We start from the raw sequence: 56,596 nt of genomic DNA, 5'->3' as shown, positions 1-56,596 counted from the left end.
CACGTGCACGATGGGCGCGCCCGCCTGCAGCTTGTACAGCTCACCCATCATGTGCACCGACGAGCCCACGCCGGCCGAGCCGAAGTTGACCGTGCCAGGCGCCTTTTTGGCCAGCGCCGTCAGCTCGGCCAGGTTGCTGGCGGCAAGGCTGGGCGTGGCCACCACCACATGCGGCATCTCGGCCAGCACGGTCACCACGCGCAGATCCTTTGCGGGGTCATAGGCCAGCTTGCTGTATACGCCATAGGCGGCATGCAGGCCGATGGAGCCCACCATCAGCGTGTAGCCGTCGGCCGGTTGATCGGCCACATATCGGCCTCCCAGATGACCGCCCGCGCCGGGTTTGTTTTCCACCACCACCGGCTGGCCCCAGAGCCGGCTCAGGCGGTCGGCCAGCATGCGTGCCTGCACGTCGGAGCTGCCGCCTGCAGTGAACGGCACGATGATGCGCAGCTGGCGCCCCGGCTGGGGAAAGCCATCCTGCGCGATGGCGGCGACTGGTGCCGTGCCAGCCAACGAGGCGGAGATGGCCGCAGCGAGCATGGCGGCTTTGCTGCCTGCGCTTGTCTTGATCATGGAATCCTTTCGATGGCGCTGCCGCGCCTGGGCAAACGATGCAATGAGGCCAGTGTAGAAAGCGGGGCATCTTTGAAAAAATGCATTTTTCCGTGGCCTCTATACAGAAAAGATATACATTGCCAGCCACCCCGAGCAGGACCGAATCGCCATGTCCAGACCCCTGAGCGCCCGAGAGATCGAAGCCTTCCGCGCCGTCATGCAGACCGGCACCACCACGGCCGCCGCGCGGCTGCTGCACACCACGCAGCCTTCGGTCAGCCGGCTGCTGGCCCAGATGCAGGCGGCCGCAGGGCTCAAGCTGTTCGACATGCACAAGGGCCGGCTGCGCCCCACGGCCGAGGCCGTGGAACTGTTCGCCACCGTGCAGCAGCATTTCCTGGGGCGCGAACGCATAGAGCGCGACCTGGCCGCACTGCGCCAGTCCGGCGCCGGCACGCTGCGCATAGGCTGCACGCCGGCCCTGGGCCTGAGCGTGATCCCGGCCGTGGTGCGCAGCTTTGCACAGCGCTACCCGGGCACCCACATCAGCCTGCAGACCCTGGGCTCCACGCCCTTGCGCGAGGGCCTGCTGCATGGCCACTTCGACCTGGTGGTCAGCACCATGGCGCTGAGCACGCCCGAGCTGGACGCCACCGTGCTGCACCGCAGCCGCGCCGTCTGCGTCATGCACCCGGACCATGCGCTGGCCATGCGCACGCGGCTGCATGTGCGCGATCTGCAGGGCCAGCTGCTGCTGACGCTCAACGCCGATGACGACATCTACCTGCAACTGCGCAGCACCATGCAGGAGCAGGGCATAGAAGCCGGCTCCACCATGGAGACCACCTACTCCTCCACCATCTGCAGCCTGGCTGCACAGGGGCTGGGGCTGGGCGTGGTCAACCCCTACGTGGCCTCGGTGTTCGCGCGCGACCTGCGTGTGCTGCCACTGCTTCCAGCCTGTGCGGTGGAGGTGGTGCTGGCCCTGCCGCCCCAATACGCGCCCACCGAAAGGGCTGACTGCTTCGTGCAGTTGCTGCGCGAGCAATTGCACGCCTATCCGCAGGCCCGCACGCCCTAAAATTGCGGCCGATTGGAGACAAGCGGTTTGCAAACGAGTACCCACGAGCCCATGCTCACCCCCGCCGAGCGCGAGGCCATCAATTCCGGCCAGTGGTTCTGCAGCCTCTCGCCCTCGCTGCGCCATGACATCCTGCGCCAGACCACGGTCCGGCGGCTCAAGGATGGTGCGCTGATCTACGCACGCGGCGACGTGCCGCACAAATGGTTTGCCTGCGCACAGGGCGCCGTGCGCATGAGCTCGACCAGCCTGTCGGGTCGGCAGACCACGCTGGCCTATGTGGAGCCGGGCGCCTGGTTCGGTGCCATGTCCACCTTTCTTGACGAGCCGCGCACGCGCGATGCCTATGCCCATGGCGACACCACGCTGCTGTGCGTGGACAAGGAGAGCTTCCACGCCATCCTGGCCACGCATGTGGAGTTCTACGACGCCCTGCTGCGCCTGCAGGCCCACCGCATACGCCAGACCTACGGGCTGGTGGAAGACCTCAACACCCTGCCCCTGCGCGCACGCCTGGCCAAGCAGCTGCTGCACCTGTCGCGCAGCTACGGCACACAGGTGCTGGACGACCCGCGCGAGCTGCGCATAGGCCTGCAACTGGTGCAGGAGGAGCTGGCCCAGTTGCTGGGCGCCTCGCGCCAGCGCGTGAACCAGGAGCTCAAGCGCATGGAGCGCGACGCCTGCATTCGCGTGGAAGCCCAGGGCCTGGTGGTCAGGGACCTGGTGGCCCTGCAGACCATCGTGCGCGAGGCCAGCCTGGCCGGCGCCTGAGGCCGGCGCCAGCGCGCCGGCGGTTCAGCGCCGGTTCAGCGGCGCCAGTCGATTCTTGCCGGGCGGCCCGGCAGATGCAGCGCAGCCGTTGCAGCAGGCGCCTCGGCCAGCAACCGGCCCTTGCGGAACACCTTCAGGCGCGTGGCGCGCAGCCGTATCGCCTCGGCCGCATCGCGCGCCTGCAGCAGCACGAAGCTGGCATCGCAGCCGACCTCGATGCCATAGCCGTCCAGGTGCATCACACGCGCCGCGCGCGTGGTCACGGCGTCGAAGCAGTCGCGCATGCCGTCCTGGCTGGTCATCTGCGCCACATGCAGGCCCATGTGGGCGACCTCCAGCATGTCGCCCGAGCCCATGCCGTACCATGGGTCCATCACGCAGTCATGGCCGAAGGCCACGTTGACGCCTGCGGCCAGCAGTTCGGGCACGCGCGTCATGCCGCGGCGCTTGGGATAGCTGTCCTGGCGGCCCTGCAGCGTGATGTTGATCAGCGGATTGGCAATCACGGCCACGCCGCTTTCTGCGATCAGCGGCAGCAGCTTGCTCACGTAGTAGTTGTCCATGCTGTGCATGGAGGTGCAGTGCGAGCCCGTGACGCGGCCCTGCAGGCCCAGGCGCTGCGCCTCGAAGGCCAGGGTTTCGATGTGGCGCGACAGCGGGTCGTCGGACTCGTCGCAGTGCATGTCCACCAGCAGGCCGCGCTCGGCCGCCAGCTCGCACAGCAGCCTGACGCTGTCGGCACCCTCGGCCATGGTGCGCTCGAAGTGGGGAATGCCGCCCACCACGTCCACGCCCTTGTCCAGCGCCCGCCGCAGGTTGGCGACGCCGCCGGGCGAGCGCAGCACGCCGTCCTGCGGAAACGCCACCAGATGCAGGTCGATATAGGGAGCCACCTGGCGCTTGACCTCCAGCAACGCATCGACGGCCAGCAGGCGGGCATCGCTGGTATCCACATGGCTGCGGATGGCCTGCAGCCCCTTGGCCGCCGCCCAATCGCAATACTCCAGCGCGCGCGAGATCAGCGCCTCGGCCGTGAGCAGCGGCTTGAGCTCGCCCCACAGCGCTATGCCCTCCAGCAGCGTGCCGCTGCGGTTGACGCGCGGCAGACCGTGGCTCAGCGTGGCATCCATATGGAAATGCGGATCGACGAAGGGCGGCGAGACCAGCTGGTGCTGCGCATCGACCACTTGGTGGGCTGGCGCTGAAAGACCGGCCGCGACCTCGACGATGCGCCCGCCCTGCACGGCGATGGACATGTCCTGGCGGCCGTCGGGCAGCGTGGCGTGAATGACGAGTAGATCAAGCATCTGCGTATTCTGCGGGCATGGCCGCGCACCCGCAGACTTGCCTGACCACGCTGAATGGCCTGCCAGCGGTCAGACCGAAAGCGCAAGGGATCAGGGGGAACTACTGGTAGCTGATGGTGAAGGTCGCCGCCGCATTGGCACTGCCTATGGTCACGTTCTCTTCGGTCTTGACATAGCGCGCCGTCAGCGGGATATCCAACCGCTCCTGCCCGTAGGCAACAGACCCTGCAAACCATTGATTCCTGTTGCCGGCGGCATTGGAGTCCGGGCCAAAGCCCAGTATCTGGTCATCCTTGCGGATCTGCACACCCACACCTTTTGCCACCGAGGTTTTCGACAGGGTCAGAGCATTCCCGATATTTCCAGGATTTGCCACATCCGTCAGGGTGACATAGGCATTGGTCAACGAACCTGGAATGCCGCCCTTGCACAACAACGAGATGAGGAAGGAGCGGGGAGCACCGGTTGAGCCGATTGAGGTGAGTTTTTGAGTGACAGTCTGGGCCATGCGCACGGGCTCCGGCGCCTGTGGGGTACAGGTGGGCACCCTGGGCCGGAGGACGACAGGCGAGGAAAAGCTGTATTGAGCGAGAAGCTGGCCAGATGCATCATTCGCGCGTTCGTACAGGAAATCGCTGTCCAGCACGCCACCTGCAGTGATATCGCCATCTGCGGTCTTGATCAACTCAACTGTGACATCGATAAATGTATATGCAAAAGATCCGGGGTGATTGGAATACCCCAAACCACTTACAGGCGCAGCACCATGTCTAGTCGAAACCCTCATGCCAATACCCTCGACTGTCGTCGGGTATATATTATTGACTGGTGTAGATTTACCTACAAGATAGCCCGTGACCGGTGGATCACAATTCATCAATCTAGCGCCAAGCCCATTACTTATTACCGCTACAGCGGTTTTTGAGTAAATCACCGTATTCTTGGCCACATTGGAATTGAATTCTGGAGGATTGAAATTACTGAACACATACTTGTAATAGCCTGACCCATCAGTTGTATTTTCAATTGCGCATGCGGACCATGCGGAGGTGGCCATCATTGCCAAAATAAATATCATGACAGCCTTGTTTATTCTGCAAAAAGCACCTGCGAATATATGCATTTTGAATACCTCCGGATAATAAAAAATTCCAAGGCCGCATTTCCTTGGTAAATTTTCAATCATAGGCACCTTTCATCCGAGATGAAATCAGATCAATCTGATTCAAGGTCTGCCCGGTGCCATGAAGGTCGTGGCGAGGCAGGCCCCATCACGTCAACGGCCCCGCATGCCGATACGCTGGCCGAAGCCAGGGCTGACAGCCGCGCTGCCGAATCGCCTGAAAAACACCCAAGCGCAATCGCGCATCAAAATAGGGGCTGACTGCTGCGGCAAGGGCATGATTTTTCGGGTGAACAGGCTGGCAACCACCACAAGAGCAGCCATCGAAAAATCACGCAACCATTTGATTTAATTGGATTTATTTATGCAAATCGCCACCTGGAACGTCAACTCCCTGTCCGTGCGCCTGCCGCAGTTGCTGGCCTGGCTGCAGGCCAATCCTGTCGATGCGCTGGCGCTGCAGGAGCTCAAGCTCACCGACGACAAGTTTCCGCTGCAGGCGCTGCAGGAAGCCGGCTACCACGCGGTCAGCCATGGACAGAAGACCTACAACGGCGTGGCCTGGCTGACGCGTACGCCGGTGCGCGACGTGGTGCGCAATATCCCGGGCCTGGAGGACGAGCAGGCCCGCATCATTGCCGCCACCCTCGATGCCGAAGGCGGCCCGGTGCGCCTGATCAACGGCTACTTCGTCAATGGGCAGGCGCCCGGCACCGACAAGTTCGCCTACAAGATGCGCTGGCTGCAGGCGCTGCAGGACTGGGTGAAAAGCGAGATGGCAGCCCATCCGCGCCTGGTGCTGGTGGGCGACTTCAACGTGGCGCCCGAGGACCGCGACTCCTACGATCCGATCGGACTGAAGGACACCATCCACCACACGGTGGAAGAGCGCACGCATTTCCAGGCGCTGCTGCAGCTGGGCCTGACCGATGCCTTCCGCATGTTCGACCAACCCGAGAAAAGCTATTCGTGGTGGGACTACCGGATGCTGGGTTTCCAGAAGAACCGGGGCCTGCGCATTGACCATATCCTGGTCAGCGAGGCCTTGCGTCCCAGCGTCACCGCCTGCATCGTGGACCGCGCGCCGCGCAAGAATCCGCAGCCCAGCGACCATGCGCCGGTCGTCGTGACATTGGGCTAGGTTTTCAGACTTGCGCTACAGCATGTAGCGGCGCAGCCAGTGGATGGCCTCGATATGGCCGCGCAGCATCAGGGACTGGCGGTGGAGAATCTCGCTGAGCGCCCTGGGCAGGCGTGCCTGCTCGGCGGCCTCATAGGCGCTCAGCCATTGCTGCTGGCAGGACTCGGCCTGGTCCAGCACGTAGTCCGCGCCCTCTTCCCTGCCCAGCAGCCCGTCCCAGAAGGCGTTGCGACGCAGTGCGGCACGGCTGTCGCGCACGGGCAGCACCACGCCGCCATTGGCGTCGATGGCGCGTTCCAGGTCATCGACCAGGACCTGGCTGGCATTGAAGTGGCGCGCCAGTACCTGGCCTATCAGTCCCTGGGGCATGGGATCCATGCATTCGCCCAACCGGACATGGGCCTGGCGACCCAGGGCCAGCACGGCATTGAGCAGCGCCGTGGTCTGCAGTTCCAGCGTGGAAGCCGCGGGCTGTGCGGGCGTGCGCCGGCGCGCCTGCAGCCAGGAGGCCTCCACGGCCTCACGCACCTGGTTCCAGTGCAGCAGGCTGCCGCCCCGTTCCTGCTCCCAGCGTTCTTCCAGCCGGGCTTCTGCGGACTCGAAATCCTGCTGCGCGTGTTCCGGCGACAGGGAAGCCTTCCAGCCCAGTGCATAGGCGGGCCGGTATTGGTCGTAGCCGCGCCCCGGCACGAAGTACGGCTCCAGGAAATAGCGGTCATGCCAGTACGCATCGACCGGCTCGCCGAGCTTGCGCGGTGTCGATGGGTACATCACGCCCGGGCGGGCGGGTTTGGCCTTTTGCCAGAGGTTGGAGAGGACTGTGGGCACGATAGGTCGGGACGTAGGCCGTTCCAGCGAAGAGGACTCCATTGTCCCAAGCCCGGGCGGCCCGGCCCGTCAGCACCCCGGGCGCCGGCCTGTAGGAGCCGGACCCTTGCCAAGGCAAGGGCCCGGCCGCCCGCCGGCTTGCCTTACTCGAAGGCGTCCTCGTCCATGCCCAGCTCCTGCAGCTTGCGGGTGATAGTGTTGCGGCCAATGCCCAGGCGCTGGGCGGCCTCGACCCGGCGGCCGTGGGTGACGGCCAGGGCCGAGCGGATCAACTGCGCCTCGAAGCGGCGGGACAGCTGGTCCCAGACTTCACCATGCCCCTGGGCGTGGGTGTGCTCCAGCAGCTGGCGCGCCTGTTGCCCCAGCAGATGGACCCAGTCCAGGTCGGAAGCGGCCAGGGCCGCGTCATGCGGCGGGGCCAGCGCGGACACGGGCACGGCCAGTCGGCCAAGGCCCTCTTCCGCCAGTGGTGCCGGCGCATGCGGCAGCGTGGCCGGTGCAGGCACGCCGCCGTTGCCACCGCCCGCGGGCGGGGCGGCCTCGCCCAGCACCTCGGGAGGCAGGTCCTTGACCGAGATGACCTGGGCTGGCGCCATGACGGTCAGCCAGTGGCAGATGTTCTCCAGCTGGCGCACGTTGCCGGGAAAGGCGAACGACTGCAGCCGCTGCATGGCATCGACCCCCATGCGCTTGGGCTCCACGCCCAGCTGCCGCGCGCTTTGCTGCAGGAAGTGGCGTGCCAGCATGGGCACGTCTTCGTTGCGCTCGCGCAGCGCGGGCAGGCGCAGGCGGATGACGTTGAGGCGGTGGAACAGATCCTCGCGGAAGGCGCCGTTGCGCACGCGCTGCTCCAGGTCCTGGTGGGTGGCGGCGATGACGCGCACATGGGCCTTGACGGCCTGGTGGCCGCCCACGCGGTAGAAATGCCCGTCCGACAGCACACGCAGCAGGCGCGTCTGCAGGTCGAAAGGCATGTCGCCGATTTCATCGAGAAAGAGCGTGCCGCCCTCGGCCTGCTCGAAGCGTCCGCGCCGCTGGGTCTGTGCGCCCGTGAAGGCGCCGCGCTCGTGGCCGAACAGCTCGGACTCCAGCAGGTCCTTGGGGATGGCGGCGGTGTTGATGGCCACGAAGGGGCCGCCCGCCACGGGCGAGTGCTTGTGCAGCGCACGCGCCACCAGTTCCTTGCCCGAGCCCGACTCGCCCGTGACCAGCACCGTGACCTGGCTCTGGCTGAGCCGGCCGATGGCGCGGAACACGTCCTGCATGGCAGGCGCCTGGCCCAGCATCTCGGCCTGCAGCGGGGCCTGTGCCTCGGCCACGTCCTCGCGCAGGCTTTCCTCGACGGCGCGGCGGATGAGTTCCACCGCCTTGGGCAGGTCGAAGGGTTTGGGCAGGTACTCGAAGGCTCCGCGCTGGAAGGCCGAGACGGCACTGTCCAGGTCGGAGTACGCGGTCATGATGATGACGGGCAGGCCGGGCTGCTGGGCGCGGATCTGCTCGAGCAGTTCCAGGCCGGAGCCGCCGGGCATGCGGATATCGCTGACCAGCACCTGTGGTGGCTGGCGCGCCGGGTCGCTGGCATCGACATCGGACAGTGCCGTGAGCACGTCGCGCGCCTGAACGAAGCTGCGCGTTGCCCAGCCTTCCCGGCCCAGTGCCTTTTCCAGCACGAAGCGGATGGAAGGGTCATCATCCACGATCCAGATCGGTTTCATTGGTGGTGCTTCCTTCCCTTGTTGCAGTGTTGACTTCCGTGGGCCTCAAGGCAGGGGAATGAGGATGCGGAAATCCGTGCGGCCCGGCTGGCTTTCACATTCGATCAGCCCCTGGTGGCGCTGCACGAAGGTCTGCGCCAGCGTCAGCCCCAGTCCCGAACCGCCATCCCTTCCCGATACCAGCGGATAGAAGATCCGCTCCTTGATGGCATCGGGAACGCCTGGCCCGTTGTCGATCACATGCAATTCCAATGCCAACCGGTAGCGTTGGCGACCAAAAGTTACCTGGCGCGCCACACGGGTTCTCAAAATGATCTCGGCATCGCCGGCCGCGATGCGTTCGTGCAAGGCCTGCGCCGCGTTCTGGACGATGTTGAGCACGGCCTGGATCAGCTGTGCGCTGTCGCCCCGGAACTCGGGAATGGAGATGTCGTAGTCGCGCGTAATGGTCAGCCCTGCAGGATGCTCGACCAGCACCAGCGAACGCACGCGCTCGCAGACTTCGTGGATGTTGACGTCACCGACCTCGTGCGGATGGCGGTGCGGCGCCAGCAGCCGGTCCACCAGCGCCTGCAGACGGTCGGCCTCGTGGATGATGACTTCGGTGTACTCGCGCAACTCGGGCGCGTCCAGATCCATCTGCAGCAGCTGGGCCGCGCCACGGATGCCGCCCAGCGGGTTCTTGATCTCGTGGGCCAGGTTGCGGATCAGCTCCTTGTGCGCCTGGGCCTGCTCGCGCAAACGCTCCTCGCGGTCCTGGCGTGCCTGCTGCTCCAGCGGCCAGAACTCCACCAGCACATGGCCGGGCCGCTCGGCCAGGGAAACCGTGACGTGCACAGGAAGCGCATCGCCCCCCACGCGGTGCAGGCTGGCCTCGAAGCGCAGGGCAGCGAAGTCGTTGTCCTGGGCGCCGCGCAAGGCCTTGTCCAGCAAGGCCGGCTCGGTGAAGCAGGCAGCCAGCTCGCTGCCTTCGAGCATGCGGCGCGACAGGCCCAGTGCGTTCTCAAGGGCCGCGTTGGCGAAAAGCACGGCGCCTTGCTCGTCGAGCACGGTCATCAGCGTGCACAGCAGATCAAGCGCCTGATAGGAGGCCGGGGGCGCCGGCCGGTCGTCCTGGATCATGGCCGGGCTCGCATGGGCCGCTCGGGCCCGTCAGTTCTTGGGAAGTCGATCCAGTTCGCGGCGGATGCCGGCGACATCGCCTTCCTGCCGCGAGATGCTGCTCTTGAGCTGCTCGACACGTTCCAGATAGCCCTGGGGATTGCGCAACTCCAATGCGGTGCGCTGGGGATTGCCATCGTTGTACTCCTGACGCAGCTGTGTCAGCTTCTCCTGGGCGCGGGCCAGCTCGCTTTCGAGGATGGTCCGCGCATCGGAGTCGCGGGCCTTCTGGGCGCTGCTGTTGACCTTGGCCGGAGCGGGCGATCCTGCCGCAGGAGCGGCGGAGGTGCGCGGCGCCTGGCCGCCGCCCGAGGCCGCCGGCTTGCTGCCGCCATGGATCACCGTCACATGCCCGCCGTCCACCGGCTTGCAGTCCTTGGCCTTGGCCTGGCTGACGTTGTTGGTGTACTCGTTGCCGCAGCGGTAGATCACGTCCTGGGACCAGGCTCCTGCCGACAGCAGCGGCAGCAGCAGCGACACAAACAGTTTCTTCATTCCATTCCCTAGGGTAGCCAGATCGGAAGGGCCCGGCTTGTCCGGGCAAGTATCGCTCCATCTTCCGGGCTGGACGTCATTTCTTGAGCGGGACAACCCCTTTTGGTTCCGCGCCCAGCATACCCAGGTCCTGGCCGAAAGCAAAAAAGGCGGCTTGCGCCGCCTTTTTGCCGACCCGCCTTACAGCGAGAAGTACATGTCGTACTCGACCGGGTGCACGGCCTGACGGTAACGGGTCACTTCGCCCATCTTCAGCTCGATGTAGGCATCGAGCATGCTGTCCGAGAACACGCCGCCCTTGGTCAGGAACGAACGGTCTGCGTCCAGTGCTTCCAGGGCCTGGTCCAGGCTGTGGCAGACCGTGGGCACCAGCTTGTCCTCTTCCGGGGGCAGGTGGTACAGATCCTTGGTCGCGGCTTCGCCGGGATGGATCTTGTTTTCCACGCCGTCCAGACCTGCCATCAGCAGGGCCGAGAAGCCCAGGTAGGGGTTCATCAGCGGATCGGGGAAGCGTGCCTCGACGCGGCGGCCCTTGGGGTTGGCCACGTAGGGGATGCGGATCGATGCCGAGCGGTTCTTGGCCGAGTAGGCCAGCTTGACCGGAGCCTCGAAGCCGGGCACCAGGCGCTTGTAGCTGTTGGTGCCGGGGTTGGTGATGGCGTTCAGGGCACGGGCGTGCTTGATGATGCCGCCGATGTAGTACAGCGCGAAGTCGGACAGGCCGGCATAGCCGTCACCTGCGAACAGGTTCTTGCCATCCTTCCAGACCGACTGGTGCACGTGCATGCCGGAGCCGTTGTCGCCCGGATAGGGCTTGGGCATGAAGGTGGCGGTCTTGCCGTAGGTGTTGGCCACGTTCCAGATCACGTACTTCATGACCTGTGTCCAGTCGGCGCGCTCCACCAGGGTCGAGAACTTGGTGCCGATCTCGTTCTGGCCGGCGCCAGCCACTTCGTGGTGGAACACTTCGACGGGAATGCCCAGCTGCTCGAGCAGCAGCACCATCTCGGCGCGCAGGTCCTGGGTGCTGTCCACGGGCGGCACGGGGAAGTAGCCGCCCTTGTTGCGCGGACGGTGGCCACGGTTGCCGGACTCGAACTTGGCGCCGGAATTCCAGGGGGCTTCGTACTCTTCGATTTCGTAGAAGGTGCTGCCGGGTTCGGTGTTCCAGCGCACGCCGTCGAAGATGAAGAATTCAGGTTCGGGACCGAAGTAGGCGGTATCGCCCAGGCCCGAGGCCTTCAGATAGGCTTCGGCACGCTTGGCCACCGAGCGGGGATCGCGGTCGTAGGCCTTGCCATCGCCGGGTTCGATCACATCGCACTGCAGGAACAGCGTGGTCTCTTCAAAGAAGGGGTCGATGTTCGCGGTGGCGGGATCGGGCATCAGTTGCATGTCCGATGCTTCAATGCCCTTCCAGCCTGCCACCGACGAGCCGTCGAAGGCGTGGCCCGAGGTGAACTTGTCTTCGTCGAAGTGCGACACCGGCACCGTGACGTGCTGCTCCTTGCCACGGGTGTCCGTAAAACGAAGGTCCACGAATTTGACCTCGTTCTCCTTCACCATGTTCAACACGTCTGCAACGGTCTTTGCCATCAGATCTCTCCTGCCAATCTGGCTGATCAAAAAAGATAAATACTCTTAAGCAGTTTGCGTGCCAGGCTGCATCCATTGAGTGCATGCCCGCAGACTGGCACCTGCTTGGCGCGCCAGCCCCGTGATTCTGCCGCCTTGCGTGGGCGTTGTGGATGACATTGCAGCCTGGCCCGGCCCGAGTGCCCACTCACCAAATCGGTGCAGATTTGGATGAAGGGCCGTAAATCAGATATTGCGCACCAATTCAGGGCCAAGAATTGCACCAAATGAGTGCAGACCTTCCAGCAGCGTGGGCCAGGCCTTGGTGACGGCACCAGCTTCGCCCTTGACACCAAGTTCTATGTGCCGGCCGTGCTTGGAATCATCCACGCTGGGCAGGCTGAACACCTTGACGCCCGGGTGGTCGCGCTCTATGGCCACCATCAGCGGCGTCAGCGTGGCTTCCATGCCGCCGTAGACGATGACCGAATGCTCCCGCTGCACCGTGCTGTGGAAATGCTTGGCATAGCGCTGCTCCAGCACCCACTCGACCATGGGCCAGGCCATGACCGGGAAGCCGGGCACGAAGTGCACCGTGCCGCTGGCGCCCGAACAGGAAAAGCCCGGGATCTTGTTGTAGACGTTGGGGATGATGCGCGCGCCTTCGGGGAAGTTGCCCATCTGTAGCCGGTGCAGGTTGTCGGCGCGCTGGGGCTCGTAGGGCTTGCCTTCCTCGGTGGCCACATCGCGCATGCGCTCGCGGATCAGGGCCACGGCCTCGGGATGCAGGGCCAGCGGCACGCCCAGGGCCTCGGCCGCGCATTGGCGCGTGTGGTCGTCGGGGGTGGCGCCTATGCCGCCAAAGCTGAAGACCACGGCCTGCGATGCGAAGGCGCGGCGCAGGGCGTCGGTGATGCGTGCCCTATCGTCACCCACGTACTCGGCATGGGCCAGGGACAGGCCACGCGCGCCCAGCAGTTCGATCAGCTTGGGAAGGTGCTTGTCGGCACGCTTGCCCGACAGGATTTCGTCTCCGATGATGAGTGCGCCAACTTGAAGGGTCATGTGGTCTTTTCTTGCGGGGTGGGGGGAACAGGGGCTGTGCCGGAGCCTTGCGGCGCGTCGGGAGCGTAGGGAATGATGGGGGCTTCGGGCAGCGCCGGCTCCTCCTCGCGCATGCGCTGCAGCGCCGCCAGGCAGAAATGGGCAAACCACAGCGAGGAGAAGGCGAAGATCAGCGCATAGATCCAGATGGCCACCGGAATCAGTATCCAGAAGGCTGCAACGAAGACCACGCCCGAGGCCCAGACAATGGCCGGAGCCGCCCCCAGGTAGCCACAGACCACGCCCATGAGCATCAGCGCCAGGCGGTGGCGCAGGAACAGGCTGCGGCGTTCTGGCTTGCTGGCGTGGGCAGACAGCGCGTCGAAGGCCATGACGCGGTAGGTCAGCCAGCCCCAGATCAGCGGGGGGATCACCACCACCAGGGGAGGCACGAACCACAATGGAACCGATACCAGCAACGCGATCAGGGCGATCAGCGAGGAGCCGGCCGACCACAGCAGGCTGCCGATCAGGGTGGCACCCTGCCTGCGCTCGAGTGCCGGAAAGCGCCGTTGCGCCACCAGCTCGACCAGGGCCGGCGTCATGAACAGCGCCACCAGCAGCAGCGAGACCACGACCAGCACCGGCGTGACCGAGAGAACGACCAGCACCGGCGCCACCAGCTCGGGCAGCGATTGCACGCCCATCCAGGACCAGACCGTGTGCAGCCAGCCCACGCCCTGCAGGACTCCTTCCGTCCAGACCACGGCATCGGCCCAGAAGAAATAACCCAGCAGCCAGGCCGTGATGGCCATGAAGAGCAGGGGAAACAGCGACCATGCAATCACCCGCTTATGCAGGCAATACGCCGTCGCACGCCAGAAGGAATCGAGTAGCAAGCCCATGCCGGCAAGCATACCCCGAGCCCAGCCTCAAGCGCGACCCATCAACCTTAGGAACCCACGCCATTGCTGGGCCCAAAAGCCCTGGCCGTAGTCGCGCAGCTGGCCCTGGGCATTGGGCTGGACCTGGTCGCGCACGCCGGTGGGATCGAAGCGCAGCTCGAAATTGGCGGTGCCGAACAGCATGTCCCACCAGGGCAGGAGCACGCCGAAGTTGTTGCCATGCGCCTTCTTGTTGCGCACGGGCGCCATGGGCTCGTGGCCAATGCCGATGGCGTGGTGGCGGCGGTGAAAGCGCGGGCTGATCCACAGCCGCTCGCCGATGGTGCCGAACCAGACGCGCAGATTGGCATGCTGGAAGCTCTCGCTGAGCTGGGTGAAGGCCACGATGGCCACGAACTGGCCTGGAGCCACGCCGATGAGCTGGGCCACGAGCACGATGATGGTGTCGCGGATCACATCGTCGAGCAGGTGATTGCGGTTGTCGCTCCAGACCGTCATCTGGCGTTGCGAGTGGTGCAGCGCATGCAGCTTCCACCACCAGCCGATGCTGTGCTGGCCCCGGTGTATCCAGTAGTCGAGGAAGTCGAAGGCCAGCAGGTAGATGATCAGGCTGACCCAGGCCAGATCGGTCACGCCGGGCCAGACACCGTCCAGGTGAAAGCTCGGCAGGCCCCAGACATGCAGGCGGCCCATGAGCTCGTCCCACAGCGGGTCCAGCGTGAAGAACAGCGCCAGCCTGAACAGGCCCAGCCGGTGCACCACGGTATAGATGATGTCCACATGGATGGCGCGCCGGTCGGTAACGGGCTCGACGGGCCGCCAGTACTGCAGCGGCGCGATCACGGCCACCATGATGAAGATCTGCAGCAGGCCCACCAGCAGCCAGCCTGTGGCGTCGTAGGCATCCTCCAGCAGGCTGGCCTGTCCCAGCCAAAAGAGCACAGGCTGGACAACGCCCTCGAACAGGCGCTGCTGCGCATTACCGAACCACTGAATCCACCAGTCCACACCACGCTCCCATCGCCCGCCGCGCTGCGCGCGCGGACGTCATGCGAATTTTGCTATCCAATCCCGATAGTCGGGGTGCTCCCGCAGCGTGCGGAAGCAGAACCCCTGCTTGAGCAGGCCCGTGACCAAAGGTTCCAGCACGGCCGGTGCCCAGGGGTCCTTGCGTGACCAGATGCCCAGATGGGCCAGCAGGATGTCGCCGCTGCGGATGTTCTTGAGCGCCTGGGCCAGCAGCTGCGCATTCGGGTAGCGGTCGCTGGGCAGCTCGTCGCCCAAAAAGCCTGCGCTGGACCAGCCCACATGCATGTAGCCGCCCTGCCGCGCGGCGTCCAGCAGCGCGGGCGAGGTCTTGCCGCCGGGCGCACGGAACAGCGGCAGGGGCTTGCGCCCGGTGATCTGCTGCAGCCGCTGTGCAGCCCTGCGGATCTCGTCGCAATAGCCTGCCGCATCGACCGTGAAGTTCTCGTTGGCGCGTGGCCCGGCCGAGGGGCGCACGCGAAAGCCCGTGACCGGACCGTTCTTCGAGGCATGCAGATCACCGCGCCAGTACATGTGGTCGTAGGTGTGCGAGGCGAACTCATGGCCTTCGGCGGCGCGTGCGCGCCACCAGGGCGCCCAGGTCTCGCCCAGGCTGCCGTCGCCTTGCTGCGTGCGCTCGTTGGCGGCAAAGAAGGTCACTGGCACGCCATGGCGCTTGAGCACCTCGGCCACCAGGTCGGCAATGCCCATGTGGCCCGTGTCGAACGTCAGGTACACGGTCTTGGCGCAGCCCGTGCCCTGCCCTGCGGCCATCGCGGGGCGCAGCAGGCTGAAGGCGGCGGCGCCAGCCAGCGATTGCGCAAAGAGTCTGCGGTCCATCAGCGCTGCGCGTGGGCCAGTGTCCAGACACCGTGGGGCGACTTGCCGACCTTGACCTGCTGGACCACCTTCTTTTCGACGGTGTCGATCACCGACAGCTTGCGCGCCCAGCGCGAGCTGACCAGCAGGTAGCGGCCGTCGGCGGAAACGTCCATGCAGTCCGGGCCTCCCGGGGCCGGGTAGCTGGCCACGACCTGGTTGGTCTGCATGTCGATCTTGCTGATGGTGTTGGCCACGCGGTTGCTCACATACAGGTGGCGGCCATCGCCGGCGGCACGCATGGCGTGGGCGCCAGCGGCTGTCTTGATGCGGGCCACGCTGCGCGGCTCGGGGCCGGTGATGTCGAACACTTCCACGCCATCGCTGCCGGTCAGGCCGATGAACAGCTTGGTGCCGTCCGGGCTGCCATAGAGATCGGCCGGCATGGGGCCGGTGGGCACGCGGGCCTTGATGGTCTGCGTGGCGATGTCGATGGCCACCAGGGCATCGCTGTCCTGCATGGTGGAATAGATGGTCGTGCTCCTGGCATCGATCCAGAGATGGCTGGGCGTCTTGCCCGTGGGCACGCGCTTGACCAGCTGCGGGTTCTGGCCATCCCAGCGGTAGATGTCGATGTGGTTGAGGCGGTTGGCCGCCGTGACGAACCACTTCATGTCCGGGCTGAAGCGCAGGTGATAGGGGTCGATGATGTCGCGGATCACGCGCTGCACCTCGCCCGTGCGCGGATCGACCAGGGTCAGGGTATCGCCCAGCGCATTGGCCACGACCAGCGATTTCTCGTCAGGCGTGAGGTAGAGGTGGTGCGGCTCCTTGCCCGTGGGAATGCGGGCCGTCTCCTGCCAGGTGACCGGGTCCACGATGCTGATGTTGGCATCGAGCGAGTTGAGCACGAAGATGGGCGTGGGGCCCTGGGTCTGCGGCGGCGGCGTGACACGCGCAACAGGCGCAACAGGCGCTACCGGGGCAGCAGAGGCCGCAGGCACGGAAGGCGCGGCGGGAACGGCAGCGGCCTGAGCCGATGCAGCCTGCGTCTGGACGGCTGCAGGCGTGGCTGAGGCCGCACGGGCCGATTTGGATCCGGGCAGGGACGCCACGGCCAGCCAGGCCAGCGCACCGCCGCCCACAACCAAAGCCACAGCCGCGCCCAAGCGCCCGACGGAAAGACGTTTCACAAAGCACCACCTTCTGAGAATCTGCGCAGTGTAGCCGCGCCATTCAGCCCTCGGACGCTCTAGGGCATCGGCTTTTGAAGCTGTGCAAAAAACCGACATTTACGCGACGTTGGCCCGAGATATCGCGACAAGCGCGCCAACCCATGACTTGCATCAAGGCATGACGACAACGCATGAAAACGCAGGCCACAACGACAAAGGGAGCCGGTTGGCTCCCTTTGCAGGCAAGGACCTTGAAAGCGCAACGGCTCTCAGATCTTCCACTTTTCCATGAGCTTTTCGGGACGCAGCGTGTCGTAGTGCTCGAAAGGCTGGTGGATCCAGGGGTTGGTCGGCAGGTAGTCCACCGAGTAGTCAGGCGTGAACGCGGACAGGCCCTTGGTCCAGATCACGGCGCTGCGCAGCTCGGTGATCGGCGGATAGTTGGTCTTGAGCATGGCGATCACGGCATTCAGCGTGTGGCCCGAATCGGCCAGGTCATCGACCAGCAGCACGCGGCCGGCAATCTCGCCCTTGGGCGTGGTGATGAAGCGCGCGATGTCCAGATGGCCCTGCACCGTGCCGGCCTCGGCGCGGTAGGAGCTGGTGGACATGATGGCCAGCGGCTTGTCGAAGATGCGGCTGAGCATGTCACCGGGACGCAGGCCGCCACGGGCCAGGCAGAGAATGGTGTCGAATTCCCAGCCGGACTGGTGCACTTTGATCGCGAGCTTTTCGATCAGTCCGTGGTATTCGTCGTAGCTCACATACAGGTGTTGACCGTCTTCCGTCAGCATGGAATGGCTCCTGGTTCAATCTTGGGGTTCAAACGCCAGCAGTTCACTGGGCGGCGTAGGGGTTTTGCATCAGGATGGTGTGATCCCGGTCGGGGCTGGTCGAAACCATGGCGATGGGCACGCCCGTCACTTCCTCGATGCGCTCCAGATAGCGGCGGGCATTGGCCGGCAGCTTGTCGTAGTCGGTCACGCCCACGGTGGAATCGGTCCAGCCGGGGATGGATTCATAGATGGGCTTGCAGCGGGCGATCTCGTCGGCGCCCATGGGCAGCAGGTCGATCTTTTCGCCGTCCAGCTCGTAGCCCACGCACAGCAGCAGTTCCTGCAGGCCGTCGAGCACGTCGAGCTTGGTGATGCACAGGCCCGACAGGCCGTTGACCTGGGCGCTGCGCTTGAGCAGCGCGGCGTCAAACCAGCCGCAGCGGCGCGAGCGGCCGGTGGTCACGCCCTTTTCGGCGCCCACGGTGCTCATGTGCCAGCCCGGCGTGCCTTCCTTTTCCCAATCCAGTTCGGTGGGGAAAGGACCGCCGCCCACGCGGGTGCAGTAGGCCTTGGTGATGCCCAGGATGTAGTGCAGCATGCCGGGGCCCACGCCCGAGCCTGCAGCCGCATTGCCGGCGACGCAGTTGGACGAGGTGACATAGGGATAGGTACCGTGGTCCACGTCCAGCAGCGTGCCCTGCGCGCCTTCGAACAGCAGGTTGGCGCCTTCGGCGTGCGCGGCGTTCAGCTCGCGGGAGACATCGGCCATCATGGGCAAAAGCTGCTCGGCATGGCGCATGGCCTCTTCGTACACCGCGTCGAATTGCACTTCGCCATCCTTGATGTACGGCTTGAGCGCGTCACCGAAGGTGAAGTTCTTCGAACCCAGCACGTTGACCAGGATGTGGTTGTGCAGGGCCAGCAGTTCGCGCAGCTTGGTGGCGAAGCGCTCGGGGTACTTGAGGTCCTGCACGCGCAGTGCGCGGCGGGCAATCTTGTCTTCGTAGGCGGGGCCGATGCCACGGCCGGTGGTGCCGATCTTCTCGGTGCCGCCCTGCTCGCGCGCCGCTTCGCGCGCCACGTCCAGCGCCGAGTGGAAGGGCAGGATCAGCGGGCAGGCTTCGGACACGCGCAGGCGGTCGCGCACTTGCACGCCGGCCTTCTCCAGGCCTTCGATTTCCTCGAACAGCTTGGCGGCCGACAGCACCACGCCGTTGCCGATATAGCACTTCACGCCGGGGCGCATGATGCCGCTGGGGATCAGGTGCAGTGCGGTCTTCACGCCGTTGATGACCAGCGTGTGGCCAGCGTTGTGGCCACCCTGGAAGCGGACCACGCCCTGGGCGCTTTCGGTCAGCCAGTCCACCAGCTTGCCCTTGCCTTCGTCACCCCACTGGGTGCCGACCACGACCACGTTGCGACCTTTGGTAGCTTTCATATTCAAATCCGATGAAATCCGAAGAAATTGACAAATGCGTCAGATGGCTTGCACGGCCCACTGCCCGGCAACCTGCACGAGCTCGCGGTCGCAGTGGAATTCGTCCACTTCGCTTTCATGCCCTGGCAGCACGCAGACCACGGTCTCGCCCTGCCGGCGCAATGCAGCAATGGCAGCCGCAACCTGGGGATCGTCGCCCCAGGGCGCGCGGATGGCAGCCTTGAGCGGGCGCTCGGGCACGACGGCGACGAGCTGCTTGATGTCCAGGCTGAAGCCGGCGGCGGGCCGGTTGCGGCCAAAGACCGCACCCACCTCGTCATAGCGGCCGCCGCGCACCAGCGCATCGCTGGCACCCGGCACATAGATGGCGAAGCGCGTGCCGCTGTAGTAGGCATAGCCGCGCAGATCGGCCAGATCAAAGCTCACGTTCACGCCTTCCAGGCGCTGGGCAAGCCAGCGCAGCTGGTCCAGCAGAGGCTGCACGCCTGCGGTGCGGGCCAGCAGCTTCTCGGCGCGGTCCAGCACCTCGATGCCGCCGTACAGCTGCAGCAGGGCCATCAGGCCTTCGCGCGAGGCGACGGGGAAGTCGCGCGTGAGGCGCTCGAGCTCGCTCGCATCCTTGGCGGCCAGCGCAGCGTGCACGCCGCGCAGCACCTGCATGTCCACCATCACGCCAGCCAGCAGGCTGCGCACGATGCGCACATCGGCCAGATCGACATTGATGTCGGTGACGCCTGCGCTGCGCAGGCAGTCCAGCGCCAGGCGCAGTGCCTCCAGGTCGGCTTCCATGCCCTGGTGGCCGTAGATCTCGGCACCGAACTGCAGCGGCTCGCGCGTGGCGCGGGGGCGGTCAGGGCGGGCATGGACGACGGGGCCGCAGTAGCACAGGCGCGTGAGGCCCTTGCGGTTGAGCAGATGGGCGTCGATGCGGGCCACCTGCTGCGTGGTGTCTGCACGCAGACCCATGGTGCGGCCTGTCAGCTGGTCGATGAGCTTGCAGGTCTGCAGGTCCAGCGCCTCCCCTGTGCCGGTGAGCAGGGATTCGAGGTACTCCAGCATGGGCGGCATGACCAGTTCATAGCCATAGCCACGCGCTGTATCGAGCAGGCCTCGACGCAATTCTTCGATGTGCCGGGCCTCGGAAGGCAAGACATCGGCGATGTGATCCGGCAGGACCCAAGCAGACATGGAAAAGGGGGAGGCTGTTAAAAACGTGATTCTACCGGCTGTTGCGGGCCAGCCCAAATTGGGGGTGACCCAAGGCCCACGGCGGGTGTTCGGTATTCCGAATCGATTCGGTGCACGGGCGACAGCGGCGGCGCAAGAAAAAACGGCGCCCCAACAGGGGCGCCGTGCAGGGGCCGGGCGGCGTTGCCGCTCAGGCGCGCTTATTTTCCAGAGCTTCCACCACTGCGGTAGGCCTTGAAGAAATCGGTCTGCGAAGGATCGAGCACGAGCACATCGCTCTTCTTGGCAAAGCTGGCCTTGTAGGCCTCCAGGCTGCGGTAGAACTGCGCGAACTGCGGGTCCTTGCCAAAGGCGTCGGCATAGGTGCGGGCGGCTTCCGCGTCGCCCTCGCCCTTGAGCTTCTGGGCATCGCGGTAGGCGTTGGCGATGGTGATCTCGCGCTGGCGATCGGCCTCGGCGCGGATCTTCTCGCCTTCGGCGGCGCCGGTGGAGCGCAGCTCGTTGGCCACGCGCTTGCGTTCGGCCTCCATGCGGCGATAGACCGATTCCGTGATGGTCTCGGCATAGTCCACGCGCGTGATGCGCACATCGACCACGTCCACGCCCCAGGGCTTGGCGCCGCGCACGGTCTCCAGCACTTCGCGCTTGACGTCGTTCATCAGCGCGTCGCGCTTGCTGGACAGAAGCTCGCGCACGGTGCGGCGGTTGATTTCCTCCTGGAAGGCGTTGCGCACCACGCGGTTGAGCTGCATGGCACCGGCCGACTCATCCAGGCCCACGTTGCGGATGTACTCCGACGGATCGGAGATGCGCCAGCGCACGTACCAGTCGATGACCACGCGCTGCTTTTCGGCAGTGAGCATGGGCTCAGTGTCGGTGCTGTCCAGTGTGAGCAGGCGCTTGTCGATGTAGCGCACGTTCTGGAACGGCGGCGGCATCTTGATGTTCAGGCCCGGCTCGGTGATCACTTCCTTGATCTGACCCAGGGCATAGACCACGCCGAACTGGCGTTGATCGACGACGAACAGCATGGAGCTGAGCAGCGCCAGCGCCAGAAGAATGCTGGTGATGAAAAATCCAACTCGGTTCACTTGGGCTGCTCCTCAGCGTGCTTCGCGGTCACGGCTGCGACTGCTGTCGCGGCTGCGCGCATCGTTCGAAAGGCCGGGAATGGCGGCAGGCGCAGGCGCCTGGGTGCTGGGGGCAGCCGAGCCATCGGCTGCCGGCACATTGCCGCTCACGCCTTGCATGATCTTGTCCAGCGGCAGGTACAGCAGGTTGGAGCCCTGGCGCGATTCCACCAGCACCTTGGTCACGTTGCCGTAGATCTGCTGCATGGTTTCCAGATACATGCGGTCGCGCGTGACCTGGGGCGCCTTCTGGTACTCGGTGAACACCGAGCTGAAGCGCTGCGCATCACCCTGGGCCTGGGCCACGATGCGGGCCTTGTAGCCATTGGCCTCTTCCAGCAGACGTGCCGCCGAGCCGGCTGCGCGGGGCACCACGTCGTTGGCATAGGCCTGGGCCTCGTTCTTGGCGCGCTCGCGCTCCTGGCCGGCACGCAGCACGTCGTCGAAGGCGGCCTGCACCTGCTCGGGCGGACGCACGCCGCCTTGCTGCAGGTTGATGCCCACGACTTCCACGCCCACCTTGTAGCGGTCCAGGATGGTCTGCATCAGGTCGCGCACGCGCGGCGCGATCTGGTCGCGCTCCTCGGCCAGCGCCGTATCCATCTTCATCTTGCCGACGACTTCGCGCACGGCGGTCTCGGCGGCCTGGACCACGGCCTCGGACGGGTTCTTGCTCTCGAACAGCCAGGCACGCGCGTCGCTCAGACGGTACTGGACGGCGAACTTGATCTCGACGATGTTCTCGTCCTCGGTGAGCATGGCCGACTCGCGCAGGCCCGTGCTCTTGATGATGGTGTCGCGCCCCACGTCGGCCGAGCGGATCTGCGTCACGAACACCAGTTCATGGCGCTGGATCGGGTACGGCAGGCGCCAGTTGATGCCGGCACCCACCGTGCTCTTGTACTTGCCGAACTGGGTGATGACGGCCTGCTGGCCTTCCTGGACGATGAAGATGCCCGTGCCCATCCAGATGATGAAGGCAATGCCGGCAATCAGGCCCACGCCCATGCCGGCACTGCGCATGTCCGGCGGCTGGCTGCCACCGCCATTGCGCACGGGCGGCTGCCCGCGGCCACCGCCCGGCTTGCCGCCGAACAGGCCCGAAAGCTTGCGGTTGAGGTCACGCCACAGCTCGTCCAGATCCGGCGGCTGGCCACCCCCACCCGAGGAGGGACGGTTGTCACGGCTGTCGCGGTTGTCGCGTGCGGGTTCCGCAGGCGGCGGCGCAGCGGGACGGTCGGCATCGGGGCGCGAGGCATCGTCGTTCTTGTCGTCGCCACGTCCCCAGCGCGGATCATTCAGGTTGAACATCCCGCGAAGGCGCTGCGGCAGCATCGCCCAGCGATGGGCGCGTTGTGAAAGATTCATGCGAGAAGTCTCGGTTTCTTCGGTAAAGACAGGGACCCAATCGGCATTTTGCCCAATCAGGGCGCTAGCCCCTAGTATTCGGCGTCCTGCCCAGGGGGCATCGCGCCATCCACCTCCCCCTTGCCCCGCTCTTCACCACCATGCGCTTCGGCGTATTCCGCTTCTGCGCGCAGTGCGTGGTCGGCCAGCAGCTGCCGCAGCTGCGGCAGCCCCTCACCGGAGCGGGCGCTGACAAACACCCGTGAAACAGGTAGCCCGTCAAGCTCGTACTGGTCCTGCAACTGCGCTGGAAGCCGCTCTTCATCGACGGCATCGAGCTTGTTGAAAACCAGTACCAGAGGCACCTCCTGGGCACCGATTTCCTTCAGAACTTTCTGGACTTGTTGGATTTGTTCCGGGAAATTCGGATTGGAGGCGTCAACCACATGCAGCAGAAGATCGGCATCGATCGCCTCCTGCAACGTGGCCTGGAATGCATCGACCAGCCCGTGCGGCAGGTCGCGGATGAAGCCCACGGTGTCCGACAGGGACACCGATTGCCGGGCCTCGTTCAAATACAGCTGGCGCGTGGTCGTGTCCAGCGTGGCGAACAACTGGTCGGCCGCATAGGCCCGCGCCTTCACCAGCGCGTTGAACAGCGTGGATTTGCCGGCATTGGTGTAGCCGACCAGCGAGATGTTGAAGATGCCATGGCGCTCGCGCCGGCGGCGCTGCGTGGCGCGTTGCTTCTTGACCTTCAGCAGCCGTTCCTTGGTGCGCTTGATCGATTCGTCGATCATGCGGCGATCCAGCTCGATCTGCTTTTCGCCAGGGCCGCCGCGCCCGCCGATGCCGCCCATCTGGCGCTCCAGGTGGGTCCAGCGGCGCACGAGGCGCGTGGCCACGTATTGCAGGCGCGCCAGCTCCACCTGCAGCTTGCCTTCATGGCTGCGGGCGCGCTGGGCGAAGATCTCCAGGATCAACAGGGTGCGGTCGTTGACCGGCATCTGCAGATGGCGCTCCAGATTGCGCTGCTGGGCCGGGCTCAGGGCCTGGTCGAACAGCACTTCCTGGGCACCGTGCATCTGGGCGAGCATGCGGATTTCGTCGGCCTTGCCGCTGCCCACGAACAGCGCCGCATCGGGCACCTTGCGCTTGCAGGTCAGGCGTGCAACGGGACGCAGGCCGGCCGTGCCGGCCAGCAGGCCCAGCTCTTCCAACTCGCCATCGAAATGGGGAAAGCCGAAATCCACGCCCACCAGCAGCACTGGCGTTGGCGTGGACCGGTCAAAAGATTCAGAACTCAAGAAAAACCTCTCCCGAAGGGTGAGGAAGCTCCCCGGCTGTGCGGGGAGGCATCAGGGCGCAGCGAACTCAAGCGCTGGCGTCGCTGCCGGCAGCTTCGGCCGTGGAGAAGTTCACGGCGCGGCCGGGAACAATGGTGGAGATGGCGTGCTTGTAAACCATCTGGGTGACGGTGTTGCGAAGCAGAACCACGTACTGGTCGAAGGATTCGATCTGGCCTTGCAGCTTGATGCCGTTGACGAGGTAGATGGACACCGGCACATGTTCGCGGCGCAGCGCGTTCAGGAACGGGTCTTGGAGGAGTTGGCCTTTGTTGCTCACGATATTCTCCGTGTTCGAAGAGTGTTGTTGTAAACCGACACCTTACCACAGTGTTTTGGGCCCCCTGTCTGCACAAGGGTTTTCCCCAAATTCCGTGGCTTGTTATTTGTCCTTGTCGGCGAAAGGATTATGAGAGGTTTTCAACTCGATCCGCAACGGCGTGCCGACCAAATTGAATTCCTTGCGGAACCGCCCTTCGAGGAAGCGCTTGTAGGCCTCCGTCACATGCTCGAGCGAATTGCCGTGTATGACGATGACCGGCGGGTTCATGCCGCCCTGGTGCGCGTAACGCATCTTGGGTCGGTAGATGCCTGTCTTCTTGGGCGTCTGGAACTGCACGGCTTCCATCAGCAGGCGCGTGAGCACCGGCGTGGGCATCTTGCAGGTGGCTGCCTTGTGCGCCTGGATGATGGAGTTCCACAGCGGACCCAGGCCCTGGCGCTTTTCAGCCGAGATGAAGTGCATGGGAGCGAACTTCAGGAAGGACAGGCGCGTCTCGATCGAGCGCTCCAGCATCTGGCGCTGGTAGTCGTCCACCGCATCCCATTTGTTCACGGCCAGCACCACGGCGCGGCCGCTTTCCAGCACGTAGCCGGCAATGTGCGCATCCTGATCGGTCACGCCCTGCGTGGCATCGATGAGCAGCAGCACGACGTTGGCGCTCTCGATGGCCTGCAGCGTCTTGACGACGGAGAACTTCTCGATGGCCTCGAACACCCGCCCCTTGCGGCGCAGGCCTGCCGTGTCGATGAGTTCGAACTTCTGGCCGGCGCGCTCGAAGGGCACGGAGATGGCATCGCGCGTGGTGCCCGGCATGTCGAAGGCGACCAGTCGCTCCTCGCCCAGCCAGGTGTTGATCAGCGTGGACTTGCCGACGTTGGGGCGGCCGGCCACGGTGAGGCGAATGGGCTTCTGGGCCACATCGTCGAAGGGGTCGTCTTCCTCGGGTTCGGGCAGGTTGAGCTGGCCCAGGGCCAGGTCGACCAGGCCGCGCACACCCTGTCCGTGCGCGGCGGAAACCGGCAGCACTTCGCCCAGGCCCAGTTCGTAGAACTCGGTCAGCTGCACGCCTTCCTTCATGCCCTCGGCCTTGTTGGCCACGAGCACGCAGGGCTTGCCCAGACGGCGCAGGTACTTGGCGATGTCATGGTCCTGGGCAGACATGCCCAGGCGCGCATCGACGACGAAGACCACGACGTCGGCCTCGGCCACGGCCTGCTGCGTCTGGCGCGCCATCTCCTTGAAGATGCCGCTGGATGCATCAGGCTCGAAGCCGCCGGTGTCGATCACGATGTATTCGTGCTTGCCCTGGCGGCCCTGTCCATAGTGGCGGTCACGCGTGAGGCCCGCGAAATCCGCGACGATTGCATCCCTCGACTTGGTCAGCCGATTGAACAGCGTCGATTTGCCCACATTGGGTCGCCCTACCAGGGCAATAACTGGCTTCATTCCCGAAAATACCTATCAATCCGGCCGGAAGCCGTACACAGTTCCGCTGCGGCTTACCACCACCAGCGTATTGGCAGCCGATACCGGGGGCGAGGCCACACCGGAGTCGTCCGTCTTCAATCGTGCCAGCGCCTGTCCGTCCGTCTTGGACAGCAGGTGCACCACACCATAGTCATCACCAAACACCACCGAACGGCCCAGCATCAACGGCGCCGTCAGGCGGCGGTGCTGCAACTGGTCGATGGACCACACGCGCGAGCCGTCGCCGCGGCGCCAGGCCTGGACGGTGCCATTGCTTTCGGCGCCGAACACGGTCTCGCCATCGCCGTCGATGCCGTCGGCACCCTTGGACGGCTGGGTCCAGCGCACCGATGCATTTTGCGTATCCACACAGCCCGCGGCAGCCTGGAAGGCGCGCGCGCAGACGCTGTCGCCGACACGGCTGACGCGGCCGACGAGGTCCACCAGGCGCTCCACGTCATTGGTGCCGCGCGGGCTGGCCAGCGGGGCCTCCCAGCGCACGGCACCCGTGTCGGGATCGATGCCCACCATGCGGCCCGACAGGCCGGCCACCAGGGTGTTGCCCACGGCGATCAGAACGCCGGGCTGGCGCAGCACCAGGGGCTCGCCCGGGCGCTGTGTGGTCCACAGCTTGCGGCCGTTGGCGGCATCGAATGCGGCCAGCGAGCGGTCGGCCGCCAGCACGAAGACGCGGCCTCCCGCCACCAGGGGCGGCGTGTAGGCGGCTGCGGGCAGCGGCTGCTTCCACAGCTGCTTGCCTTGCGAGTAGACGATGACCTGGTTGCTGCGCGTGAGCACGGCCTGGCGCTGGGCGTCGCCACCCACGCCGGCAGTCAGCGGCTCGCCAACGGTGAAACGCGACAGCTGGCTGCCATTGCGCGCATCGAGGGCCGTGACGCTGCCGTCCTTGGCCGCGATCAGCAGCGTGTCACCCTGCACATGGATGTCGGTGGCCAGCGGCACTTCGGCGCCCAGCTTGGCCGTCCAGGCCTGGTGCACTGCCAGCAGGCCGGGGTTGGCCCCCAGTTCCTTGGGCTTGGGCTTGGTGTCGCTGCTGAACCACGAGGAGACCGTGGAGCAGCCGCCCAGGGCACCGGCCAGCAGGCCCAGAGCCATCCAGCGCGCAACGCCACGCGGGCGCGAGATTGCCATCAGTTGATCTGCCGAAGTTTTCAAGGTTGCTTCTCCGAGGTCGAAGTCTTGGCCTGTGCCAGCACGGTGGGCGTGGCGCCCAGGGCGTTGAGCTTGAATTCGATCAGGCGTCCGTAGTCCACGCCCTTGTCCAGGAGCGCATGGGCGCGCTGGTAGGCGTCGATGGCCTCGGCCGTCTTTCCCTGGGCCGCAAGAATGTCACCGCGGCGGTCGGCCACGATGCCGGCGAAGGATTCGGGCATGCTGCCATCCAGCGCCTTCAGGGCTTCGTCGTACTGCTTTTGCTGCTCCAGCACGGCGCTCAGGCGCAGCTTGGCCAGGGCCTTGTAGCCTTCGTCGCCCTTGTCGGCCACCCAGGTCAGGGCTGCCTTGGCATCATCGAGCCTGCCTTCGTCCACTGCAGCCTTGGCCAGCAGCAGGCCGGCCTGGGCTGCCTGCGTGGTGCCGGCGTACTTGTCCTTGAGATCGGCAAAGGCCTGGCCGGCGCGCGCCGCATCCTTGCCTGACAGCGCCACATCGACGGCATGCGCCAGAGCCGCAGCCTGGGTGGCCTGGCGCTTTTCCCAGTACTGGTAGCCATTCCAGCCGGCAAAGCCGACAAAGATGACCACGAGCACACCCGTGATCAACGTGCCCCAGGTATTCCAGAAATGCTTGAGCTGCTCTATCTGCTCTTGTTCTTCGAGATCGAAATGGTTTGCCATGAATCGCCTGTGTCGCCTTGTGTATGGAGGACGCCGCTGGAGCGGTGGCCTGGAAAGCTGCGGATGACGGTCAAACCGCCGATTGTAGGGTGGCAGCCCATTGGGCCGCATCGGCCAGGGCTTGCTGCACCTGCTGGCCCGTGCCGTCGCGCAGCGACTTGACGGTGACCAGGCCCTGCTGCAGCTCGTCGGAGCCGAAGATCAATGCGAAATGCGCGCCACTGGCGTCGGCCTTCTTGAACTGCGACTTCATGCTGCCCAGGCCTTCGGCGCTGGCCGCATGCATCTGCACGCGCACGCCGGCCTCGCGCAGTTGCTGCAGGGTGCGCAGGGCCACGGGCATGGCCGACACGTCGGGAACGATGGCGTAGGCATGCAGCGTGGGCGCGGGGATGTCGGCGCCCAGCTCCTTGACGAGCTCCAGCACGCGCTCCACGCCCAGTGCCCAGCCCACGGCCGGCGCGCTCTTGCCGCCCACCTGCTCGATCAGGTAGTCGTAGCGGCCGCCGGCGCAGATGGTGCCCTGCGCGCCCAGCATGTCGGTGATGAACTCGAACACCGTGAGGTTGTAGTAGTCCAGGCCGCGCACCAGGCGCGGATTCACGGTCCAGGGCACGCCATTGGCGTCCAGGATGGCCTTGAGTCCGTCGAAGTGGGCCAGCGAGCCCTCGCCCAGGAAGTCCAGCAGGCGCGGCGCCCCGTTGACCATGGCCTGCATGGCGGGATTCTTGGTGTCCAGCACGCGCAGCGGGTTGCTGTACATGCGGCGCCTGGCCTCCTCGTCCATCACGTCCTGGTGCTGCTCCAGGTAGGCGATCAGGGCCTGGCGGTGGGCCTGGCGCTCCTCGGGCTGGCCCAGGCTGTTGATTTCCAGGCGCCACTGCGTCAGGCCCAGCTGCTTCCACAGAGAGACGGCCAGCAAAATGAGCTCGGCATCGACATCGGGGCCGGCAAAGCCCAGGGCCTCGGCACCGATCTGGTGGAACTGGCGGTAGCGGCCGCGCTGCGGGCGCTCGTGGCGGAACATGGGACCCATGTACCACATGCGCTTGCCGCCGTCGTACAGCAGGTTGTTTTCGATGGTGGCGCGCACCAGGCTCGCCGTGCCTTCTGGGCGCAGCGTCAGGCGCTCGCCATTGAGCTTGTCCTCGAAGGAGTACATCTCCTTTTCGACGATGTCCGTCACCTCGCCGATGCCGCGCACGAACAGTTGCGTGTGCTCGACGATGGGCGTGCGCACGTTGCGGTAGGCAAAGCGCGCCATCAGCTCGCGCACCTGCGCCTCCAGCCATTCCCAGCGAGCGGACTCGGCGGGAAGAATGTCGTTCATGCCTTTGACGGCGGAGAGTTTTTCGGGTTTGGCCACGTTGTTCTCGTTCGATGAATGCTCGGAAACAGGAGCGGACCCCGCCTTTTGCGCTCCATGCCCCCACGCGCATTCCGCGTGAGACCCCATGAAACAAAGCGTGGTGTGCTATCTATTTTGCAATAACTGCAATGCCTGGCGCAGCCGCTCAGGCGGGTGCGGCAGCGGTGGTGCCATAGGTGCGCGCCACATAGTCTTCGACCAGGGTCTGGAATTCCTCGGCAATGCGCTCGCCGCGCAGCGTCAACGCCTTCTCGCCGTCAATGTAGACGGGGGCAGCGGGCGCCTCGCCCGTCCCGGGCAGGCTGATGCCGATATTGGCGTGCTTGCTCTCGCCAGGGCCGTTGACGATGCAGCCCATCACGGCCACCTTCATGGCCTCGACGCCGGGGTACTTCATGCGCCACAGCGGCATCTGGCCGCGCAGGTAGTCGTCGATGCGCTTGGCCAGCTCCTGGAAGGTGGTGCTGGTGGTGCGGCCGCAGCCAGGGCAGGCCGTGACGCTGGGCACGAAAACGCGCAGGCCCAGGGCCTGCAGGATTTCGGAGGCAACCACCACTTCCTGCGTGCGCGCCTCACCGGGCTGGGGCGTGAGCGAGACGCGGATGGTGTCGCCAATGCCTTCCTGCAGCAGCACGGACAGCGCGGCGGCCGAGGCCACCGTGCCCTTGGTGCCCATGCCGGCCTCGGTCAGGCCCAGGTGCAGCGCATAGTCGCAGCGCTGCGCAAGGGCCCGGTAGACCGAGATCAGGTCCTGCACGCCGCTGACCTTGCACGACAGGATGATGTTGTCGCCGTTCAGCCCCATGGACTCGGCCAGGCGCGCGGAATCGACGGCCGAGGAGATCAGCGCCTCGAACATGACCTGGCGCGTATCCCAGGGCTGGGCGCGGCGCGAGTTCTCGTCCATCAGGCGCGCCATCAGCTCCTGGTCCAGCGAACCCCAGTTGACCCCGATGCGCACGGCCTTGTCGTAGCGGGCTGCCGCCTCGATCATCTGGCCGAACTGCCTGTCCTTTTTCTCGCCCTTGCCGACGTTGCCGGGGTTGATGCGGTACTTGGACAGCGCCTCGGCGCAGGCCGGGTATTCGGTGAGCAGGCGGTGGCCGTTGTAGTGGAAGTCGCCCACCAGCGGCACGTACTCGCCCATGCGGTCGAGCTGCTCGCGGATGTAGGGCACGGCAGCGGCTGCCTCGGGCGTGTTGACGGTGATGCGCACCATCTCCGAGCCGGCCTGGGCCAGCTGGCGCACCTGTATGGCCGTCTCGACCGCGTCCACCGTATCGGTGTTGGTCATGGACTGCACGCGCACAGGCGCATCGCCGCCCACGGTGACGACATTGTTGCGCCAGACCACGCGGGCCTGGCGGGACTTGCGCGGCAGCGGCGAGGCAATCGCTATCGGCTGCTGCGTGGATAGGAAATCTTGCACGGTCACTTCACCTCAAAGCGGGCCACGTTGTCACGGGTGGTCTTGGCCACTTCCAGCAGCTCACCACGGACGCGCACTTCGGTGCCGCTGGCATTGCCGACGATGACAGACAGCGGCAGCGCACCTTCGGCGCCAACCGACTCACCTGCCGCCAGCGTCTTTTGCAGCACCACGCGGCCGTTGGCATCCTTGACCTGCACCCACGATTGTGCGCTGGCCTTCATGACCAGCACGCCACCAGGCGTTTGCGCGGCCTGGGTTGCAGGAGTCGCCGCTGCGGCATCGGCGGGCACATCGCCAGGCACGCCGGCTGCGGGAGCCGCTGCTGCAGGCGCCTGGACGGCTGGCGTTGTTGCAGGCGCTGCAGGTGCAGGTGCAGGTGCTGCAGGCGCCGCCCCTTCGGAGGCTGGCGCTGTCACTGCGGGCGCCACAGGCTCCTGGGCAGCCACGGGCTCGGACACGGTTGCGGCCGGCGACACCAGGGCAGCGGCGTCGGAAGAGCCGGCCTGCGGCTCCTCGGCATCGCCTTCGTGCTTGGGCAGGAAGTACACGGCGGCGGCGGCCGCCAGCAGCAGCAGCACGATGATGGCGACCTTGCGCGAACCGTTTTCGCGGCCCAGCGGTGTTCCGGTGGCCTTGAAGGAGCGCTCCTTGAACGTGGCATTGATGCTGCCGCGATCATCGGCCAGGCTCTTGAGCTGGGTGCGCGGCAGTAGGGCCAGCACCGAGGCCGAGTCCACGCGCAGCGTGCGGCAGACGCTTTGTGCCAGGGCCCGCATGAAGACATGGTCCTGGAAGGCGGCATAGTCATCCGCCTCCAGGGCCTCCAGCTTGGGTGCCGGCACCTTGAGCGCCGCCGCCAGTCCGGCCAGCGACAGGCCTGCCGCCTCGCGCGCCTGGCGCAGCAGCGTGCCCGCCGTCATGGAAGTTTTGGCGTTCTCGCCTTGCGTACCTGCTTCGTCATGCACCGCCAACACCTCACTCATTGAATGCTCCACGCTCGTAGGCCAGCCATTGGCGGGACTCCGGGAAGCGCTGGTGCAGCTGGTCGGCCAGCTGCCGCATCGCTGCAGATTGCTGCAGCGCCCTCTCTATCTTGATGCCCAGCCACAGGCTTTCCGCGTTGGACTGGGGGCTGCTGTTGAGGCGGCGGATGTAGAACTGCGCCCTCTTGGCGTCGCCCCCCTGCAGCATCACATTGCTCAGGTGATAGGCTATCACCGGGTTGGCGGCATCGAGTTCATAGCCCTTGAGCAGCGCCTGCTGGGCCTCGACCAGCAGACCGGCCTGCTGCAGGCACAGCCCCTTGGCCATCCATGTCTTGGGACGCTCCAGGTAGCCGGGCTGGGCCAGTGCCTTGTCCAGCCATTCCTGGGCCTGCACATACTGCTTGCGCTGGCACAGCAGCCATCCGTAGTTGTGCTGCAGGTCACCGTCCTGGGGGCGCAGCGACATGGCCTTGCGCAGGCTGGCATCGGCCTGGTCCCAGTCCTGGTTGCGCATGTAGATCAGGGCCAGCAGTCCATAGCCATCGGCGGAACCGGGGTCGGAGGCCAGCGCCTGGTTTACCTCTTCCAGGGCCACATCGATGCGGCCGGCCTGGAAGTAGGAAGCCGCCAGCTCCAGGCGAATGGCCGCGCGGCGACGGGGATCGACCTCGGCGGCCGAGGCCATCGAGGCATTGGAGACGGACGAAGCATTGCCGGAGCCTGAATTCGCCGAAGGCACCAAAGGTTGCTTGCCGGCGCAGCCGGCCAAGGCAAGGACCAGCACCGGCACTGCCCAGCGCATGCATCCACCGATACCCCCCGATCGCAGCCGCCGAGCCACTGACTTCATGAACTGTCCCTTTGTTCCGTAGGTCCTCTCAAGGCATCTGCTTGAGAACAATGGTGCGCTGCTTTGCCATGCGCTCGGCAGCGCGCGTGCGGTCCTTGACATCGCCAGCCAGTTGTCCGCAGGCTGCGTCGATGTCGTCGCCACGTGTCTTGCGCACCGTGGTCACAATGCCGGCATTGCTCAGCAGGCTGGCGAACTCCGTCACCCGCGCTGCAGGTGAACGCAGCAGGCCCGAGGCCGGGAAGGGGTTGAACGGAATCAGGTTGAACTTGCACCAGCTGCGGCCGTCGCCACGTGCGCGGACCAACTCTATCAGTTGGCGCGCATGCTCGGGCTGATCATTGACGCCATCGAGCATGCAATATTCGAACGTGATGAAATCGCGCGGCGCGAACTCCAGGTAGCGCTCGCAGGCATCGAGCAGCTCGTGGATGGGGTACTTGCGGTTCAGCGGCACCAGCGGGTCGCGCAGCTCGTCGTTGGGCGCATGCAGCGACACGGCCATGGCCACGGCGCAGTCCTGCGACAGCCTGTCGATCATCGGGACCACGCCCGAGGTGGACACGGTCACGCGGCGGCGCGAGAGGCCGTAGCCATGGTCATCCAGCATCACGCGCAGCGCCGGCACCAGGGCCGTGTAGTTCTGCAGCGGCTCGCCCATGCCCATCATCACCACGTTGGAGATGACGCGCTCGCCGCCCGTGCCCAGGCGCTTGCGCAGCGCATGCTCGGCATACCAGAGCTGGGCCAGGATCTCGCCCGTGCTGAGGTTGCGGCTGAAGCCCTGGTGACCCGTGGAGCAGAAGCGGCAGCCCACGGCACAGCCGGCCTGGGACGACACGCACAGCGTGCCCCGGTCATCTTCGGGAATGAAAACGGATTCGACGGCATTGCCGCCCCCCACGTCGAACAGCCACTTGACCGTTCCATCGGCAGACACATGCTCAGTCAGAACCGGCAGGGCCGTGATGTGGGCACGCGCCTTGAGCTTTTCGCGCAGGGACTTGGCCAGATCGCTCATCTGGTCGAAATCGCTGGCGCCTCGCTGGTGGATCCAGCGGAACAGCTGCGTTGCGCGGAAACGCTTCTCGCCGAGCTGTTCGCAATAAGCGGCCAGTCCGTCGAGATCAAAATCTAGCAAATTGGTATTCATGTCGGCAGGCCGGTGCCACGCCGCTCTCGGCTCTTCCGCGGCAGGCATGGCCTGCACCGGACAGACCATGACGGCCGCGGAAGACGCGGGGATCAGCGCGAGTAGACGTTCATGCCGGGGAAGAAGAATGCCACTTCCACGGCTGCAGTTTCAGCGGCGTCAGAGCCGTGCACGGCGTTGGCGTCGATGCTGTCGGCGAAGTCGGCGCGGATCGTGCCCTTCTCAGCCTTCTTGGGGTCGGTGGCGCCCATCAGTTCACGGTTCTTCAGGATGGCGTTCTCGCCTTCCAGGGCCTGGATCATCACGGGGCCGGAGATCATGAAGTCCACCAGGTCCTTGAAGAAGGGACGCTCCTTGTGGACGCCGTAGAACTGCTCGGCTTCGCCGCGCGACAGGTGCACCATCTTGGCGGCGATGACCTTCAGGCCGGCGGCCTCGAAGCGAGCGTAGATCTGGCCGATCACGTTCTTGGCAACGGCGTCGGGCTTGATGATGGAAAGAGTGCGTTCGATGGCCATTTGAATGGTTCCTAATCAGGGTTACTATGGATTTTTGTCAATTGGACAAAACCGTTGATTCTAGCTGTGCCATCAAAGTCCTTGATGACATGGTGCTGCCAAAGGGGAGGCTGACCGCCGTATTTCAGCGGCGCCCTCCCGGCTTGCGCTTGGCGTTCTGGCGTGCACGCGACAGACTGTCGGAGCCGATGTAGCCCACCGATGTACGCATCGGATCGGGCTGCTGGCTGCCGCCTGTCTTGCCCCGCCCGCCTGCACCGCCCTGCCCTCTGCCCTGGCCGCCGTCCGCCTTGCCACCCTTGGCAGCGGGCTTGGCACGCGGGCCGTCCAGCATGGCATTGGGTGCCGGGCGATTGCCGTCGAAATAGCGGCCGCCGCCTTCGCGGCGGACGGTGTTGCGGTCGGCCGGGCCACCACGGCGGCCTCCGGCCGCGGGCTTGGGTGCAGCAGGCGCACGCGCCTGCATGCCTGCCGCGGAGGCCAGGGACTGGATGTCGGCCTGGTCCAGCTCCACCCAGGCGCCGCGCTTGAGGCCGCGCGGAAGCACCATGGCGCCATAGCGGATGCGGATCAGCCGGCTCACGGCATGGCCCACCGCCTCGAACATGCGGCGCACTTCGCGGTTGCGGCCTTCGGAAATGGTCACGCGGTACCAGCAGTTGGCGCCTTCGCCGCCGCCATCCTCGATGGAGCCGAAGGCGGCCACGCCGTCTTCCAGCTGCACGCCATCGGTCAGGCGCTGCTTTTCTTCCTTGCTGAGCGCGCCCAGCACGCGGGCCGCGTACTCGCGCTCCAGGCCGAAGCGCGGGTGCATCAGGGAGTTGGCCAGCTCGCCCGAGCTGGTGAACAGCAGCAGGCCTTCGGTGTTCAGGTCCAGGCGGCCAACGGACTGCCATTTGCCATGCTGCAGGCGCGGCAGCTTGCGGAACACCGTGGGGCGGTTCTGGGGATCGTCGTGCGTGACGACTTCGCCCACGGGCTTGTGATAGGCGATGACACGCGCCGGCGGCGGATCGATGCGAAAGCGGATGGGCTGGCCGTTGACCTTGATCTGGTCGCCGAACTGGATGCGCTGGCCCACGTGGGCAGGCTCGTTGTTGACCGAGATGCGGCCTTCAAGAATGAGCTGCTCCATTTCAAGGCGCGATCCCAGCCCGGCCTGGGCCAGCACCTTGTGCAGCTTGGGCGAATCGACCTGGGGCAGCAGCACGCGCTTGGCAGGCGCGGCATCGTCGCGCTCTTCGGCGGCGTCGAGCTCGCCCGAGATGACGTCCGCAAAACCGTAGCCTTCGGCAGACCCTGAGTCGCTTGACTCTGATGCATCAGCCGTCACCAGCTCCTGCACGGTGTCTTCGGCAGGCACCGCCTCGGCCGCCGGGCGCGGCTTGCGCGCAGGCCTGGCGCCAGGCCGGGACTCGGCCTTGGGAGCGCGCGAGCGCGCGGGGCGGGCCTTGCGCTGTGCGCCAGCCTCGTCGGACGCCGGCTGGGCGTCCTGGTCCTTGGAGATATCACTACCCGTCATGGCTTTCCTTCTTCGGCCTGCAGTGCAGCGCCGTCCGTATCCGTTGTGTCTGTCGTATCCGCGGTGTCCGCTTTTTCCGCTGTGTCTGCGGTCTGCGCAGCTTCTGCGGCACTCGCGGCATCTGTCCCATCCGGTGTCTCAGCCTCGCCCGAGGGCGCCTCTGGCAAGAGAGCGGCAAGGGCGTCGTCCTCACCGTCCTCACCATCCTCGACCAGCTCCGGCAGCTCCGTCTCATCGGCCTGCAACGGCACCTGATCCAGCAATTCCTCGCCCACGTCCTGCGCGCCGATGACTGGCGGCACTTCGTCGGGACCCCAGCCTTCGGTCGGCGGGGCGTCACCGGCTGGCGCACTCTCTTGCACCTCAGGCTCGCCCGACTCCTCCAGCGCCTTGAACAGGCTTTGCTGGGATTCAGGCTCCTCAAGCATGGGCAACTGGTCCAGCGACTGCAGGCCCAGGTCGTCCAGAAACTGGCGCGTGGTGGCAAACAAAGAGGGCCGGCCCACGGTTTCCCGGTGGCCAATCACCTCGATCCAGCCCCGGTCTTCCAGTTGCTTGATCAGCAGGCTGTTGACCGTCACACCACGTATGTCCTCGATATCACCGCGCGTCACCGGCTGACGGTAGGCGATGATGGCCAGCGTCTCCAGGGTCGCACGGGTGTAGCGTGGCGGCTTTTCGGGATGCAGCCGGTCCAGGTACACCCGCATCTCGGGCCGGCTCTGGAAGCGCCACCCGGACGCCACCTGCACAAGCTCCACGCCCTTTTGCGCCCAGTCCTTCTGCAGGTCCAGCAGCAGGTCCTTCAGCGTGTCGGAGCCCAGCACGTCATCGAACAGCGAGCGCAGCTCACGCAGCGTGACAGGCTGCGGCGCGCAGATCAATGCAGTTTCCAGGACCCGCTTGGCATCTACCGTATTCATGGCTCAGCGTCTCGGGAACAAAGGCGCGCGTACCACCAGGGGTGGCAGCCAGGGTGCGCCGAATCAAAGAAGAGGAAGCAAGCGCTCCACAGATGCCATGCGAGAGATGGTCAGAGGCTTTCGGCGGGATTGTAGCTCAGCCCCCAATTTTCCAGCGCCTGCGCCATGTCGGCGGGCAGCGGCGCATGCAGCACCAGGGCCTGGCCCGTCATGGGATGGGTGAAGGCCAGCCGGAAGGCGTGCAGGGCCTGGCGCGTCATGCCGCCAGCGTCCTTGCCGCCGTAGACGGCATCGGCCACCAGCGGATGACCCAGAGAGGCCATGTGCACGCGGATCTGGTGGGTGCGGCCCGTATGCAGCGTGCAGCGCACCAGGCTGACTTCTTCGTTGCCGGCCAGCAGGTCGATGTCGGTGCGCGCGGTCTTGCCGGCATGCTGGGCCAGGTCGACCACGGCCATGCGCAGGCGGTTGCGCGGATCGCGGCCGATGGGCGCATCGACCTCGCGGTGCTTGCGCGGGCCCCAGGCCTTGTGGGCCAGCGCCAGGTACTGCCGGCTGACATCGCGTGCGGCGATCATGGCCACCAGCGCATCCATGGCGGCGCGGCTGCGCGCCACGACCATGAGGCCGCTGGTGTCCTTGTCCAGGCGATGGACGATGCCGGCGCGCGGCACCTCGCGCGCCTTGGGGTCGCGCCCCAGCAGGCCGTTGAGCAGGGTTCCCGTCCAGTTGCCGGGCGCCGGGTGCACGACCAGGCCAGCCGGCTTGTTGACGACCAGCAGGTGCTCGTCCTCATGCACCACGTCCAGCGCCATGTCCTCGGGCTGGAAGGCCATGCTCTGCTGCGTGGGCCGCATCTCCAGCACCATGCGGTCGCCGGCCGCGACCTTGGCGGAAGGCTTGCCCAGCACACGCCCGTTGAGGGTGACCGCGCCCTGCGCAAGCAGCTGCTGCAGATAGCTGCGCGAGAACTCGGCCACGCATTCGGCCAGCACCTTGTCGGCGCGCAGGCCATGCTGGGCGGGCGGCACGGTGATTTCGCGCAGCTCGGCGGCGGCGGCCTCGACCTCGCCACCTTCGGCGTCGGCCTCGTCCTGGCCCTCGACCGATTCCGGCAGCGGTTCGCCGGGCGCAGAAGAAACAAGCCCCTGCGGGGCAGGGGCTTGTCCGGTTTGCCTGGTGCTGCGGCTCATCAGCGCGAAGGCAGGTAGCGCGAAGGATCGACAGGCTTGCCCTGGCGACGCACCTCGAAGTGCAGCTTCACGCGGTCGGCGTCGGTGCTGCCCATCTCGGCAATCTTCTGGCCCTTGCGCACGGTCTGGTCCTCCTTGACCAACAGCGTCTGGTTGTGCGCGTAGGCCGTGAGGTAGGTGTTGTTGTGCTTGAGGATGATCAGGTTGCCATAGCCACGCAGGCCGGCGCCGGCATAGACCACGCGGCCATCGGCAGCGGCCATCACGGGGTCGCCGGCCTTGCCTGCGATGTCATAGCCCTTGTTGCGCGCCTCGTCGAAGCCGGCAATCAGGCTACCCGAGGCAGGCCAGATGAAGTCCACATCGTCGGCTCCCTTGCCGGCTGCGGGTGCAGGAGCCGGTGCCGGGGTCGGCGCGGGTGCAGGCGTTGCGGTGGAGCTGCCAGACGATGCCGAGGATGCCACGGGCGGCAGCGGCGTTGCCACCACCGGCGAGCCGCTGGGCGTGGAAGAGGAGGACGAGGACGACGACGAAGAACGTGTGCTGCCACTGTCCGAACTTGCCATGGACGAGCTGGTCGGCGGCACGACGCGAACCACCTGACCGACTTCGATCAGATTGGGGTTCTCCAGATTGTTCCAGCGCGCGATGTCCTTCCAGCTTTGGCCGGTCTCCAGGCCGATGCGGATCAGCGTGTCACCAGGCTTGATGGTGTAGTAGCCGGGCTTGCCGGCGTTCTCGACGCCGGGCAGCGGCTTGACGGCCGCCGATGGCGAGGAAGAGGTGGAAGTGGAGGTGGATGTTCCGCGGTCCTCCACGGGAGCCCTGTTCACTTGGGATGTGCAGCCTGCCAGAACCATGCCGGCCAGCACCACCGTTCCCCAAGCCCCAAGACTTCGCGATACCAACATAAGTTATTCCCTTCTAGGCGATGCCCGATTTTAGGGGGACAAAGTTCACGGCCTCCAAAATCGATTGCGTAAACCCGTGTGAACTCTTGTCAATCACCAGCAGTGCCTGCTTACCCCCCGTAACCACCATGGGCGCGACAAGCCGCCCGCCCACGGCCAGCTGGTCGCACCAGGCCGAGGGCATGCTCTCGCCGCCGGCGGCCGAGATGATGCCCGCGTACGGAGCGCCGCTGCCATAGCCTTCCATGCCGTCTCCAAAGATCAGATGGACATTGGTCAGGCGCCAGGGCCGCAGGTTGCTGCGCGCCTTCTCGTGCAGGCCGCGCAGGCGCTCGATCGAATAGACCTCGCGTGCCACGCGCGCCAGCACGGCCGCCTGGTAGCCGCAGCCGGTGCCGATCTCCAGCACGCGGCCCAGGCCCGACTTCGCGGCCTCCGAACCCAGCAGCAGCTCGGTCATGCGGGCGACCACGCTGGGCTTGGAGATCGTCTGGCCCAGACCGATGGGCAGGCTGGTGTCCTCATAGGCCTGGTTGACCAGGGCGCTGTCCACGAAGCGGTGGCGCTCCACCGCTCCCATGGCAGCGAGCACGGCCGGCGACTGGATGCCGGTGGCGGCCAGCCGTTGCACCATGCGCGCGCGCACGGCGGCCGAATCCATGCCGATGCCCGAGGGCTGTTGCGGGGCACGGGCGGCGGCGGCGGTGGCCAGCGCGGAGCGCGCGGGCACCGCGCGCGAGGCCGGCGCAGGGTTCTGCACCGAGCGCGCCACCCAAGAGGGAACTCCGGGACGGCGCTCGCTCACGGTTGCACCGCCCCGCCCTGGGCAGGCAGCACGGCCTGACTGGCCGATGCCAGCCTGGCCGCCGTCTGCGCCCAATAGCCCAGGTTGTCATGGTCGGTCAGGTCCACCTTCAGCGGCGTGACAGACATGTGGCCGTGGGACGTGGCGTGGAAGTCCGTGCCCTCCGAGTCATCCATGGCCGCGCCTGCGCTGCCTATCCAATACATCATTTCGCCGCGCGGGCTCTCCTGGGTGATGACGCGCTCGGCCGCATGGCGGCGGCCCAGCCGGCACAGCTTGAGCGGCTTGAGCGCGGACAGCGGCATGTTGGGAATGTTCACGTTGAGCAGCCAGGGCGACAGGCCGATCAGTTCCTGCGACTGCATGTCCATGACCAGCTGGCGCGCGGCGGCGGCGGCGGCCTCGATCTCGGACCAGCCCTTGTCCACCTGGGAGAAGGCAATGGCGGGAATGCCGAAAAGAAAGCCCTCCATGGCCGCGCCGACGGTGCCCGAGTAGATGGTGTCGTCGCCCATGTTGGCGCCGTTGTTGATGCCGGAGACCACCAGGTCGGGCCGGTAGCCCAGCAGGCCGGTCAGGGCGATGTGCACGCAGTCTGCCGGCGTGCCGTTGACATAGCGGAAACCGTTGTGGGCCTGGTGCACGTACAGCGGTGCATTCAGCGTCAGGGCGTTGGACTTGGCACTGTTGTTGTGCTCCGGCGCCACCACCTCGACGTCTGCCACCGTGCGCAGCGCCTCGTACAAGGCCTGGATGCCGGGCGCCTGGTAGCCGTCGTCGTTACAAATGAGAATCTTCATGGATACAGCAGGGATTGCGGGCGATTGTAGGCGGGCGTCTCGTCGCCCGAGGGACAGGAGGCATTCCCGCCACACTCCTATCATCGGCCAGGCATTCAATCACAGGAGACAACCACCATGCACGCTTGGCTTTGCACAACGCCCACGGGCGTCGATCAACTGCAGTGGACGCAGCTGCCCACACCCGCGCCGGGCCCTGGACAGGTACTGCTCGAAGTGAAGGCGGCCAGCCTGAACTTCCCCGATCTGCTGATCGTGCAGAACAAGTACCAGATGAAGCCTGAGCTGCCGTTCGTGCCGGGTTCGGAATACGCGGGCGTGGTCCAGGCCGTGGGCGAAGGCGTGAGCCACCTCAGCGTGGGCCAGCGCGTGGCCTGCCTGTCGGGCACCGGGGGCTTTGGCACCCATGCGCTGGCACCGGCCGCGCTGTGCATGCCGCTGCCCGATGGATTCAGCTTCGTCGATGCAGCGGCCTTCATCATGACCTATGCCACCTCGCACCATGCGCTGATCGACCGTGGCCAGCTGCGCGAGGGCGAGACCGTGCTGGTGCTGGGCGCGGCAGGCGGCGTGGGCACGGCCGCCATCCAGATCGCCAAGGCGGCAGGCGCGCGCGTGATCGCGGCAGCCTCCACCGACGAAAAGTGCGCGCTGTGCAAGGCCCAGGGCGCCGATGCCACCATCAACTACAGCCAGGGCGACCTGCGCGCGGCCATCAAGGAGGCCACCGGCGGCAAGGGCCCCGACGTGGTCTACGACCCCGTGGGCGGCGACTTCGCCGAGCCCGCCTTCCGCTCCATCGCCTGGCGCGGCCGCTATCTGATCGTGGGCTTTGCCGCTGGCCCCATCCCGGCCCTGCCGCTGAACCTGCCGCTGCTCAAGGGCGCATCGCTGGTGGGCGTCTTCTGGGGCGAGTTCTCCCGGCGCGAGCCCAAGGCCAACGCGGCCATGATGCAGGAGCTGGCCCAGTGGTACGGCCAGGGAAAGATCAAGCCCGTGATCGACCGCACCATGCCCATGGCCGAGCTGCACGCGGCCTACGCACGCATGGGATCGCGCCAGGTCCAGGGCAAGCTGGTCATGGTCAACGAGCAGTGAACCGGGCGCCGGCCATGCCACACTGGAGGGCATTGCATTCTGAAACAACTGCCCACCCATGGCCGAGCGCTCCGCTTCCGAACTGGCACGCGAAACCCTGCGGCAACTGGCGCTGAACCGCCTGCCGCCCACCCCGGAAAACTACACCCGCCTCTATGAGCAGGCAGCCGGCGAACCCGGCCCCGCCAGCTTTCCCCAGGGGCCGCTGCGCCACGTCCATGCGCTTTTGCCTGCGCAGACGCCCGGACAGAAGCGCCTGCGCGACCAGTTGGGCGCCGCCATAGAGCGCAGCGACTGGCAGGGCCTGCAGCAGGTCATCACCGCCTATGCCAACGCGGCCCTGCAGCCGCCAACCCATGAGGCCAGGCCCGTGGAATTGCCCGTGCCGCCGCCCCTGCAGGCTTTGCCCGAGGATCTGACGCAGCAGCTGGCGCGGCGCTTCGAGGCCTTCTTTGCGCTGCTGAACACCCAGGAAGCCAAGACCCGGCAACTGCATCAGCAGCTCATGGAACAGCTGCAGGCACCGCCCGTGGACGCCAAGGCCCTGGCGCGGCGCCTGCATGACCAGCACTACCAGCTGTCGTTCTCCATTGCCGACCAGCTCCAGGTCCTGCAGCTGGTGCAGGAGCTGCTGCAGACCCTGATCCAGCATCTGGCCCAGGACCCCACGCACGGCAGCTGGCTGGTGCCGCAGCTCACGGCCATCGAGCAGGCCATCACGCCGCCGCTGTCACCCGCGCCCCTGGTGGATGCGCGGCGCGAGCTGCAGACCGTGATCCACCGGCGCATGCAGCTGCAGGACGGCATGGCCGCCGCGCAGCAGGCGCTCAAGGACATGCTGGGCGGCTTCGTCCAGCATCTGGCAAAGATCACGAGCAGCAACGAAACACTGGGCGCCCGCATGGAGGAAGCCGCGCGCCAGCTGGACGGCATCCAGCGCCTGGAGGATGCCGCCCCGCTGCTGCAACAGGTGCTGGAGGCCACCCGCACCATGGCCGCCGGCAGCCGCGTGGCCCAGGAAGAGCTGCAATCGCTGCGCAGCCATGTCGATGCCTGCGAGGCGCGCATAGAGGCCCTGCAGCAGGAACTGGACGAGGCCGCGCGCCGTGCACGCCACGATCCGCTGACCGGCCAGCTCAACCGCCTGGGTGTGAGCGAGGCGCTGGACCGCGAGGTGGCGCGCGCCCAGCGCCATGGCCAGCCGCTGAGCGTTGCCCTGCTCGACATGGACGGCATGCAGGCCCTCAACGCCGAGCTGGGGCATGCCACGGGCGATGCCGCCCTCATCCATGTGGCCCAGCTGGCACGCCAGGGACTGCGTCCCGAGGACGTGGTGGGCCGCTATGAAGGCCAGGCCTTCGTGCTGCTGCTGCCGCAGACCCCGGAGACGGCGGGCGCCCAGGCACTGCAGCGCCTTCTGCAGCTGCTAGAGCAGGCGCCTTTGCCCGTATCTGCTCAGCCCCCCGGCCAGCCCGCACCCCGGCCCCTGAGCTTCAGCGCGGGCGTGGCCCAGTTGCAAAGCCACGAAAACGGCATGGACGTGCTGCGCCGCGCCGACACCGCCATGCTGCAGGCCAAGGAGCGCGGCAAGCACTGCATTGCCACGGCATCAGGCGCACAATGGCAGCCAGTTGGAAATGCAGGCGCCGGCCTTTGATCCACCCAGGGCCACGCCCCGTCTTTCCCCGCTTTTTTGCGCCACCTGCCCCGAACCGCCATGCACCTGCCCTTCCGCGCCTCCGTCCCTGCACCGCGGCGCCAGTTTCTGGTCGGCTCGGGCCTGGCCACGGCGCTGGGCCAGTTGCCCGCATGGGCCCGCCTGGGCGAACGGCCTGCGCACAACCCCTTCACGCTGGGCGTGGCCAGCGGCGACCCCGAACCCGACAACGTGCTGCTGTGGACGCGGCTGACGCCGCCGCTTGCACAGCTGGGCGAGACCGACACCACGGCCATGCCTGCGCTCAAGATCCGCTGGGAGCTGGCGCACGACCCGCTGTTCCGCCAGATCGTGCGCAGCGGCGAGGCCATGGCCCAGCCCGAATGGGGCCACGGCGTGCATGTGCAGGTGGGGGGACTGGCGCCCGACCGCTGGTACCACTACCGCTTCATGCTGGGACAGGCGGTCAGCGGCACGGGCCGCTGCCGCACGGCGCCCGCCCCCGGCAGCATGCCGCAGCGCCTGCGCCTGGCCTATGCCTCCTGCCAGCGCTGGGAGCACGGCTACTACGCGGCCTGGCGCCAGGTGGTGCAGGATGCGCCGGACCTGGTGATCTTCCTGGGCGACTACATCTACGAATACGCCACGCCCGCCATGACGCTGGGCCTGGCCCGCACGCACAACCTGCGCGCCGCACAGACCCTGCAGGACTACCGCGACCGCTACGCCCTGCACAAGAGCGACCCGCTGCTGCAGGCCGCGCATGCCCTGTGCAACTGGTCCGTGGGCTGGGACGACCATGAGGTGGAGAACAACTACGCGGGCGACCAGGGCCAGGGCGATGCCGCGCGTTTCCTGGCCCGGCGCATGGCCGCCTGGCAGGCCTTCTACGAGAACATGCCGCTGCGCGCCAGCGCGCTGACGGGCGCCGGGGCATCGCATGGCGGCGGCGGACTGCAGCTGTACCGCAGCCTGCAATGGGGCCGGCTGGCCCGGCTGCATCTGCTGGACGGCCGCCAGTACCGCAGCGCCCAGGCCTGCCGCATCGAGGGCGAGGCAGACAAGGGCAGCGTGCGCCCTGCGCAATGTGCGGCCCTGTCGGACACGGCGCGCAGCTTCCTGGGCTGGACCCAGGAGCAGTGGCTGTACCGCCAACTGGCCGAGGACGCCCGCCACCAGGGCAGCGAGGGGCCGCGCTGGAGCATCCTGGCCCAGCCCACCCTGCTGTCGGCGCACCGGCCGCCCTCGGGATCGCAGGCCACGGACAGCTGGGACGGCTACCCGGCCGCGCGCCAGCGCCTGGTGCGCCACCTCACGCCGGGCGCCCAGCCCACGCCGCGCAACAGCGTGCTGCTGGGCGGCGACCTGCACCAGAACTACGTCTGTGCCGTGCACGCCGATCCCGAGGCCGCGCCCGAGCGGCGCAATCCCGTCGTGGCCAGCGAGTTCTGCAGCACCTCCATCACCTCGCGCAGCGGCACCACCCAGGCCAAGGTCGATGCCATCGTCGACCACAACCCTCAGGTGCTGTACGCACGCTGCGAGGAACGCGGCTACGGGCTGGCCGACATCACGCCCGAGCGCTGGACCAGCGAGCTGCGCGCCGTGGCCAACCCGATGCGAGCCGACAGCCGCATCTACACGCTGGCCCGCTTCACCGTCGAGGACAGGCGGCCCGGCCCCGTAGCCAGCTGACAGGGCACTGACGCAAGGCACGACCAAAGGGCACTTTCAGCAGGCCTGGCAATCAGTGGCTATCCTGACATCGCCCCCCGGCATGCCGCCTATCGTATGGTGCGCTGCCTTGCCCCGCCCACCGGAAAACGGAAGCCATGCACCTGACTTTCAGCGCCTACTACACCCTGATCTTCGCCGCCCTCGTCCTTTTGCTGGGCAAATGGCTGGTACGGCACCTGCGCCTGCTGCGCGAATTCAACATCCCCGAGCCCGTGGCCGGCGGCCTGGTCGTGGCCGTCGCCCTGTTCGTGCTCAACCAGACCCTGGGCTGCACCTTCAGCTTCAGCAGCGAGCTGCAGATGGCCTTCATGCTGGTGTTTTTCTCGTCCATCGGGCTGAGCGCCAATTTCGCCAAGCTGCGCGAAGGCGGCCGTTCGCTGCTGCTGTTCCTGGCCGTGGTCGCCGTCTTCATCAGCCTGCAGGATCTGGTCGGCGTGAGCCTGGCCAAGATGCTCGGGCTCGATCCGCTGTTCGGGCTGATCGCAGGCTCCGTCACCCTGACGGGCGGCCATGGCACGGCAGGTGCCTGGGGCCAGGTTTTCGAGCGCGAATACGGCATCCAGGGCGCGGTCACCCTGGGCATTGCCTGTGCCACCTTCGGACTGGTGATCGGCGGCCTGATCGGCGGCCCGCTGGCCAAGGCCCTGATCACGCGCCGCAGGCTTGCCGTGCATGACCCCGCAGCCGCCCCCGAAAAACAGCCCCCGCTGGGCGAAAGCGCAAGCCACGGCGGCTTCGAGAACCCCGAGCAGACGCGCCTGATCACCACCAGCGCGGCCATAGAAACACTGGCCCTGTTCGCGGGCTGCCTGGGCTTTGCCGAGTTCATGACGCAATTCACCGCCGGCACCCTGTTCTCCCTGCCCACCTTCGTCTGGGCGCTGGCCGGTGGCGTCCTGATCCGCAACACGCTGGACTATGTCTTTCACTTCCAGGTATTCGACCGGGCCATCGACGTCTTCGGCAATGCCTCGCTGTCCATCTACCTGGCCATGGCCCTGCTGTCGCTCAAGCTGTGGGAGCTGGCGGGGCTGGCGGCACCGCTGATGGTGATCCTGGCGGCCCAGACCCTGGTGATGGGCCTGTACGCCGCGCTGGTGACCTTCCGCATCATGGGCAGCAACTACGATGCGGCCGTGCTGGCCGCCGGCCACTGCGGTTTCGGCATGGGCGCCACGCCCACGGCCGTGGCCAACATGCAGGCCATCACCAACCAGTACGGCCCCTCGCACAAGGCCTTTCTCATCGTCCCTATGGTGGGCGCCTTCTTCGTCGACATCGTCAATGCCACCGTGATCCAGCTGTTCATACGCTGGCTGCACTGACCACTACGAACACCGAACGCACCATGCCCCTGCTGCGCCGCGCCCTTGCCACCACCCAGGCGCTCGTCCTGGCCCTGCTGCTGGCAGGCTGCAGCCTGCCGCCGCTGGCCGGCCGCAGCGAATCCACGGCACTGCCGCCCGAGGCCGCCCAGGCCACGCTGCTGGGCCAGGCGCTGGCACCGCTGCTGGACCAGCATCCGGGGCTCACCGCAATCCACGCGCTGTCCGATGCACGCAATGCCTACGCCGCGCGCGCCCTGCTGGCCCGCGTGGCGCAGCGCACGCTGGATGTGCAGTACTACATCTGGCGTGACGACACCACGGGCCACCTGCTGCTCGACGAACTGCGCCAGGCCGCCGACCGGGGCGTGCGCGTGCGCCTGCTGCTGGACGACGGCGGCACGGCGGGGCTGGACACCCAGCTCAGCGCGCTGGACCGGCATCCGCAGATCGAGGTACGGCTGTTCAACCCCTTTGCGCAGCGCACGCCCAAGGCGCTGGGCTATGTGACGGATTTCTCGCGCACGCAGCGGCGCATGCACAACAAGAGCTTCACGGCCGACAGCCAGGCCAGCATCGTGGGTGGACGCAACATCGGCGACGAGTACTTCGCGGCCACCGACGGCGTGCTGTTCGCCGACCTGGACGTGGTCGCCATGGGGCCGGTGGTGGCCGATATCGCGCACTCGTTCGACCAGTACTGGGCCAGCGCCTCGGCCTACCCCGTGGCCAGCCTGCTGCCGCCGCTGCCCGACTATGCGGTGGCGCGCGCCAGCGAGGCCCTGGCCACCGAGGTGCAGCGCCCCGAGGCCCAGGCCTATGTGCGCGCCGTGGCGCAAAGCCCGTTCACGCAAGAGCTGCTGGCCGGCCGCCTGCCACTGCAATGGGCCCGCGCCACCCTGGTCAGCGACGACCCGGCCAAGGTGCTGGGCCAGGTGCCCAAGGAGGGCCTGCTGATCACCCAGCTGACCCCGGCCATCGGCCAGCCGCAGCGCCAGCTGGACCTGGTCTCGCCCTACTTCGTGCCCACCGAGGCCGGCGTGCGCGCCCTGGCCAGCCTGCGCCGCCAGGGCATTGCCGTGCGCGTGCTCACCAACAGCCTGGAGGCGACCGACGTGGCCGTGGTCCATGCCGGCTATGCCCGCTACCGGCGCCCGCTGATCGAGGAAGGCGTGCAGCTGTACGAGCTGCGCCGGCAGATCGGCAGGCAGGACGACGAACCCAGCCCGGGCCCGCGTTCGCCCGCAGCGGCATCGGCAGGGAAAGCGGGGGTGGGCTCAGGCAGCCGCCCCGGCAGCTCGGGCTCCAGCCTGCATGCCAAAACCTTTGCGGTCGATGGCGAGCGCATCTTCGTGGGCTCGTTCAACTTCGACCCGCGCTCGGCCCACCTCAACACCGAGATGGGCCTGCTGATCGACAGTCCCGAGATGGCTTCGCAGATGAGCCGCATGCTCGACCAGAGCCTGCCGTCCGCCGCCTACCACGTGCAGATCGATGCACAGGGCCGCCTGAGCTGGACCACGGAAAGCGGCACGCCGCCTGAGCCACTCACCACCACCACCGAGCCCGGCAGCAGTGCATTCAAGCGCCTGATGCTGCGCGTGCTGGGCTGGCTGCCCATCGAGGGGCTGCTTTGATGCCGGGCCCTGCCGCTCAGTCCAGCCGGATCGACGGGCGCAGGCGCGAATTCATCAAATCGATCAGCCACAGCAGCCCGCCGCGCCAAAAGCCGTAGATGCGGGCCTGGTGCGAGCGGTACAGCATGATGTGACTCAGCATGGCCATGCGCCCGCGGATCACGCCGCCGTTGAACAGGCCGAATTTGCCCAGCGATCCATAGGCGTCGTAATGAGCCAATGACACCAGGGCGCCAAAGTCGCGGTAGGCAAAGCCTTCGGGACGGAAACCCGGCTCCTTCAGCAGGCGCGGCAGCGTCTCCACCAGATAGCGGGCCTGCTGGTGCGCCACCTGGGCGGTGGGCGGCAGCGGCACGCTGGCGCCGGGCAGGGTGAAGCTGGCGCAATCCCCCACGGCGTAGACATGGGGGTCGCTGGTCTGCAGCTGGCCGTTGACCTTGAGCTGGTTGCCTTGCGTGGTCTCCAGTCCCAGCTGCGCCAGGAAGGCCGGGGCCTTCACGCCCGCTGCCCAGACGCGCAGGCCTGCGGGGACGAACTCGCCGCTGGCCAGAACGAACCCCTCTTCGCTGGCCGACTGCACGCGGCCGTTGACGATCACCGAAACGCCCAGGGCCTGCAGACGCAGGCGCGTGGCTTCGGAAATCTCTTCAGGAAAACCGGGCAGCAGGCGCGGCCCGGCCTCGATCAGCACGATGCCGAAGCGCGCGGCCTCGCCCAGCGCGCCATAGGCCCGGGCGCTCTCGGCCAGCTGCACCAGCTCGGCCGCCAGCTCCACGCCCGTGGCGCCGCCGCCCACGATGGCCACGCGCAGCTGCTCGCCGCTGGTCATGCAGCGCACCATGCGCAGGCGGATCTCGCTGTTGAAGGCATCGGCCTTGCGGCGCGAGTCGATCATGAAGCAGTGCTCGTCCACGCCCGGCGTGCCGAAATCATTGGCGCCGCTGCCCACGGCGATCACCAGCCTGTCGTAGGCAATGCGCCGGCCCGGCACGATCTCGCGGCCATCGGGCGCCTCGATGGGGGCCAGCAGCACCTCGCGGGCCTCGCGGTCCAGGCCGCACATTTCGCCGGGCTGGTAGGCAAAGCTGGCGTCGCTGGCCTGGGCCAGGTAGGTGGTCTGCTGCTGGGCCAGGTCGCGCGTGCCGGCCGCAATGGTGTGCAGCATGGGCTTCCAGACATGGGCCGAATCGCTGTCCACCAGGGTCACGGAGCCGATGGCCCCCGTGCGCCCCTTGCCCAGCGCCGTGGCAATCTCCAGCCCCGCCACGCCACCGCCCACGACGACGATGCGCGCCCCGCCCGATGCCGTTGCCGAACCCGCTTCTTGTTCCTTGCCCATTGCTGCTCCCTGCCGGAAGGCCCGGCCGGCCGCACCATGCGCCGGCTTGCAGGACATTCGCTTCCAGACAGTCTTGATTCTTGTCAGTTTGGGTAGCAGGCGACTTGCTAGGGGTAAGCCCCAGATCTGCAACAGATATCTGATAGAAGACCAGCGATCGTGCAAGGCCCAGTCTTGTACAGGACCGCGCTGCAGGAAAAACCTCATCCCTGCCGGATGGCCAGCCGGACGGATCATTGCGCTATCAACACAAGAGCATCCACCGCCTACGTCACGCAGCATCGACGACGACATGACGGCCTGCATCTGCAGGCCTGCACGAATGCCCCGCCGCCGGGCCCGCGATTTGCGATTGTCAATATACGAAACGTATATTCCCCGTATGATCGCCACCCCATGGGAATCGTCAAAATATCCGACCAATTGCACGACCAGATCCGCCTGTCCAGCGCGGCCCTGGGTCGATCCATCAACGCCCAGGCCGAGCATTGGCTGCGTGTCGGCCAGCTGGCCGAACACCATCCCCATCTCGACTACGCAGGCATCTGCGCCCTGCTGCTGCAAGAGGCCGCGGCCACGCTGAAGCTGGGCGAGCCCGAAGCGGCGCCGGCTCCCGCCGATACGGCAGCACGCCGCCCGCGCCCCGTGCGCCTGTCGGAAGGCCTGCAATGAGGGGCGCCAAGCTGCGCAGCGTCCCGCTGCACGATGCCCTCGATATCGGGCAATCACGCAAGGCCGGTGGCCTGGCCGCCCGCGTCCTGCAGATGCTGGTGCCCCACGTGCAGCCAGGCGTCAGCACCGAGCACCTGGACAGGCTCTGCCATGACTTCATCGTCGACGAACTGCGCTGCGTGCCCACCAATGTGGGCTACCACGGCTTTCCGAAGTCGGTCTGCACCTCGCCCAACCACGTCGTCTGCCACGGCATTCCCGACGCCCGGCAGATCCTGCGCGAGGGCGACATCCTCAATGTCGATGTGGCCGTGACCACGCCCGAGGGCTGGATCGGCGACACCAGTCGCATGTACTACGTGGGCCAGCCCTCCAACCAGGCGCGCCGCCTGGTGGAGACCACCTACGAGGCCCTGCTGGCCGGTATCCGCGCCGTGCGCCCCGGCGCCACGCTGGGCGACATCGGCCATGCCATCCAGACCGTGGCCCAGCGCGAGCGCTTCAGCGTGGTGCGCGAGTACTGTGGCCACGGCATCGGCAAGGTCTACCACGACGACCCCCAGGTGCTGCACTACGGCCAGCCCGGCCAGGGCATGGTGCTGGAGGCCGGCATGATCTTCACCATCGAGCCCATGCTCAACGCCGGCAAGGCGGCCACGCGCGAACTGGCCGACGGCTGGACGGTGATCACCAACGACAAGTCGCTGTCCGCCCAGTGGGAGCACATGGTGGTGGTGACCGACACGGGCTTCGACGTGCTCACGCGCTGGCCCGAGGGCACGGGCAGCTACGCGGCCATCTGAGCATGGCGTCCAACTACCTGTACCTGGGCCTGGCCATCGTCGCCGAGGTGGCGGCCACCTCCTGCCTCAAGCAGTCCGAAGGCTTCACGCGGCTGTGGCCCAGCGTGGTCACGGTCCTGGGCTACGCGCTGGCCTTCTACTTCCTGTCGCTGACGCTGCGCACCGTGCCCACGGGCGTGGCCTATGCGATCTGGTCGGGCGCGGGCATCGTGCTGATCTCCCTGGTCGGATGGCTCTGGCAGGGCCAGACGCTGGACCTGCCCGCGCTGGCGGGCATGGGCCTGATCGTGGCGGGCGTGCTGGTCATCCAGCTGTTTTCCAAGACGGCCGGACACTGAGCCGCTGCCCGCGCTGCGGCCCGGCCCTCAGCCCGTGATGGCCTGGACCGATCCGGCCTGGCGGCGCAGCTCGAACTTCTGGATCTTGCCCGTGCTGGTCTTGGGCAGCTCGCCAAAGACCACGGCACGCGGCACCTTGTAGCCGGCCAGGTGCTTCTTGCAGTGGGCCACGATGTCTTCGGCCGTGGTCTGCGCGCCGGCCTTCAGCTCGATGAAGGCGCAGGGCGTCTCGCCCCACTTGGGATCGGGCTTGGCCACCACGGCGGCGGCCATCACGGCCGGGTGGCGGTAGAGCACGTCCTCGACCTCGATGGACGAGATGTTCTCGCCACCCGAGATGATGATGTCCTTGCTGCGGTCCTTGATCTGTATATAGCCGTCCGGATGCTGCACGGCCAGGTCGCCCGTGTGGAACCAGCCGCCGCGGAAGGCCTCGTCCGTGGCCTGCGGGTTCTTCAGGTAGCCCTTCATGGCGATGTTGCCCTGGAACATGATCTCGCCCATGGTCTGGCCGTCATGGGGCACGGGCTCCATGGTCTCGGGATCGAGCACGCTGGCCGAGCGCTGCAGGTGGTAGCGCACGCCCTGGCGGGAATTGAGGCGCGCGCGTTCGCCGATGTCCAGCCCATCCCAGGCTGCGTGCTTGGCGCAGACCGTGGCCGGGCCATAGACCTCGGTCAGGCCGTAGACATGGGTGATGTCGAAGCCCAGCTGCTCCATGCCCTCGATCATCGACGCCGGCGGCGCCGCGCCCGCCACCATGGCCTTGACCCCGGCGGGCACGCCCTCCTTCATGGCGGCCGGCGCGTTGACCAGCAGGCCGTGCACGATGGGCGCGCCGCAGTAATGCGTGACGCCGTGGTTGCGGATGGCGTCGAAGATGGCCTGCGCCTCCACCCTGCGCAGGCAGACATTGACCCCCGCGCGTGCCGCCACCGTCCACGGAAAGCACCAGCCGTTGCAATGGAACATGGGCAGGGTCCACAAGTAAACGGCGTGCTTGGGCATGTCCCACTCCAGCACATTGCTGATGGCATTGATGGCCGCACCCCGGTGGTGGTAGACCACGCCCTTGGGGTTGCCCGTGGTGCCGCTGGTGTAGTTCAGCGCAATGGCGTCCCACTCGTCGGCGGGCAGCTGCCAGTCGAAACCGGCATCGCCGCCGGCCACGAAATCGTCGTAGTCCAGGCTGCCCACCTGCTCGGCGGCCGGTCCGTACAGCGCGTCCTCGACCTGGATCACCAGCAGCGGCGCGCTGCGCTGGCGCAGCTTCAGCGCCTTGGCCACCACGCCCGTGAACTCCGGGTCCACGATCAGCACCTTGGCCTCGCCGTGATCCAGCATGAAGGCGATGGTTTCCGCATCCAGCCGCGTGTTCAGCGCATTGAGCACGGCCCCCGCCATGGGCACGCCGAAATGCGCCTCCACCATGGGCGGCGTATTGGGCAGCATCACGGCCACGGTGTCGTTCTTGCCCACGCCCGCCTTGTGCAGGCTGCTGGCCAGTTGGCGGCAGCGCGCATAGGTCTCGCCCCAGTTGCGGCGCAGCGTGCCGTGGACCACAGCCAGCCGCTCGGGATAGACCTCGGCCGTGCGGGCGATGAAGCCCAAGGGGCTGAGCGGCGCATGGTTGGCGCTGTTGCGGTCCAGGTGCTGGTCGTAAATGTGGGTCATCGTGGTCTCCGGTTCGCTGGGGTTCTTGGTGTGATGCAGGTCTGCCATTGCAGACTGGCGAAACCTGAAGATATAGCAAGACAGGCTTACACAAGCTTGATGCGCGACCACCGGGCGCGCCACCGCACAGGCCCGGATAACCAAAGCGGCATGCATGGTCTTTGCAGGGCATCACAACTTTCAGAATTTCATGGAAATTGAAAATACTCATGCAAAACAATCACTTGACCTGCCTGCAGACGCGCCCCCGACTGTCTCCCAGGCGACTGCACAACCACAGTCCTCTATAAGACATCATTTATCAGATGACTCGGCCGCACGGCCCCGGCTTCACTCGTAGAATCGCCGCTTGGATTCGCCGGCCAGCGCCGCTGGAAGGCGAACAAGGAGTTCCTAGAGGAGTCGCCTGGCAACGCTCCAGGCATCGTTGGAGACGAGCCTGCACCCCACCGGTGCAGGCTTTTTTTTTGCTTCAGCGCAGGCTCAGGGACTGGCGCTTCCAGGCCGGGTCCTGCCAGCGCTGGAACAGCGGCAGGGCAGACACATCGCCGGTCACGCGCTCGGTGGCCAGGCCGTCCAGCCGCACCACTTCGAAGCTCTTGCGGTAGCGGCCCTGGCCACGGGCCTCGCGCGCCACCAGCATCAGCTGGCCGCCAGGCACCCAGCCCGCCCATTCGGCCACGCCGGTCTCCGGCGCGGTGGCGGCGGGGGGAAGCACATCGGCCAGCCAGCCGCCTTCGGTCTTGCGCAGCACCCACAGTTCGCGCCAGCCTTCCAGCGGCTGCACGGCCAGGGCCACGGCCGTGCCCTCGCGGTTGGTGCTGGCCGATGCGGCCCACACCACGCCATAGGTGCAGCGGCGCAGCAAAGGGGCCTTGGCGCCGTGCTGGGCGTCCACCAGCAGCACGCAGGTTTCGCCGGGAGCACCGGGCTCGGTCAGCAGCGTCGGGCGGGCTCCGGCAGCAGGAGCCGCAGCAGCAACAGGCGCCAGCGCCCAGCGCACGGCGCTCACCCGCATGGCCGCGTCGTTGTAGGCGCTCTGGTCTTCATCGGGCAGCTCGGACTTGCTGACGCCCGTGAACTCGGCCAGCGCCCGGGCGGCCGATGCCGCCACGGCAGGGTCGGCCATGCTCTTGCGCGCCTGCTGAAAGGCCAGCGCCGCCCACACGCTGGCGCGGCGCATCTGCACGCGGCCGCGCAGGTAGGGCGGCAGGCCGGTCACGTCCACGCGCTCCAGCACATCGGCCTGCCAGGCATGCATGCGGGCGCGCTCATGGGCCGGCAGATCGGGGTCCACGCATTCGGGCCGTGTCAGCGCCAGGGCGGCGCGGGCGCGCTGCGGCGCGTCGGCGGCGGGCATGGCCAGCACGCGGCGGAAGAATTCGCCTTCATAGCAGACCTGCATGCGGCCTTCGACCTCATAGGTCGCAAAGCGCAGGCCGTAGCCGTTGGCCACATCCAGGTGGGCCGACAGCGTGGCGCCCGAGGCCTTGCCGGGCACAGCGGCGGAGGCGCGCCGCGCCAGCCGGTCGGCAAAGCCGCCCAGTGCGTCGAAGGCCTGCGCGCCTTCGGCGCCGGCCAGGGTCCTGGCGGGCGCGGCCTGCAGGTAGGCGGCCGCCAGGCCGATGCCCAGCGCCTCGGCACCGGGCGTGTCCTGCACGAAGCGCAGCACGGCCAGCAGCGCGGGGGCATCGGCCTCTGTCAGGGCCACACGGCGCACATCGCTGGCGCGGATGAAGCCGCCGCGCTCGCGCTTGTGGTCCCAGACCTGGAGGTAGTCCAGGCGTTCGCCCCTGATCTCCAGTACCTCGCCCTGCCACAGGCTGGCCTGCTGCTGGGCGCCATCGCGCGGCGCGGCGCGCAGGCTGGCCTGGTCCTGCACCACGATGGCGCTGCCCATGCCGGTGGCCAGCGCTGCGGCGGCCAAGGTCGATACGGTCAGCATGGCTTATTGCTCCTGAACGGCTGCGTTGGCATCTTCGGCCGCCACGGAGGCTGCGCCGGCCTGTGCATTGCGGCTGCCGCCCAGCAGGGCCGCGCCGATGAAGTCGCCATTGGCCGGCGGGGGCGCGATGATGACCTGGATCTTGTCCGAGAGCTTGTCGGCCAGCGTCTTCTGGATGAGCAGCGGGTAGCGCGTGACCAGGGTGCCTTCGCGCGCCATCTGCTCGGCGTTGACCTTGCCCAGGCGGTCCATGCGGAAGGCCTCGGCCTCGGCCAGCTTCTGGCGTGCATCGGCTTCGCCGTTGGCCTCGATGCGGCGGGCCTGGGCGCTGCCCTCGGCGGCTTTCACGCGGGCCACGCGCTCGGCCTCGGCCTCCAGCTGGCGCTGCTCGATCTGGCGCTGCTTGAAGGGCAGCACATGCTTCATGGCCTCTTCCTGGGCACGCGCCGCAATCACCTGCTCGCGTGCGGCGGCTTCGGCGGCCACTTCGCGGCGCACCTTGTCGGCATTGGCGTCCAGCTCGGTTTCCTTGACGCGCTTGTCCTTGAGCTCCAGCGTGTAGCGCATCTTCTCGGAGGCCAGCTCCTCGGCCAGCAGGCTGTCCATGCCGCGGCGGTACTCGGCGGGCAGGTCCACCTTGCCGATCTGGATGCTGCGCAGCGTGACGCCGTCGGCCGCCAGGCGCGTGCGCAGTTCGGTTTCCATGATCTGGGCGATCTCGGCACGCTTGGTCGAGAAAATCTCGCGCACGGTGTAGCGTGCGAACACCTTGTAGACCAAGCCCTGCACGGCGGGCTCCACGATGTCGCCGCCTATGTCCAGAGGCAGGTTGCCGGCCTTGACGGCGGGCGATGCGGGATCAAGCGCATAGCGGACGTTCAGGTCCAGACCCAGGGACAGGCCCTCGACCGACTGCAGGGGTGCGCTGCCATTGGCCTGGCGCATGGCCTCCGGACGGTAGCTCTGGTCGCGCAGGGAGAACACGCGCACCGTGTGCAGGCCCGGAACCACCCACACGCTGCCATCGCGCCACAGGCTGACGGAGCCCGTGAACTGGTTCAGGCGCACGCCCAGCGTGCCCTGCTCCAGGTGCTGCACGGGCGGGTTGCGCACCACCACCAGGCCGGCCGCCACCACCACGGCGCCGATGGCCAGCCAGCGCACGGTACGTGCCGTGGGCAGCAGGACTGCCCAGTCCACGGGCTGGCGGCGGGGCGCGTTGCCCGGCAGCGTGCCGGCGTCGGCTGCAGGCTCGGAGGAATCGGCGGTGCCGGCTCCGTCCAGGCGGGCGGACTTGCGGCCCGTCAGGGCCTGCATGATGCGGTTCCAGGTGGCTTTCATGGTGTTCTCTCTCTCGGCTGTGATGGCTGTTGTTGGCTGTTGTTGGCTGTTGTTGGTTGTTTCTGAGGCACCGGAAACAGGGGTGGCTCATTGAGGACCGATTGTTCGGATCCACCCCGGAAGCAACAACGCAGCGCACGGACCAAAGCGCTCACACCGGCAGCGCAAACGCTCCGGCCCCGGAAGAAAAACTCACACCCGGGCCGGCGCAGGGCCGAGATAATCCCGCGAACACCGCCACGGCGGCCTCCCCCGACCCCACCCCTGCACAGCCCCATGACCCGTATCGCCGTGATCGAAGACGACCTGCCCACCAGCAACCAGTTGGCGGGATGGATACGCAGTGCGCGCAGCGGCATCGTGATCGACCAGTGGTTCACGCGCGACGAGGCCGAGGCCGCCCTGGCCCGCGAACACTACGACGCCGTGGTGCTGGACATCGAGCTGGGCCGCGAGCGCCATGCCGGCGTGGCCCTGATCAACGCCATCAACAAGCTGGGCCAGGGCACGCCGGTGCTGGTGGTGTCGGCCATGCCGGCCGCCATCTACCGCAGCATCATGAAAGCGCTGGACGCCTGGGACTACCTGCAAAAGACCACCTTCGAGGAGGCGGACTTCATCGAGACTTTCCTCGACATCCTGCGCACCACGCAGCGCGCGGCGCCATTGGCCGCGCAGGCCGCCGCAGCGCCCGCAGGCGATGCCCTGGTGCTGGACCCGCTGTGGCAGCGCACGCCCACCTGGCGCGGCGAGCGCATCAACCTGCCGCTGACGGCCCAGCGCATCCTGGCCACGCTGCACCAGCGCAGCGGCGAAGTGGTGTCCTACGACGAGCTGTTCGAGGTGGTCAAAAGCGGCCGCAACCGCGACAACGTGCGCAAGCACGTCAGCACCATCCGCGAGGCCCTGCGCGAGGTGGACCCGGGCTTCGAAGGCATAGAGAACGTGCCCATGCGCGGCTTTCGCTGGGTGGGCCAGGCCGGCGCCGCCGCCCGCGCATGAAGCGCCTGCTC

Annotated in this window: 52 protein-coding genes (2 of these 52 running past the window's edge); 13 read left to right on the top strand and 39 right to left on the bottom strand. The window is 66.7% G+C overall.

The genetic code is table 11. The features are described 5' to 3' along the window. Nucleotides 1-576, bottom strand: the 5' portion of a protein-coding gene (locus ACF8ME_RS21290; protein WP_392418103.1) for a Bug family tripartite tricarboxylate transporter substrate binding protein. It extends 426 nt beyond the left edge of the window; the window shows 576 of its 1,002 coding nt (coding positions 1-576); the start codon lies at nt 574-576; its stop codon lies beyond the left edge, outside the window. A 151-nt stretch (nt 577-727) separates the two neighbouring features. Between ACF8ME_RS21290 and ACF8ME_RS21285 the strand changes: the two genes are divergently transcribed. Both ACF8ME_RS21285 and ACF8ME_RS21280 read left to right on the top strand, forming a co-directional pair. Then, entirely contained in the window at nt 728-1,639 is a 912-nt protein-coding gene (locus tag ACF8ME_RS21285; protein WP_199960061.1) for a LysR family transcriptional regulator, read from the top strand. 51 nt (nt 1,640-1,690) lie between these two features. Beyond that, nucleotides 1,691-2,410, top strand: a complete 720-nt coding sequence (locus ACF8ME_RS21280; RefSeq protein ID WP_046238151.1) for a Crp/Fnr family transcriptional regulator — start codon at nt 1,691-1,693, stop codon at nt 2,408-2,410. A 35-nt stretch (nt 2,411-2,445) separates the two neighbouring features. Here ACF8ME_RS21280 and ACF8ME_RS21275 read toward each other — a convergent pair whose 3' ends face one another. Next, on the bottom strand, nt 2,446-3,717 hold the full coding sequence (locus ACF8ME_RS21275) for an amidohydrolase family protein (protein ID WP_392418101.1): 1,272 nt from the start codon (nt 3,715-3,717) through the stop codon (nt 2,446-2,448). Nucleotides 3,718-3,817: 100 nt separating this feature from the next. Beyond that, on the bottom strand, nt 3,818-4,903 hold the full coding sequence (locus ACF8ME_RS21270) for a fimbrial protein (RefSeq protein ID WP_392418099.1): 1,086 nt from the start codon (nt 4,901-4,903) through the stop codon (nt 3,818-3,820). A gap of 301 nt (nt 4,904-5,204) precedes the next feature. Between ACF8ME_RS21270 and xth the strand changes: the two genes are divergently transcribed. Beyond that, nucleotides 5,205-5,981 carry an exodeoxyribonuclease III gene (gene xth, locus ACF8ME_RS21265; protein ID WP_392418097.1) on the top strand — a complete coding sequence of 259 codons (777 nt, stop codon included), beginning with the start codon at nt 5,205-5,207 and terminating at the stop codon, nt 5,979-5,981. Nucleotides 5,982-5,996: 15 nt separating this feature from the next. On the opposite strand, the gene ACF8ME_RS21260 is transcribed toward xth, so the two are convergent. The 32 genes from ACF8ME_RS21260 to surE form a co-directional block, all read right to left on the bottom strand. Further along, nucleotides 5,997-6,809 (bottom strand): hypothetical protein, encoded by an 813-nt coding sequence (locus ACF8ME_RS21260; protein WP_227472451.1) that lies wholly within the window; start codon nt 6,807-6,809, stop codon nt 5,997-5,999. 143 nt (nt 6,810-6,952) lie between these two features. Continuing rightward, on the bottom strand, nt 6,953-8,524 hold the full coding sequence (ntrC, locus tag ACF8ME_RS21255; protein WP_392418096.1) for a nitrogen regulation protein NR(I): 1,572 nt from the start codon (nt 8,522-8,524) through the stop codon (nt 6,953-6,955). Nucleotides 8,525-8,569: 45 nt separating this feature from the next. Next, nucleotides 8,570-9,646, bottom strand: a complete 1,077-nt coding sequence (gene glnL / locus ACF8ME_RS21250; RefSeq protein WP_016447543.1) for a nitrogen regulation protein NR(II) — start codon at nt 9,644-9,646, stop codon at nt 8,570-8,572. Between the two features lie 30 nt (nt 9,647-9,676). Beyond that, nucleotides 9,677-10,180: a hypothetical protein gene (locus tag ACF8ME_RS21245; protein ID WP_017404153.1), complete on the bottom strand. Its 504-nt coding sequence runs from the start codon at nt 10,178-10,180 to the stop codon at nt 9,677-9,679. A 180-nt stretch (nt 10,181-10,360) separates the two neighbouring features. Then, the gene (gene glnA / locus ACF8ME_RS21240) at nt 10,361-11,776 is read right to left on the bottom strand and encodes a type I glutamate--ammonia ligase (RefSeq protein WP_016447544.1); all 1,416 of its coding nucleotides are present in this window, start codon (nt 11,774-11,776) and stop codon (nt 10,361-10,363) included. A 225-nt stretch (nt 11,777-12,001) separates the two neighbouring features. After that, the gene (locus ACF8ME_RS21235) at nt 12,002-12,820 is read right to left on the bottom strand and encodes a molybdopterin-binding protein (RefSeq protein WP_016451296.1); all 819 of its coding nucleotides are present in this window, start codon (nt 12,818-12,820) and stop codon (nt 12,002-12,004) included. Next, complete coding sequence (locus ACF8ME_RS21230) at nt 12,817-13,716, bottom strand: EI24 domain-containing protein (RefSeq protein WP_016447546.1); 900 nt, start codon at nt 13,714-13,716, stop codon at nt 12,817-12,819. Before ACF8ME_RS21230 ends, ACF8ME_RS21235 begins: the two co-directional genes overlap by 4 nt. Nucleotides 13,717-13,731: 15 nt before the next feature. Beyond that, nucleotides 13,732-14,712 carry a sterol desaturase family protein gene (locus ACF8ME_RS21225; RefSeq protein ID WP_013801177.1) on the bottom strand — a complete coding sequence of 327 codons (981 nt, stop codon included), beginning with the start codon at nt 14,710-14,712 and terminating at the stop codon, nt 13,732-13,734. 39 nt (nt 14,713-14,751) lie between these two features. Further along, nucleotides 14,752-15,570, bottom strand: a complete 819-nt coding sequence (locus ACF8ME_RS21220) for a polysaccharide deacetylase family protein (protein ID WP_392418095.1) — start codon at nt 15,568-15,570, stop codon at nt 14,752-14,754. Continuing rightward, on the bottom strand, nt 15,570-16,841 hold the full coding sequence (locus ACF8ME_RS21215; RefSeq protein ID WP_392418094.1) for a YncE family protein: 1,272 nt from the start codon (nt 16,839-16,841) through the stop codon (nt 15,570-15,572). The genes ACF8ME_RS21220 and ACF8ME_RS21215 overlap by 1 nt, the downstream gene beginning before the upstream one ends. Before the next feature lie 152 nt (nt 16,842-16,993). Next, nucleotides 16,994-17,518 carry a phosphoribosyltransferase gene (locus ACF8ME_RS21210; RefSeq protein WP_012206807.1) on the bottom strand — a complete coding sequence of 175 codons (525 nt, stop codon included), beginning with the start codon at nt 17,516-17,518 and terminating at the stop codon, nt 16,994-16,996. Nucleotides 17,519-17,561: 43 nt separating this feature from the next. Next, a complete protein-coding gene (locus ACF8ME_RS21205) occupies nt 17,562-18,938 on the bottom strand; it encodes an adenylosuccinate synthase (protein ID WP_016451293.1) in 1,377 nt (458 codons plus the stop codon). Nucleotides 18,939-18,977: 39 nt separating this feature from the next. Beyond that, a complete protein-coding gene (locus ACF8ME_RS21200) occupies nt 18,978-20,126 on the bottom strand; it encodes an ATP phosphoribosyltransferase regulatory subunit (RefSeq protein WP_392418093.1) in 1,149 nt (382 codons plus the stop codon). A gap of 200 nt (nt 20,127-20,326) precedes the next feature. Next, nucleotides 20,327-21,217: a protease modulator HflC gene (gene hflC, locus ACF8ME_RS21195; protein WP_392418092.1), complete on the bottom strand. Its 891-nt coding sequence runs from the start codon at nt 21,215-21,217 to the stop codon at nt 20,327-20,329. Between the two features lie 12 nt (nt 21,218-21,229). After that, on the bottom strand, nt 21,230-22,624 hold the full coding sequence (gene hflK, locus ACF8ME_RS21190) for an FtsH protease activity modulator HflK (protein ID WP_016447553.1): 1,395 nt from the start codon (nt 22,622-22,624) through the stop codon (nt 21,230-21,232). A 71-nt stretch (nt 22,625-22,695) separates the two neighbouring features. Then, nucleotides 22,696-23,910: a GTPase HflX gene (gene hflX / locus ACF8ME_RS21185; RefSeq protein WP_392418090.1), complete on the bottom strand. Its 1,215-nt coding sequence runs from the start codon at nt 23,908-23,910 to the stop codon at nt 22,696-22,698. A 67-nt stretch (nt 23,911-23,977) separates the two neighbouring features. Then, entirely contained in the window at nt 23,978-24,229 is a 252-nt protein-coding gene (hfq, locus tag ACF8ME_RS21180; RefSeq protein WP_012206813.1) for an RNA chaperone Hfq, read from the bottom strand. 102 nt (nt 24,230-24,331) lie between these two features. Further along, nucleotides 24,332-25,678: a ribosome biogenesis GTPase Der gene (gene der, locus ACF8ME_RS21175; protein ID WP_016447555.1), complete on the bottom strand. Its 1,347-nt coding sequence runs from the start codon at nt 25,676-25,678 to the stop codon at nt 24,332-24,334. Nucleotides 25,679-25,693: 15 nt separating this feature from the next. Next, a complete protein-coding gene (gene bamB, locus ACF8ME_RS21170) occupies nt 25,694-26,851 on the bottom strand; it encodes an outer membrane protein assembly factor BamB (protein ID WP_392418089.1) in 1,158 nt (385 codons plus the stop codon). Between the two features lie 20 nt (nt 26,852-26,871). After that, nucleotides 26,872-27,555 (bottom strand): tetratricopeptide repeat protein, encoded by a 684-nt coding sequence (locus ACF8ME_RS21165; RefSeq protein ID WP_016447557.1) that lies wholly within the window; start codon nt 27,553-27,555, stop codon nt 26,872-26,874. Between the two features lie 70 nt (nt 27,556-27,625). Beyond that, nucleotides 27,626-28,885: a histidine--tRNA ligase gene (hisS, locus tag ACF8ME_RS21160; RefSeq protein WP_212646543.1), complete on the bottom strand. Its 1,260-nt coding sequence runs from the start codon at nt 28,883-28,885 to the stop codon at nt 27,626-27,628. A gap of 184 nt (nt 28,886-29,069) precedes the next feature. Further along, nucleotides 29,070-30,353, bottom strand: coding sequence for a flavodoxin-dependent (E)-4-hydroxy-3-methylbut-2-enyl-diphosphate synthase (gene ispG / locus ACF8ME_RS21155; RefSeq protein WP_047472013.1), 1,284 nt, complete (start codon nt 30,351-30,353; stop codon nt 29,070-29,072). A gap of 2 nt (nt 30,354-30,355) precedes the next feature. Then, the gene (locus ACF8ME_RS21150; RefSeq protein WP_126310673.1) at nt 30,356-31,339 is read right to left on the bottom strand and encodes a RodZ domain-containing protein; all 984 of its coding nucleotides are present in this window, start codon (nt 31,337-31,339) and stop codon (nt 30,356-30,358) included. Continuing rightward, nucleotides 31,332-32,192 (bottom strand): type IV pilus biogenesis/stability protein PilW, encoded by an 861-nt coding sequence (pilW, locus tag ACF8ME_RS21145; protein ID WP_174538864.1) that lies wholly within the window; start codon nt 32,190-32,192, stop codon nt 31,332-31,334. Before pilW ends, ACF8ME_RS21150 begins: the two co-directional genes overlap by 8 nt. 28 nt (nt 32,193-32,220) lie before the next feature. Further along, nucleotides 32,221-33,345 (bottom strand): 23S rRNA (adenine(2503)-C(2))-methyltransferase RlmN, encoded by a 1,125-nt coding sequence (gene rlmN, locus ACF8ME_RS21140; RefSeq protein ID WP_017404144.1) that lies wholly within the window; start codon nt 33,343-33,345, stop codon nt 32,221-32,223. Between the two features lie 92 nt (nt 33,346-33,437). Continuing rightward, entirely contained in the window at nt 33,438-33,863 is a 426-nt protein-coding gene (ndk, locus tag ACF8ME_RS21135) for a nucleoside-diphosphate kinase (RefSeq protein WP_016447563.1), read from the bottom strand. A gap of 124 nt (nt 33,864-33,987) precedes the next feature. Further along, nucleotides 33,988-35,385 carry a pseudouridine synthase gene (locus tag ACF8ME_RS21130; RefSeq protein ID WP_017404143.1) on the bottom strand — a complete coding sequence of 466 codons (1,398 nt, stop codon included), beginning with the start codon at nt 35,383-35,385 and terminating at the stop codon, nt 33,988-33,990. Beyond that, complete coding sequence (gene scpB / locus ACF8ME_RS21125) at nt 35,382-36,308, bottom strand: SMC-Scp complex subunit ScpB (RefSeq protein ID WP_392418087.1); 927 nt, start codon at nt 36,306-36,308, stop codon at nt 35,382-35,384. Before scpB ends, ACF8ME_RS21130 begins: the two co-directional genes overlap by 4 nt. Nucleotides 36,309-36,418: 110 nt before the next feature. Continuing rightward, complete coding sequence (locus tag ACF8ME_RS21120; RefSeq protein WP_392418086.1) at nt 36,419-37,501, bottom strand: RluA family pseudouridine synthase; 1,083 nt, start codon at nt 37,499-37,501, stop codon at nt 36,419-36,421. Then, nucleotides 37,501-38,412 carry a peptidoglycan DD-metalloendopeptidase family protein gene (locus ACF8ME_RS21115; protein WP_016447567.1) on the bottom strand — a complete coding sequence of 304 codons (912 nt, stop codon included), beginning with the start codon at nt 38,410-38,412 and terminating at the stop codon, nt 37,501-37,503. The genes ACF8ME_RS21120 and ACF8ME_RS21115 overlap by 1 nt, the downstream gene beginning before the upstream one ends. 13 nt (nt 38,413-38,425) lie before the next feature. After that, nucleotides 38,426-39,217 carry a protein-L-isoaspartate(D-aspartate) O-methyltransferase gene (locus tag ACF8ME_RS21110; RefSeq protein WP_392418084.1) on the bottom strand — a complete coding sequence of 264 codons (792 nt, stop codon included), beginning with the start codon at nt 39,215-39,217 and terminating at the stop codon, nt 38,426-38,428. Then, entirely contained in the window at nt 39,214-40,017 is an 804-nt protein-coding gene (gene surE, locus ACF8ME_RS21105) for a 5'/3'-nucleotidase SurE (protein WP_016447569.1), read from the bottom strand. Before surE ends, ACF8ME_RS21110 begins: the two co-directional genes overlap by 4 nt. Before the next feature lie 117 nt (nt 40,018-40,134). Here surE and ACF8ME_RS21100 point away from each other — a divergent pair, with 117 nt between their 5' ends. From ACF8ME_RS21100 to ACF8ME_RS21080, 5 genes are all read left to right on the top strand, one after another. Further along, nucleotides 40,135-41,115, top strand: coding sequence for an NADPH:quinone oxidoreductase family protein (locus tag ACF8ME_RS21100; RefSeq protein WP_392418083.1), 981 nt, complete (start codon nt 40,135-40,137; stop codon nt 41,113-41,115). Between the two features lie 58 nt (nt 41,116-41,173). Next, nucleotides 41,174-42,772 (top strand): GGDEF domain-containing protein, encoded by a 1,599-nt coding sequence (locus tag ACF8ME_RS21095; protein ID WP_392418081.1) that lies wholly within the window; start codon nt 41,174-41,176, stop codon nt 42,770-42,772. A 60-nt stretch (nt 42,773-42,832) separates the two neighbouring features. Further along, nucleotides 42,833-44,467: an alkaline phosphatase D family protein gene (locus tag ACF8ME_RS21090; protein WP_392418080.1), complete on the top strand. Its 1,635-nt coding sequence runs from the start codon at nt 42,833-42,835 to the stop codon at nt 44,465-44,467. A 137-nt stretch (nt 44,468-44,604) separates the two neighbouring features. Next, entirely contained in the window at nt 44,605-45,834 is a 1,230-nt protein-coding gene (gltS, locus tag ACF8ME_RS21085; RefSeq protein WP_016447573.1) for a sodium/glutamate symporter, read from the top strand. A gap of 23 nt (nt 45,835-45,857) precedes the next feature. Beyond that, entirely contained in the window at nt 45,858-47,471 is a 1,614-nt protein-coding gene (locus tag ACF8ME_RS21080; RefSeq protein ID WP_392418078.1) for a phospholipase D family protein, read from the top strand. Nucleotides 47,472-47,487: 16 nt separating this feature from the next. Here ACF8ME_RS21080 and ACF8ME_RS21075 read toward each other — a convergent pair whose 3' ends face one another. Next, a complete protein-coding gene (locus tag ACF8ME_RS21075; RefSeq protein ID WP_043790781.1) occupies nt 47,488-48,810 on the bottom strand; it encodes an NAD(P)/FAD-dependent oxidoreductase in 1,323 nt (440 codons plus the stop codon). Nucleotides 48,811-49,206: 396 nt separating this feature from the next. Between ACF8ME_RS21075 and ACF8ME_RS21070 the strand changes: the two genes are divergently transcribed. From ACF8ME_RS21070 to ACF8ME_RS21060, 3 genes are read left to right on the top strand one after another with little or no spacing between them, the layout of a single operon-like run. Further along, nucleotides 49,207-49,482, top strand: a complete 276-nt coding sequence (locus tag ACF8ME_RS21070) for a ParD-like family protein (RefSeq protein WP_016447576.1) — start codon at nt 49,207-49,209, stop codon at nt 49,480-49,482. Then, the gene (gene map, locus ACF8ME_RS21065; RefSeq protein ID WP_209801575.1) at nt 49,479-50,285 is read left to right on the top strand and encodes a type I methionyl aminopeptidase; all 807 of its coding nucleotides are present in this window, start codon (nt 49,479-49,481) and stop codon (nt 50,283-50,285) included. Before ACF8ME_RS21070 ends, map begins: the two co-directional genes overlap by 4 nt. A 2-nt stretch (nt 50,286-50,287) precedes the next feature. Continuing rightward, complete coding sequence (locus tag ACF8ME_RS21060; protein ID WP_012206837.1) at nt 50,288-50,623, top strand: SMR family transporter; 336 nt, start codon at nt 50,288-50,290, stop codon at nt 50,621-50,623. 27 nt (nt 50,624-50,650) lie between these two features. Here ACF8ME_RS21060 and ACF8ME_RS21055 read toward each other — a convergent pair whose 3' ends face one another. The 3 genes from ACF8ME_RS21055 to ACF8ME_RS21045 all read right to left on the bottom strand — a co-directional run bounded on the left by ACF8ME_RS21055 (nt 50,651) and on the right by ACF8ME_RS21045 (nt 55,583). Continuing rightward, on the bottom strand, nt 50,651-52,297 hold the full coding sequence (locus tag ACF8ME_RS21055; RefSeq protein WP_034364211.1) for an acyl-CoA synthetase: 1,647 nt from the start codon (nt 52,295-52,297) through the stop codon (nt 50,651-50,653). 472 nt (nt 52,298-52,769) lie between these two features. After that, complete coding sequence (locus ACF8ME_RS21050) at nt 52,770-54,242, bottom strand: hypothetical protein (protein ID WP_392418077.1); 1,473 nt, start codon at nt 54,240-54,242, stop codon at nt 52,770-52,772. A 3-nt stretch (nt 54,243-54,245) separates the two neighbouring features. Beyond that, complete coding sequence (locus tag ACF8ME_RS21045; RefSeq protein ID WP_392418075.1) at nt 54,246-55,583, bottom strand: SPFH domain-containing protein; 1,338 nt, start codon at nt 55,581-55,583, stop codon at nt 54,246-54,248. Between the two features lie 276 nt (nt 55,584-55,859). Here ACF8ME_RS21045 and ACF8ME_RS21040 point away from each other — a divergent pair, with 276 nt between their 5' ends. Together ACF8ME_RS21040 and ACF8ME_RS21035 are read left to right on the top strand one after the other, a co-directional pair. Then, complete coding sequence (locus ACF8ME_RS21040; RefSeq protein ID WP_392418073.1) at nt 55,860-56,585, top strand: response regulator transcription factor; 726 nt, start codon at nt 55,860-55,862, stop codon at nt 56,583-56,585. Further along, nucleotides 56,582-56,596, top strand: partial view of a HAMP domain-containing sensor histidine kinase gene (locus ACF8ME_RS21035; RefSeq protein ID WP_310041244.1) — the start only. The gene runs 2,202 nt beyond the window's last position; only the first 15 of its 2,217 coding nucleotides appear in the window; it begins with the start codon at nt 56,582-56,584; the stop codon falls past the right edge of the window. Before ACF8ME_RS21040 ends, ACF8ME_RS21035 begins: the two co-directional genes overlap by 4 nt.

It is taken from the genome of Delftia sp. WSY_7 (genome assembly GCF_043104845.1).
GTDB lineage: Bacteria > Pseudomonadota > Gammaproteobacteria > Burkholderiales > Burkholderiaceae_C > Comamonas > Comamonas tsuruhatensis.
The sequence above is the reverse complement of the archived record's forward strand: the minus strand, read 5'-3'. Positions and strand labels throughout refer to the sequence as shown.

Bases quoted from the DNA above. Each gene is read 5' to 3' on its own strand.
- ACF8ME_RS21285 (WP_199960061.1), top strand. From the start codon at position 728: ATGTCCAGACCCCTGAGCGCCCGAGAGATCGAAGCCTTCCGCGCCGTC.
- ACF8ME_RS21280 (WP_046238151.1), top strand. From the start codon at position 1,691: ATGCTCACCCCCGCCGAGCGCGAGGCCATCAATTCCGGCCAGTGGTTC.
- ACF8ME_RS21275 (WP_392418101.1), bottom strand. From the start codon at position 3,717: ATGCTTGATCTACTCGTCATTCACGCCACGCTGCCCGACGGCCGCCAG.
- ACF8ME_RS21270 (WP_392418099.1), bottom strand. From the start codon at position 4,903: ATGATTGAAAATTTACCAAGGAAATGCGGCCTTGGAATTTTTTATTAT.
- xth (WP_392418097.1), top strand. From the start codon at position 5,205: ATGCAAATCGCCACCTGGAACGTCAACTCCCTGTCCGTGCGCCTGCCG.
- ntrC (WP_392418096.1), bottom strand. From the start codon at position 8,524: ATGAAACCGATCTGGATCGTGGATGATGACCCTTCCATCCGCTTCGTG.
- glnL (WP_016447543.1), bottom strand. From the start codon at position 9,646: ATGATCCAGGACGACCGGCCGGCGCCCCCGGCCTCCTATCAGGCGCTT.
- ACF8ME_RS21245 (WP_017404153.1), bottom strand. From the start codon at position 10,180: ATGAAGAAACTGTTTGTGTCGCTGCTGCTGCCGCTGCTGTCGGCAGGA.
- glnA (WP_016447544.1), bottom strand. From the start codon at position 11,776: ATGGCAAAGACCGTTGCAGACGTGTTGAACATGGTGAAGGAGAACGAG.
- ACF8ME_RS21235 (WP_016451296.1), bottom strand. From the start codon at position 12,820: ATGACCCTTCAAGTTGGCGCACTCATCATCGGAGACGAAATCCTGTCG.
- ACF8ME_RS21230 (WP_016447546.1), bottom strand. From the start codon at position 13,716: ATGCTTGCCGGCATGGGCTTGCTACTCGATTCCTTCTGGCGTGCGACG.
- ACF8ME_RS21220 (WP_392418095.1), bottom strand. From the start codon at position 15,570: ATGGACCGCAGACTCTTTGCGCAATCGCTGGCTGGCGCCGCCGCCTTC.
- ACF8ME_RS21215 (WP_392418094.1), bottom strand. From the start codon at position 16,841: ATGTCGGTTTTTTGCACAGCTTCAAAAGCCGATGCCCTAGAGCGTCCG.
- ACF8ME_RS21210 (WP_012206807.1), bottom strand. From the start codon at position 17,518: ATGCTGACGGAAGACGGTCAACACCTGTATGTGAGCTACGACGAATAC.
- ACF8ME_RS21205 (WP_016451293.1), bottom strand. From the start codon at position 18,938: ATGAAAGCTACCAAAGGTCGCAACGTGGTCGTGGTCGGCACCCAGTGG.
- ACF8ME_RS21200 (WP_392418093.1), bottom strand. From the start codon at position 20,126: ATGTCTGCTTGGGTCCTGCCGGATCACATCGCCGATGTCTTGCCTTCC.
- hflK (WP_016447553.1), bottom strand. From the start codon at position 22,624: ATGAATCTTTCACAACGCGCCCATCGCTGGGCGATGCTGCCGCAGCGC.
- der (WP_016447555.1), bottom strand. From the start codon at position 25,678: ATGAAGCCAGTTATTGCCCTGGTAGGGCGACCCAATGTGGGCAAATCG.
- bamB (WP_392418089.1), bottom strand. From the start codon at position 26,851: ATGGCAATCTCGCGCCCGCGTGGCGTTGCGCGCTGGATGGCTCTGGGC.
- ACF8ME_RS21165 (WP_016447557.1), bottom strand. From the start codon at position 27,555: ATGGCAAACCATTTCGATCTCGAAGAACAAGAGCAGATAGAGCAGCTC.
- hisS (WP_212646543.1), bottom strand. From the start codon at position 28,885: ATGAACGACATTCTTCCCGCCGAGTCCGCTCGCTGGGAATGGCTGGAG.
- ACF8ME_RS21150 (WP_126310673.1), bottom strand. From the start codon at position 31,339: ATGAGTGAGGTGTTGGCGGTGCATGACGAAGCAGGTACGCAAGGCGAG.
- pilW (WP_174538864.1), bottom strand. From the start codon at position 32,192: ATGAAGTCAGTGGCTCGGCGGCTGCGATCGGGGGGTATCGGTGGATGC.
- rlmN (WP_017404144.1), bottom strand. From the start codon at position 33,345: ATGAATACCAATTTGCTAGATTTTGATCTCGACGGACTGGCCGCTTAT.
- ndk (WP_016447563.1), bottom strand. From the start codon at position 33,863: ATGGCCATCGAACGCACTCTTTCCATCATCAAGCCCGACGCCGTTGCC.
- ACF8ME_RS21130 (WP_017404143.1), bottom strand. From the start codon at position 35,385: ATGACGGGTAGTGATATCTCCAAGGACCAGGACGCCCAGCCGGCGTCC.
- scpB (WP_392418087.1), bottom strand. From the start codon at position 36,308: ATGAATACGGTAGATGCCAAGCGGGTCCTGGAAACTGCATTGATCTGC.
- ACF8ME_RS21120 (WP_392418086.1), bottom strand. From the start codon at position 37,501: ATGAGCCGCAGCACCAGGCAAACCGGACAAGCCCCTGCCCCGCAGGGG.
- ACF8ME_RS21115 (WP_016447567.1), bottom strand. From the start codon at position 38,412: ATGTTGGTATCGCGAAGTCTTGGGGCTTGGGGAACGGTGGTGCTGGCC.
- surE (WP_016447569.1), bottom strand. From the start codon at position 40,017: ATGAAGATTCTCATTTGTAACGACGACGGCTACCAGGCGCCCGGCATC.
- ACF8ME_RS21100 (WP_392418083.1), top strand. From the start codon at position 40,135: ATGCACGCTTGGCTTTGCACAACGCCCACGGGCGTCGATCAACTGCAG.
- ACF8ME_RS21095 (WP_392418081.1), top strand. From the start codon at position 41,174: ATGGCCGAGCGCTCCGCTTCCGAACTGGCACGCGAAACCCTGCGGCAA.
- ACF8ME_RS21090 (WP_392418080.1), top strand. From the start codon at position 42,833: ATGCACCTGCCCTTCCGCGCCTCCGTCCCTGCACCGCGGCGCCAGTTT.
- gltS (WP_016447573.1), top strand. From the start codon at position 44,605: ATGCACCTGACTTTCAGCGCCTACTACACCCTGATCTTCGCCGCCCTC.
- ACF8ME_RS21080 (WP_392418078.1), top strand. From the start codon at position 45,858: ATGCCCCTGCTGCGCCGCGCCCTTGCCACCACCCAGGCGCTCGTCCTG.
- ACF8ME_RS21075 (WP_043790781.1), bottom strand. From the start codon at position 48,810: ATGGGCAAGGAACAAGAAGCGGGTTCGGCAACGGCATCGGGCGGGGCG.
- ACF8ME_RS21070 (WP_016447576.1), top strand. From the start codon at position 49,207: ATGGGAATCGTCAAAATATCCGACCAATTGCACGACCAGATCCGCCTG.
- map (WP_209801575.1), top strand. From the start codon at position 49,479: ATGAGGGGCGCCAAGCTGCGCAGCGTCCCGCTGCACGATGCCCTCGAT.
- ACF8ME_RS21060 (WP_012206837.1), top strand. From the start codon at position 50,288: ATGGCGTCCAACTACCTGTACCTGGGCCTGGCCATCGTCGCCGAGGTG.
- ACF8ME_RS21055 (WP_034364211.1), bottom strand. From the start codon at position 52,297: ATGACCCACATTTACGACCAGCACCTGGACCGCAACAGCGCCAACCAT.
- ACF8ME_RS21050 (WP_392418077.1), bottom strand. From the start codon at position 54,242: ATGCTGACCGTATCGACCTTGGCCGCCGCAGCGCTGGCCACCGGCATG.
- ACF8ME_RS21045 (WP_392418075.1), bottom strand. From the start codon at position 55,583: ATGAAAGCCACCTGGAACCGCATCATGCAGGCCCTGACGGGCCGCAAG.
- ACF8ME_RS21040 (WP_392418073.1), top strand. From the start codon at position 55,860: ATGACCCGTATCGCCGTGATCGAAGACGACCTGCCCACCAGCAACCAG.